We start from the raw sequence: 57671 nt of genomic DNA, 5'->3' as shown, positions 1-57671 counted from the left end.
AATAAACTTGACGACAGGTAAAATCGAAGCGATCGTTATCCCGGGTCAAGGAAAAATGATGGGTTTTTTTGCGCGTGAGAGTGATCTCGTGATTCCTTGGCGCAACATCGTAAAAATAGGTTCCGATGTTATATTAGTTAAATACTACGATTCATCAGATTCAGAATCTTTCCAAAAAGAGTCATGAGTAGCCAATATCTCACAATCTATATCCCTTCTTCTCAACATATTATGATAAAATAGAGTGTAAACTTGTATAGAAATGAAGGGATATAGCTGTGGGAAACGAACTGTTTTTAGATACTTCTGACATGACTACACTGGCACTTCGTTTCGGAAGAGATGGAGGTCAAGTCAAAGCTGGGTTTTCGACTCGGTTGAACGGTGTAAGTAAAGATCCGTTCGCTAGTCTAAACCTCGGTTATCATGTGCCTGACCATCCAGTAGATGTGTTGACTAATAGAAAAATACTTAGTAAGGCGATAGGCACACCGCTCGAGAATTGGGTAGTTGCAGAGCAAATCCATGGAAATGATATTGCTCACATTACTGCGAATGATTCAGGGCGCGGGACGCTTGACCATGAAACCGCAATACGTGGTATGGACGGTATGTATACGGATGAAAAAGGTTTGATGTTGGCAGCACTGTATGCTGATTGTGTACCCGTATATTTTTACTCCCCTTCCGCGAAAAGGGTTGGAATAGCCCACGCAGGCTGGAAAGGAACAACGAAAGATATTGCTGGAGAGATGATTCAAAGGTGGCAAGATGATGGTATCGACCCTAAAGATATCGTAACTGCAATAGGGCCATCGATCGGAAAATGCTGTTATGAAGTTGATGACAGGGTGATCGAAAACGTAATCGAGGTGGCATCCGATTCTGAACAATTCTTCACACATAACGAAGGTACGTATCAGCTGGATTTAAAAGCTGTGAATAAACACTTATTGTTAAAAGCAGGCGTATTAGAAGACAACATTCTTGTGAGTGACTATTGTACAAGCTGCAGTGACCTGTTTTTCTCTCATCGAAGCGAGCATGGCAAAACTGGAAGAATGATGGGTTACATTGGTCTTGAGGAGGTTTAACAGGAAAGTGGAAGTAAAGACGAAATTAGAAGAAATCATTTCTAACATCGAAGCCGCTTCACATCGATCGAATCGAAATTCAGAAGATGTGAACGTGATCGCAGTTACGAAATACGTTAGTGTAGAGCGTGCAAAAGAAGCAGTCGAAGCTGGTATCACTCATCTTGGGGAAAATCGTCAAGAAGGCTTGGTGGAAAAAGTCGCAGCATTCGAACACCAGCCTGTATGGCATTTCATCGGCACGTTGCAATCACGTAAAGTCAAGGATGTCATCGATCACGTAGATTACATTCATTCCCTCGATCGACGCTCTCTTGCAAAAGAGATCAATAAGAGAGCAACAAAGAAAGTGAAATGCTTTGTACAAGTCAATGTTTCTGGAGAAGAATCGAAACATGGTTTAGCGGTTGAACAAGTCATGCCGTTCGTAGAGTCTCTAGAAAACTATCCAAATATTGAAGTAGTAGGTTTGATGACGATGGCACCTCATATTAAGGATTCTGACGAAATCAGATCTGTCTTTAAAAAGCTTAGAGAACTTAGAACGAACATCCAGGAGCGTTCGTTTGATTACGCGCCATGTAAAGAGCTTTCGATGGGGATGTCAAATGATTATGAGATTGCTGTTGAAGAAGGTGCAACGTTTGTTCGTATCGGATCGTCACTTGTTGGTTAAAATCAAAACTAACTCTCCCGGAGGTGCAGGGAATGGGAATTAAAACAAAGTTTAAGCAGTTCTTTGAACTCGATGATGAACAAATCGAGTACGAGGATGATGTTCATACGACGTATGCTGAGGATGATGAGATGGAGAATTCTAGGGTGAGTCGGAACCATAATAAACAGAAACAGACGAATCAATCCAATCAAAATGTTGTGAGTCTTCAAAGTATCCACAAGAACTCTAGAGTTGTACTTGTTGAACCTAGAGTGTATGCTGAAGCTCAGGATATTGCTGATCATATAAAAAACCGAAAATCTGTCGTAATGAATCTGCAACAGATTCCACATGACCAAGCGAAGAGAATCGTTGATTTCTTGAGTGGTACGGTTTATGCTCTTGGCGGTGATATTCAGAAACTCGGTCCCGACACGTTCATGTGTACTCCGGATAATGTTGAAATCTCCGGCAATATTACCGATGAAATATTTGAAGACTAGCTTCTAAGGAAGGTGAAGAATTTGGAAATTGCTTATTTATTAGCACAAGCTTTACGGATTTACTCATGGATATTAATCATTTATATCTTCATGTCTTGGATTCCAAATGCTAGAGAATCCTCTATTGGACAAATGATTGCAAGAATTGCAGAACCTTATCTTGCGCCGTTTCGTAAAATCATCCCGCCTATCGGTGGAATGTTAGATATTTCTCCTATCGTAGCTATTTTTGCACTACAGTTTGCGCAGTATGGAATCGTTGCTCTCTTTGGAATGATCCTTTAATTCCATGTCGATATACGAACACTATCGTCCTGAAGAAAGAACGTTTGTTGATCGTGTGTTAGAGTGGCAAGGGGAAGTTGAAGACAGATACTCTCCGAAACTCACTGATTTCCTAGATCCAAGAGAGCAGGATATCGTTACACAAGTAATTGGAAATCATCCCGATGTGAGCGTATCTTTTTCAGGAGGCGTGGACGGAGCAGAACGGCAGCGTGCACTGCTTCTTCCACCTTATATAACAGCAACAGCTGAAGATTATGACATAGCTGCATTAGACATTACATATCCCTCAAAATTCGTTACATTATCGCACCCAGATCTTCTCGGTGCGCTGATGGGACTTGGATTAAAGCGGGAAAAGTTTGGTGATATTTTTGTGCAGGATGGACTTGCACAGCTTATCGTAGCTAAAGAAGTAGCGGATTATATTAAGATGAATTTAACTCAAGCTGGTAAAGCTTCGATCACGCCAGAGGTGATTTCACCATCACAGATCAACGTTCCTCCTATAAGGTGGGAGGAACAATCGGGTACCGTTAGTAGCCTTCGCCTCGATGCTGTATTAGCAGAGATATACAATCTATCTAGGTCAAAGGTATCTCCTATGATCGAACATGAGCGTGCTAAACTTAATTGGAAAGTCGTCGATCAACCCGCAACCGAAGTAAAAGCGGGAGATTATTTATCCCTAAGGGGTTCGGGGAGAAGTAAGGTGAATTCGATCGACGGTAAAACAAAGAAAGAAAAATGGCGAATCACGTATAGTAAAAGAAAATAATTTGACAGATTTAGAAGGATTGCCCGTAGAGATTGTCGAATTACGAGTTGGGACATAAAAGAGAGCAAACCGGAGGTGGCTGAATTGCCTTTAACACCATTAGATATTCATAACAAAGAATTTACTCGCGGATTCCGCGGTTATGATGAAGATGAGGTAAATGAGTTTTTAGATCAAGTCATTAAAGATTACGAAACTGTTATCAGAGAAAAGAAAGAGCTAAATGAGAGAGTAAAGATCCTAGAAGAAAGACTAGGACACTTCTCAAACCTTGAGGAAACATTGAATAAATCGATTCTTGTCGCTCAAGAAACGGCTGAAGAAGTAAAGCAGAGTGCAACGAAAGAATCCCGTTTGATCCTAAAAGAAGCGGAAAAGAACGCTGACCGCATCATCAATGATTCGTTAGCTAAAGCGAGAAAGATCTCACTCGAAAATGAAGAATTGAAAAAGCAAGCTTCCGTTTACCGCACACGTTTCCGTATGCTTGTCGAAGCGCAGCTTGAGATGCTGACGAATGAAGATTGGGACGGGCTGGCTGCTCGTTTTGATGAAGAAGAAGAGCATATTCAAGAAAACGCATAAGGTAAACTTTTAACATTTATTTCGCATTTTCTTGACTTATTAAAATTGAATACACTATACTTTTGATATACTTTAATGGAAGTTGGTCCTACAACTGGATTAACATCTTCAATCAAAAGCACATAGACATAAGAAATGGTGTAAGCTGTTTCTTACAAAATAATGATTAAGAACGACTGCGATGGGAAGAGTAACTGGTTACACTTAACAAAGCGAGCTGGGGTTGGTGTGAGCCTGGCGTTAAGCAACCGGTGAAGATCACCCCTGAGTCCCGAGCTGAACATAAAGTAAGCCCCGGCGTATCATTCACGTTACGAATGCAAAGTGAGCACATTGTGTGCTTAAGTTGGGTGGTACCACGGGAAAACCTTCTCGTCCCTATAGGGATGAGAAGGTTTTTTTATGTTATTAAGGAAATGCAGCGTACGATATTGAAGGAGGAAGGACATGAGCTTTAAAGAAACACTATTGATGCCAAAAACGAAGTTCCCAATGCGCGGTAATCTGCCAAACAAAGAACCTGATATGCAAAAAGAATGGGAAGAAAACAACCTTTATGAGAAAGTACAGGAAAGAACGAAGGATCGTCCTCTTTTTGTACTGCATGATGGCCCTCCATATGCAAATGGAGACATCCATATCGGTCACGCAGAAAACAAAGTATTGAAAGACATGATTGTTCGTTACAAATCCATGAACGGATTTCATGCACCGTATGTTCCAGGTTGGGATACTCACGGTCTTCCGATCGAGCAAGCACTTACGAAAAAAGGTGTGGATCGAAAGAAGTTAACAGTAGCTGAATTCCGTAAGAAGTGTGAAGAATATGCGCTAAAGCAAGTTGATCGTCAGCGTGAGCAGTTCAAACGCCTTGGCGTTCGCGGAGACTGGGATAACCCTTATATCACACTGAACAAAGGGTACGAAGCGCAACAGATCAAAGTGTTTGGCGAAATGGCGAAGCGTGGATATATCTACAAAGATAAGAAAACTGTTTACTGGTCTCCTACTTCAGAATCAGCGCTAGCTGAAGCTGAAATCGAATACCAGGACAAACGCTCTCCATCCATCTATGTTGCTTTCCAAGTTAAGGATGGAAAAGGCGTACTAAACGGAGATGAGAAGTTCATCATCTGGACAACGACCCCTTGGACAATTCCTTCAAACCTTGGGATCGCACTCAATGCTTCATTTGAGTATAGTGTTGTTGAAGCTGATGGAAGCAAGTACATCGTCGCTACAGAATTAGTTGACCAACTTAAAGAAGAGTTTGAATGGAATACAGTGAATGAACTAAATCGCGTAAAAGGAAGCGAGCTTGAATACGTTACAGCACAGCATCCTCTATATGATCGTGAGTCCCTTGTCATTCTTGGTGATCATGTCACGCTTGATGCTGGTACTGGTTGCGTTCATACAGCACCTGGACACGGTGAAGATGATTATGCAATCGGAAGAAAATACAAGCTCGATATCTTGTGCCCAGTAGATGAGAAGGGTGTTTTCACGAATGAAGCGCCAGGTTTTGAAGGCTTGTTCTATGATAAAGCAAACAAGCCGATCACTGAAAAGCTTGAAGAAGCTGGAGCTCTAGTAAAGCTTTCATTCTTCACACACTCCTATCCACACGACTGGCGTACGAAAAAGCCGATCATCTTCCGTGCAACTGAGCAGTGGTTTGCTTCAATCAAGCAGTTCCGACCTGAACTTCTGCAAGCTGTTGCGGATGTAGAATGGTTCCCGACTTGGGGAGAGCTTCGTCTTCACAACATGGTGAAAGACCGTGAAGATTGGTGTATTTCTCGCCAGCGCGCATGGGGTGTTCCGATCCCAGTCTTTTACGGTGAGAACGATGAGCCGATCTTAACAGACGAAACGATCGAGCATGTCTCAGAGCTATTCCGTCAGCACGGTTCAAACATCTGGTTTGAATGGGATGCGAAAGAGCTATTACCAGAAGGGTTTACGTCTGAACACAGCCCGAATGGTACGTTCCGTAAAGAAATGGACATTATGGACGTTTGGTTTGATTCTGGTTCTTCCCATCAAGCAGTGCTTGAAGAGCGCAGCGACCTTGCGCGACCTGCAGATTTATATCTAGAAGGATCTGACCAGTACAGAGGCTGGTTCAACTCTTCTCTTTCTACTTCTGTCGCAGTAACTGGTAAAGCACCTTACAAAGCAGTGCTGAGTCACGGGTTTGTTCTTGACGGAGAAGGTAAAAAGATGAGTAAATCACTTGGAAACGTAATGGTTCCAAACGACGTGATGAAGCAGCTCGGTGCAGACATCTTACGTTTATGGGTATCTTCTGCTGACTATCAGGCTGATGTTCGTGTCTCAAATGAGATTCTCAAGCAAGTAGCAGAAGTGTATAGAAAGATCCGTAACACGTTTAGGTTTATGCTCGGAAACCTAGAAGGCTTTGATCCAGCTCTGAACAGTGTTTCCTATGAAAACCTTAGTGAGCTCGATCAATACATGCTCGTGAAGTTGAATAACGTTGTGACGAAAGTAAAGAAAGCATATGATGAGTATCAGTTCTTAACGGTTTACAATACCATTCATAACTTCTTTACTACAGAGATGAGCTCATTCTATCTTGATATCGCGAAAGATACGCTATATATCGAGCACGAAGACCATCCGAAGCGCCGAGCGATTCAAACGGTTCTTTATCAAACGGCTGTTGCATTGACGAAGCTACTATCACCGATCATCCCACATACTGCTGAAGAAGTATGGCAGTTTGTACCGGGTGAAAAAGAAGAGTACGTTCAGCTTTCTGACATGCCTGAAGTGAAGAACTTCGAAGGAACTTCTGAACTTGAAAGCAAGTGGGATCATGTGATGGACCTACGTGATGAAGTTCTAAAGGCACTAGAAGAAGCACGTAACGAAAAGAAAATCGGGAAGTCCTTAACGGCTCAGCTTCATATCTATGCGGATGGTGAAGCGAAAGAACTTCTTGATGGCATCGATAACCTCGATAAGCTCTTGATCGTTTCTGCAGCATCCGTTGCAGGAAGTAAATCTGAAGCTCCATCAGAAGCAAAGAATTACGAAGAGCTAGCGATCATGGTTTCCCCTGCAGAAGGCGAAACGTGTGAACGTTGCTGGAGAGTAACAGAGACTGTAGGACAAGATGAAACGTATCCTACTCTTTGCGTAGATTGTGCTGAAACTGTAAAAAATCATTATTAATAGTAAAAAGCGCTTTGCTGTATGCAAAGCGCTTGATTTATTTATGAACAGTTATTTGAGCTACCACGTTACTTTTAAATGAATTTATTCATGAGCAAAGGGCTTATGGTTCCTGCTCAGATTCACAGAAATGGCGGTCAGCTCAAATTATACTCCAGCTACTGTTATTGCGTTCCCGATACCCTGAGCACTTTGCACCATGCAAAGCGTTTACGGTTAACGTTCACATTGTACAGGAATGAATCCTGTGCTAAACTTTCATAGGAAGTATCATTCGATCGGGGGAGCGCACGTGTGGAAATATTTAATAGCCATTGGCATAGTTATACTAGATCAATGGACCAAATGGCTTGTTGTTAAAAATATGGAATATGGAGAGTCGATCAAACTCATCAACGACTTTCTCTATCTGACTTCACATCGAAATAGAGGAGCTGCGTTTGGCATCCTTCAAGGTCAGATGATTTTCTTTTACATTATTACGGTTATTGTGATTGTCGCTGTTTTATACTATATGAATCAATATAAACACAGCAAGTTCGTCAGTGTTACCCTTGCTTTAATATTAGGCGGTGCAGTGGGGAACTTTATCGATCGTGTCTTTAGAGGAGAAGTCGTAGATTTTGTTAACACGTATATCTTCTCGTATGACTTTCCGATCTTCAATGTTGCGGATGCTTCACTCGTTGTAGGGGTCATCCTCATCTTTATCGGGACGATATTTGAAAGTAAGCAAGCTGAAGGAGATAAGTAATGGAAAAGTTCGTTTTTACAGTAAGTACTGAAAATAAAGGCCAGCGGATCGATAAAGTGATACCGACATTCGATCAAGACTGGTCTCGTAGCCAGGTTCAAACCTGGATCAAAGAAGAACAAGTTCAGGTGAACGGTGAAGTTGTGAAAGGAAACTACAAAGTTTCGGAGAACGATGAAATCGTTGTGAGCGTCCCTGAACCAGAAACGCTCGAAGTTGTACCTGAAGATCTTGACTTAGATATCGTATATGAAGATCAAGATGTATTAGTCGTCTACAAGCCTAGAGGAATGGTCGTACATCCTGCACCAGGACATCCAAGCGGAACGCTTGTAAACGGCTTGATGCACCAAGTTCGTGATTTAAGTGGAATCAACGGCGTGATTAGACCAGGGATCGTTCATCGAATCGATAAGGACACTTCTGGATTGCTCATGGTCGCTAAGAATGATCATGCACATGAATCACTCGTTAAGCAGCTTCAAGCGAAAACGGTGAATCGTCGTTATAAAGCCATTGTACACGGGAACATTCAGCACGATGTCGGTACCATCGATGCACCGATCGGTCGAGACAAGCAGGATCGCCAGAAGATGACCGTTACAGATGAGCATAGCCGAGATGCAGTTACGCATTTTAAAGTGTTAGAGCGTTATGATCACTATACTTACGTAGAGTGCCAGCTTGAAACAGGCCGTACTCATCAAATCCGTGTTCATATGAAATACATCGATCATCCTGTTGCAGGGGATCCTAAATATGGACCAAGAAAAAAAACGTTGCCGATCGATGGACAAGCGTTACATGCTGGTGTATTAGGTTTCAAGCACCCTGTGACTGAAGAGTGGCTCGAGTTTTCTCGGGAAGTTCCTGAAGATATGGAAAAGCTGTTAACGCGTTTAAGAAGATAAAAAGCGGTTGACAGGTTTTCACGGCTCTGCCATACTACATGTAGACAATATAGCAATCCTTTAACGATGGTCCCGTGAGGCTACAAAGGAAAAACGGCTATGTACGTAACGTGTGTTTCGTATGCCCAAAACCCTTTTGCCTCCATGGCAAAAGGGTTTTTTAGTGACGTTGGACCAAAGCAGTTAAGCTGAAAGGAAGAGACGAATGGAAGATAAGAGGGTTTTACTCGATGATCAAGCGATTCGAAGAGCGTTAACAAGAATTGCTCATGAAATCATTGAACGAAATAAAGGGATCCAACATGCGATGCTCGTTGGGATCAAAACAAGAGGAATCTACTTAGCAGAGCGTTTAGCTGAGCGCATCGCACAAATCGAAGGCTCGAGCATACCGGTAGGAGAAATCGATATTACGATGTACCGTGACGACCTTTCATTAAAACATGAAAATCAAGATCCGAAGATTAAAGGCACAAGTATTGAGAGTGCTGTTACTGATCAAAAAGTCATCCTAGTCGATGATGTTCTTTTCACAGGGCGAACTGTTCGAGCAGCGATGGACGCCTTGATGGATCTAGGCAGACCTTCTCAGATTCAGCTAGCTGTTCTAGTCGATCGAGGCCATAGAGAGCTTCCGATTCGACCGGATTATGTGGGAAAGAATGTACCAACTTCGAAGGAAGAAATTATTGAGGTTGCACTAACAGAAGTAGATGATTTCGATAGAGTAAGCATTAAACACGCTAAGTAAAAACCAATAACGTGCTCCCTTTAAGGTAGTCCAGAGAGACAGCCAAGGGAGGAGACGCTGTTCGATCAGGACACGCGTGTACCTCCTTGCGGCTAAGCAAGGAGTTTTTTTATACCTCCTTCTAGCCGGGACGCACATCCGAGGAGGAAATAACGATGAAACATGAATTAGGAATCCGAGAAGTACCAAAAACAACAACATGGGTAACTTTAAGCCTTCAGCATTTATTCGCAATGTTCGGTGCTACGATACTCGTCCCGTTCTTAGTAGGACTTGATCCAGCAGTAGCACTCGCATCTAGTGGTCTTGGAACCCTCTCTTATCTACTGATTACGAGGGGGAAGATCCCAGCATATCTAGGATCATCGTTCGCATTCATCGCGCCTATCATTTCAGCCGTATCACTAGGGGGACCTGAAGGGGCGATGATCGGGACGTTCTTCGCTGGTATTGTTTACGGAATCGTAGCCATTGCGATTCGGGCGGCAGGTTTAAACTGGCTTTTGAGACTGCTACCTCCGATCGTCGTTGGTCCTGTCATCATGGTGATTGGTCTTGGCCTTGCAGGTACTGCCATCAGCATGGCGATGAACAATCCTGAAACGGAAGCTTATAGCGGCATTCACTTCACAGTGGCTCTTGTCACGCTTGGTGTTACGATTTTAGCATCGATCTTCCTAAGAGGATTTTTAAGCCTTATTCCAATCTTGATCGGTATCGTTTCAGGATATACGTTCGCTTATTTTGTAGGTCTCGTTGATTTCAGTCCAGTAAGAGAAGCATCGTTTTTCGAGGTGCCAGACTTCATTATTCCTTTCGCAGATTATAACCCAGCACAAGTCTTTTCTTGGGAAATTCTTTTCGTCATGGTTCCGATCGCAACGGTAACGATCGCTGAGCACATCGGTGACCAGATGGTATTAAGTAAAGTAGCGGGACGTAATTTTTTGAAGACACCAGGTCTCCATCGATCGATTCTTGGTGATGGTGTGGCGACGATCATCGCTTCATTGCTAGGCGGGCCACCAAATACAACATATGGTGAAAATATAGGCGTTCTTGCGATCACTCGAGTATTCAGCGTGTTTGTTATCGGAGGAGCTGCAGTACTAGCACTAATCTTCGGCTTTATCGGCAAGGTCTCAGCTCTTATCTCTACCATTCCGACGGCGGTAATGGGTGGCGTTTCGATCTTACTCTTCGGGATCATCGCTTCATCTGGTCTCAGAATGCTGATCGATAACAACATCGATCTAGGTGAGAAACGAAACTTGATCATCTCATCCGTCATCTTGGTCATTGGGGTCGGAGGAGCGTTTATCCAGGTAACTGAAGACTTACAAATCGCAGGAATGGCGCTCGCGACGATCATCGGTATCGTTTTAAACCTTATTCTCCCTGGTGGTACTACACAGGAATCGATTGAGAATATGTTTGAAGAGCAAAATGATCATACAGCTGCATAGTTACATCCTTTAAAAAGGTACAGAGAGACCTAAAAGGGTGAGAAAAAGGCGCGAGATCTATCGCGTCAACTTTCCTACACCCTGAATCTGTTCAGGGTGTTTTTTTGTGAAGTTACTTATGTAGAAAAATAGAGGAGTGATAGGATGAAGCATTTACTCGATATGCAATCGATCGAGCCGGGTGACATCGAAGACCTTCTTCATATGGCAGAACGCTTCCGGTTAGGTAAAGAAACCATAGAGTACCCTACTGTTTTTGTTGCGAATTTGTTCTTTGAACCATCGACGAGAACACGTTTTAGTTTTGAAGTCGCACAGAAGCGACTAGGATGCCACACATTAAACTTTGAAGCTGCGGGCTCGAGCGTGCAAAAAGGTGAGAGCCTGTATGACACGATTAAAACGTTAGAAGCAATAGGCGCAAAAGCAGCTGTAATCCGTCACCCAAAAGAAAGATATTTCGAGTCTTTATTAGAAAGAACATCACTATCGATCATTAATGCTGGAGATGGATGTGGACATCATCCTACACAATCACTACTAGATCTATTGACGATCAAGCAAGAGTTCGGTTCGTTCAGGGGATTGCGAGTTGTTATCGCTGGTGATATCAAGCATAGTCGTGTGGCAAGGTCCAATGCATATGTCTTGACGAGACTTGGTGCCCTCGTCTCATTCTCAGGACCAGAGGCTTGGCGCGATGATTCGATCGGAGCATATCCATACATCACGATGGATGAAGCAGTAAGAGAAGCTGACGTTGTGATGCTCCTTCGAATCCAAAATGAGCGCCATCATCAACAGACGAACGAAAACGCCTCTTATCTCGCTGATCATGGTCTTACAGTAGAGCGTGAAAAGAACATGAAGCGAAACAGCATTATCATGCATCCTGCTCCAGTAAATCGAGGGGTTGAAATCGATACATCATTAGTAGAATGTGACCGCTCACGTATCTTTAAGCAAATGGAGAACGGCGTTTATGTCCGTATGGCTGTCCTTAACCGAGTTCTTCACTCCAATAAGAAAGGGATGTATGTGTAATGATCATAAAAAATGCCTTGCTAGTAAATGAAACTGGTAATCTTGAAAAACGTGACGTTCTTATTTCAGAAGAAGGAAAGATTGAGAGGATATCAGAGTCGATCGCAGCTGACCACAATGAGTTCGATGCAAAAGAAATGCTGCTTGTTCCTGGTCTTGTGGATCTGCACGTTCATCTAAGAGAACCTGGTGGTGAGCATAAAGAGACGATCGAAACCGGAACGAAAGCAGCTGCAAAAGGCGGATTCACAACGATTGCTGCGATGCCGAACACAAGGCCTGTGCCTGACCAAGCATCAACGATGACCGACCTTATGAAGCGAATCGAGAAGGGAAGCGTCCGTGTTCTGCCGTATGGTTCGATCACTGTGAGGCAGCTTGGTGAGGAGTTAACAAACTTTGAAGGCTTACGAGCATCAGGGGCTTTCGCTCTAACTGACGATGGTGTAGGCGTACAAAACGCAAACTTGATGTTAGAAGCAATGAAGCGCGCTGCATCAGCTGGCCTATCGATCGTAGCACACTGTGAAGAAAACACGTTAATAAACAAAGGTAGCGTTCATGAAGGCAAGTTTTCAGAGCAATATGACCTGAATGGCATCCCTTCTGTTTGTGAATCAGTACATATTGCTAGAGATGTGCTCCTCGCAGAAGCAGCAGGAGCGCACTATCACGTGTGTCATATCAGTACGAAAGAGTCTGTCCGCACAGTACGTGACGCGAAGCGAGCAGGCATCCATGTTACTGCAGAAGTAACACCACATCACCTACTACTTTGTGAAGATGATATTCCTGGTCTCGATACGAATTACAAAATGAATCCGCCCCTTCGTTCCAAGGAAGATCAGAAAGCCCTGATCGAAGGACTTTTAGATGGCACGATCGATTTCATTGCAACGGACCATGCGCCTCATGCTGAAGATGAAAAAGCAACATCGATGGAAAAGGCGCCTTTTGGGATCGTAGGACTCGAAACAGCATTTCCGCTTTTATACTCGAACTTTGTTGAAAAAGGAACGTTTACGTTAAAACAGCTTGTTGATTGGTTAACCGTTAAGCCTGCTGAAGCTTTTGGTCTGCCGCATGGAACTCTTAACGAAGGGGCGGCTGCAGATATTACGCTGATCGATCTGAATAAAGAAGAGCACATCGACCCTGATACGTTTGTTTCGAAAGGAAGAAATACTCCGTTCAAAGGCTGGAAATGCAAAGGATGGCCTGCGATGACACTTGTTAATGGAAAAAAGGTTTTTGAGAAAGGGAGCGATCACGAATGAAAAGACAGTTGATTCTTGAAGATGGTTCGATCTTTGTTGGCAAAGCGTTTGGAAGTGAAATCGAAAAGAGTGGAGAAGTTGTTTTTAACACTGGCATGACTGGTTATCAGGAAATATTATCTGACCCATCCTATTGTGCGCAAATCGTTACCCTTACGTACCCGCTAATTGGAAACTATGGGATTAACCGGGATGATTTTGAATCGATCAATCCATCCGTACACGGCTTGATCGTAAAAGAAGCAACGAAAGCGCCAAACTATTGGCGAAATGAGATGACGATCGATGAGCTTTTAAGAATCAAAGGCATCCCTGGCCTCGAAGGCATCGACACAAGAAAGCTAACAAAACTCATTCGTGCGAACGGAACGATGAAAGGGAAGCTTTGTTCGATGGGCGTGGATACGAATAAAATCGTTGAAGACTTAAGTAGCACACCACTTAAGCGGAATCAGGTTGAACAAGTCTCCATCAAAGCACCATATGCTAGTCCTGGGCGAGGGTACCGAATCGTTCTAGTTGATTTCGGAATGAAGCATGGCATCCTTCGTGAACTAACGAAGAGAAAATGTGATGTTGTCGTAGTTCCTTACCACACGTCAGCAGAAGAAATCCTAAGGTTGAACCCAGATGGAATCATGCTCAGTAACGGACCTGGAGATCCAAAGGATGTACCTGAAGCGATCGAGATGATCAACGGTGTGCTTGGTAAAATTCCACTGTTCGGAATATGTCTTGGTCACCAGTTATTTGCGCTAGCTTGTGGAGCAGATACTGAAAAAATGAAATTCGGCCATAGAGGTTCAAATCACCCTGTTATGGAGATCAACACAGGAAAAGTGGCGATCACGTCTCAAAATCACGGCTACACGGTTTCCGCTGCTACGCTTGCTCATACAGAACTCGTCGTTACTCATAAAGCCATCAATGACGACACGATCGAAGGCGTGAAGCATAAACAGCATGCTGCTTTTAGTGTGCAGTATCATCCAGAAGCATCACCTGGACCTGAAGATTCAAACGAATTGTTCGATGACTTCATTTCGATGATCACAGCAAATAAGGGGGAAAAAACATATGCCTAAACGTACGGATATTCAAAAGATTCTAGTGCTCGGTTCTGGACCGATCGTCATCGGTCAGGCAGCAGAGTTTGATTATGCTGGTACACAAGCTTGTCAGGCATTGAAAGAAGAAGGTTACGAAGTGATACTAGTAAATTCAAATCCAGCTACGATCATGACAGATGCGACGATAGCAGATGAAGTGTACATCGAGCCACTCACATTAGAATTCGTTAGTAAAATTATTAGAAAAGAGCGTCCTGACGCGCTTCTTGCAACGCTTGGGGGACAAACAGGGTTAAACCTAGCAATGGAGTTATCAGAAGCAGGCGTCTTATCCGAATATAATGTAGAACTTTTAGGAACGAGCCTGAATGCGATCCAACAGGCTGAAGATCGTGATCTCTTTAGGGAGTTGATGAGGAAGTTAAACGAGCCTGTTCCTGAAAGTGACATAGTTCATAACCTTGATGAAGCCTATACATTTGTGAAACGAATCGGGTATCCTGTCATCGTTCGACCGGCGTATACGCTTGGCGGCACTGGAGGAGGAATCGTTCATAACGATGAAGAACTCGAAGAAATCGTATCGAGCGGACTGAAGTATAGTCCTGTAACACAGTGTTTAGTTGAAAAAAGCATCGCTGGCTTTAAAGAAGTTGAGTATGAAGTGATGAGAGATGGTCAGGATCAAGCGATCGTCGTTTGTAATATGGAAAACATCGATCCGGTAGGCATTCATACGGGAGATTCAATCGTTGTCGCTCCGAGTCAAACGCTTTCTGATCGCGACTATCAGATGCTTAGAAACGTAGCCTTAAAAGTGATCCGTGCGCTTCAGATTGAAGGAGGATGTAATATCCAACTAGCTCTTGATCCATATAGCTTTCAATATTACATCATCGAAGTAAACCCTCGGGTTAGTAGATCGTCCGCATTAGCTTCAAAAGCGACAGGTTATCCAATCGCAAAGCTCGCTGCAAAAATCGCTGTCGGCTTGTCTCTTTCAGAGATGAAGAATCCTGTAACAGGAAAAACGTATTCAAGCTTTGAACCAGCGCTCGATTATGTCGTAACAAAAATTCCAAGGTGGCCATTCGATAAGTTTGAAAGTGCAAATCGCCGGCTTGGAACACAGATGAAAGCAACAGGCGAAGTGATGGCGATTGGAAGAACGATCGAAGAATCGCTGTTGAAAGCCGTGCGATCACTTGAATCGAACGTCGATCATCTTTTGATCCCTTCGATGAGTGAGATCAGTGACGAAGAAATGGAAGAACGAATTAGACATGCTGATGATGAAAGAATCTTTGTAATAGCTGAAGCCCTAAGAAGAGGGAAAACGATACAAGAAATTCACGAATGGAGTGCGATCGACTATTATTTTCTCACGAAGTTAGAAGGGATGATTACGCTCGAACAAACACTTACTGAAAATAAAGGGAGCATGGAGCTGTTACGAGAAGCAAAAGAAAAAGGATTTACAGATAGTTTCATCGCACAATTATGGAATGAAGAAGAAAGAGCGATCTATACGCTACGTATGAGAGAAGGAATCGTACCAGTATATAAGATGGTCGATACATGCGCAGGTGAATTTGAATCTGAAACGCCATACTACTATTCTTCTTACGAAGATGAAAATGAATCTGTTCAAACGTCGAAGGAAAGCGTACTCGTTTTAGGGTCTGGTCCAATCCGAATCGGTCAAGGAATTGAATTTGATTACGCGACCGTTCACAGTGTATGGGCGATCCGTGAAGCGGGGTACGAAGCGATTATCATCAACAACAACCCTGAAACCGTATCGACTGACTTCAGTATCTCTGACAAGCTGTACTTCGAACCGTTAACTGTCGAAGACGTTATGCACGTGATTGAGCTTGAAAAACCAACGGGAGTTATCGTTCAGTTTGGAGGTCAAACAGCGATAAACCTTGCAGATGAGCTTTCTGCGAGGGGCGTTAAGATCTTAGGAACAAGATTAGAAGATATGGATAAAGCAGAGGACAGGGATAAGTTCGAAGTCACCATGAAGACGCTTGACATCCCTCAACCTGAAGGGAAAACAGCTACTTCAGTCGATGAAGCAGTGGCCGTCGCTTCTACTATTGGATATCCAGTGCTGGTTCGTCCATCTTACGTACTCGGAGGAAGAGCAATGGAGATCGTCTATAAAGAAAGCGAACTTCTGCACTATATGGAGAACGCGGTAAAAGTGAATCCCCAGCATCCCGTGCTGATCGATCGCTACTTGATGGGGAAAGAAATTGAAGTTGACGCGATCTCTGATGGCGACACCGTTTATATCCCTGGAATTATGGAACACATTGAACGAGCTGGCATCCATTCTGGTGATTCCATCGCGGTATATCCACCGCAAAGTCTATCAGAAGAAATCAAACAGACACTCATCGATCAGACGATCAAATTGGCGAGAGGATTAAACATCGTAGGTTTGCTTAATATCCAGTTCGTTATCCAACAAAACAACGTGTATGTTCTTGAAGTGAATCCAAGATCGAGTCGTACGGTGCCATTTTTAAGTAAGATTACAGGTGTACCGATGGCGAACTTAGCAACAAAGGTGATCCTCGGTCAAACGCTAGCACAATTAGGGTATGAAACTGGCTACGGAGAGGAACGAGACGAAGTGTTTGTAAAAGTGCCTGTATTCTCGTTCGCGAAACTTCGACGTGTCGATATCACGCTGGGTCCAGAGATGAAATCGACCGGAGAAGTAATGGGGAGAGACGCGACCCTTGAGAAAGCCTTGTATAAAGGACTTGTTGCATCAGGGATGAACATACCGACGCATGGATCCGTCCTGTTCACGATCGCTGATAAAGACAAAGAAGAGGGAGTAGATCTTGTTAAACGATTCCATGCGATCGGCTACCATATTCTCGCAACTGAAGGTACAGCAGATGTTATTCGTGAGCTCGGAATTCCTGTTACGACAGTCAATAAGATCGGAGCAGAAAAACCAAACTTGTTACACGTGATCCGTGAAGGGCAAGCGCAGTTCGTCATCAATACATTAACGCGCGGGAAGCAACCTGCACGAGACGGCTTCCGGATTCGTCGTGAATCTGTTGAAAACGGAGTAGTATGCTTCACATCGTTAGACACTGCAAGAGCGCTCCTTCGTGTCCTTGAAACGATGACGTTCTCTAGCGTCAGCATGCCTAAATTTCATCAAAAAGAAGTGATTCATTCATGAAACAGTTGAAAACGGAGCTTGTGAACCAGCGGAAGATTGTTGCGTCCATCTATGAAGCAGTCCTCTATCATGAAAGCATCGATGATCAGTTCAAACCAGGTCAATTCGTTCATGTGAAAGCTGGAGCTGGTTCAGATCCGCTATTGAGACGACCGATCAGCATTTGTCACGTTGATCCAGAGGAGCATCTTCTTACGATGATCTACCGTGCTGAAGGAAAGGGAACCAACTTATTAAAGAACGAGGTGCCAGGAGCGGTCATCGATATTCTGGGCCCACTCGGAAATGGATTTCCAGTGGACGAAGTTAAAAGTGGTCAAAAAGCGGTACTTGTAGGTGGTGGTATAGGGGTTCCGCCACTTTACTACCTCTCAGAAAAATTAAGAGAAAGAGGCGTGGCAGTTCATCATGTAAATGGGTTTCAATCGAAAGAAAGTGTTTTTTATGAGAAAGAATTTAAGGAACTAGGGCCTCTCACGATTACGACTGCAGATGGGAGCTACGGAGAAAGTGGGTTTGTTACAAGTCAGCTTGATCTTTCATTCGATTATCTTTTTGCATGTGGACCATCACCGATGCTTCAAGCTCTTGAGGCGTATCGATCTAAAGGCAAGGTGTATTTATCCCTCGAACAAAGGATGGGCTGTGGAATTGGTGCTTGTTTAGCATGCGTGTGTCATGTTCATGGATCAGATCTAGCTTATCGAAAGGTTTGCAGCGATGGACCAGTGTTTGAAGCAGGGGAGGTAGTCTTATGAGTCGATTGACGATCGAGTTACCGGGGCTTTCGTTGAAGAACCCCGTGATGCCAGCTTCAGGATGCTTTGGATTTGGCCGTGAATACAGTAAGTTTTATAATCTTGAGAAACTCGGCGCAATCATGATGAAGGCAACGACACAAGAACCCAGATTCGGAAACCCAACCCCACGAGTCGCTGAGACATCTTCTGGGATGCTGAATGCGATCGGGCTTCAAAACCCAGGTTTAGATAATGTCTTACATTCTGAACTTCCATGGCTTTCCCAATACGATGTTCCCGTGATCGCGAACGTTGCCGGGTCAACGATTGAAGACTATATCGCCGTATCAGAAAAGATTTCTAAAGCAGAGAACGTCCACGCACTCGAACTCAATATTTCGTGTCCGAATGTGAAAGAAGGAGGATTAGCATTCGGGACAGTCGCTGAGACAGCATATGAGGTGACGAAAGAGGTTAAAAAAGTGTCTCGTGTTCCCGTGTATGTCAAGCTTTCTCCAAATGTTACGGACATTGTATCGATCGCAAAAGCAGTTGAAAAAGCAGGTGCTGACGGACTTACGATGATCAATACGCTGCTCGGAATGAGAATCGATTTAAAAACGGGTAAGCCGATTCTTGCGAATGGAGCTGGTGGACTATCAGGACCTGCAATCAAGCCCGTGGCCATTCGTATGATTCATCAGGTCAGTCAAGAAGTGTCGATTCCGATAATTGGAATGGGAGGTATCCAGTCGGCTGAAGACGTTGTCGAGTACTTCTTAGCTGGCGCAAGCGCAGTAGCAGTCGGGACAGCAAATTTCGTTGATCCTTTCTGTTGCCCTACAATCATTGAAGATCTCCCTCCTTTATTAGATGAACTTGGCGTAAATCACATCAATGAATTAATCGGAAGGAGCTGGAAAAACGAATGGACACTTCAATCATCCTCGCGCTAGACTACTCGAATAAAGAAGAGCTAGATACGTTTTTAGAAGAATTCAAGCAAGAGCAATTGTTCGTAAAGGTTGGGATGGAAGCCTATTTCAACTATGGACCGAAATTGATCGAGCGTTTGAAAAGTCAGGGTCACAAAATTTTCCTAGACTTAAAATTACATGATATTCCGAATACAGTTTGTAAGTCGATGAAGGTACTAGCTTCGCTCGACGTTGATCTTATCAACGTGCATGCAAGCGGTGGCCGGAAAATGATGCAAGCGGCTGTAGAAGGTTTAGAAATGGGTACCCCTTCTGGGAAAAAACGCCCGTTATGTATCGGTGTTACGCAGTTAACGAGTTCATCTGAAGAGATGATTAAAAAACAGCTAAACATCTCCATGAACATGAAAGATAGTGTCGTCTCGCTTGCAAAGCTATCGAAAGAAAGCGGACTCGATGGGGTAGTTAGTTCAGCAATGGAAGTACCTGTCATCAAAGAAGCTTGCGGTAAGAGATTTTTGACCGTTACGCCAGGCATCCGATTAGAAGGTGACCTCGCAGGCGACCAGAATCGTGTGTGCACGCCTTCGAAAGCTAAGATGCTAGGAAGTGATTATATTGTTGTGGGTCGGAGTATCACCGGTTCGAAACGGCCTTTAACAACGTATGAGCGTCTAAAAAAAGAATGGGGGAGTCTTCATGAAGTCAATCGCTAAAGCACTACTCGATATTGAAGCTGTAACTTTAAAGCCAAATGATCCGTTTACATGGTCTTCTGGAATGAGATCCCCGATCTATTGTGATAACAGGCTTACATTATCCTTTCCATCTGTTAGAAAGGAGATAGCTGAAGGTCTTGTAAACTTGATTAAAGAACGCTTTAGAGATGTGGACGTGATCGCAGGAACGGCAACTGCAGGAATTCCTCATGCTGCATGGGTGAGCGAGAAGTTAAATCTTCCTATGGTCTATGTGAGAAGCAGTGCGAAGGGGCATGGAAAAGGAAATGTGATCGAAGGAAAAATAACAAAAGGTGAAAAAGTAGTTGTCATCGAAGACCTCATTTCAACAGGAGGAAGTGCGATCGATGCGGCATCACAATTGAAGAATGCGGGAGCTGAGGTGCTAGGTGTTGCTGCAATTTTCACATATGGGATGAAAAAAGGTGAAGAACATTTCTCTCAACATCAAATCGAATGGCACACGTTAACGAATTTCGATGAGTTATTAACATGTGCAACAGAAACAGGTATGATTAAGGAAAGAGAGGTTCAATCACTGCTGAACTGGCGCGACGATCCTTCTTCAGAAGAGTGGATGGAGCAGTTGAAAAATCTCTCCGTTAATTAGTTGGAGGGTCCTTATGAGAAAAATGCAAGGAGAAGAATTCGATTCACTCGTTTCATTCTTCGATGATATGGCACGAACAAAGTGGCTTGGTGAAGTCCATGACGAGTTGAAAGCTGCATCAGGTACATGGAATGATAAATCGGTATTAGATGTAGGGTGCGGTACAGGAAGACTGCTGTTACGCGGTGTCGAAGAAGCATCGTTACTAACAGGAGTGGATCTATCTTCAGAGATGCTGAAAGCAAGTAAACAAAACTTTTTCTTCTTAAATCGGTTGGACAAAACACACTTTTCAGTTGAAGATGCTTGTGACCTTTCTTTCGAAAATGATCTGTTCGACATCTCATTATCAACGTGTGTAATGTTTCTGTTACCAGAGCCTGAAGAAGGAATGAAAGAAATGATTCGGGTTACAAAATCCGGAGGAAAAGTCGTAATGTTGAACCCTTCCCTTCGTATGGACCAGGTTTCTGCTTTTTCCTATGCAAAAAAACATGCAATGAGTGGATTCGAACAAACGTCGCTCCTTAAATGGTCGAACGTTTCTACAAAAAGGCATCGCTATACATCAGAGCAATTGAGCGAAAAGTTAAAGACACTCGGGGCAAAGAAAGTCGATCATATTGAGGTATTGGATGGATTAGCGATTATTACGGTGGCACAGTTATAAAAGCCGAGCAGCTCAGAAAGAGTACAGCACAGTATTCTTTCTGGGCTTTTAATATGAATCAATAGCAGGTCTTGGAGAATTTGCAGAGAAGGGTTTCTTGACGTGTCGTAGCCTATTTATCCATATTCTTAAGGGGGATTGTAGTATGGCGACTATTCAAAAGATCATTCCTAACTTGTGGTTCGATTGCGAAGCAGAGGAAGCAGTGAACTTTTATACGAGTATATTCGAACGGTCAGAGATTCATAAAGTTACGCGTTATCTGAAAGCGGGCGAGGAGATTCATAGGAAAGAAGAAGGAAGTGTGATGACGATCGAATTTTCTTTAGATGGACAAACGTTTGTTGCTCTTAATGGGGGTCCGCACTTTACATTTAATGAGGCAATTTCGTTCATCGTCACATGCACTACCCAAGAAGAAGTGGACTATTACTGGGATAAGTTGTCTCAAGGTGGAGATGAATCCGCACAGCAATGCGGCTGGTTGAAGGACAAATTTGGGGTTTCGTGGCAAGTCGTACCTGAGCGTTTAACGGAACTTTTGCAATCAGATCCTCCTATAGCCGAGAAAGTGATGAAGGAAATGCTGAAGATGAAGAAGATCGATGTGAAGGCATTAGAAACGGTTAACGAACAAAGTTTGTAACGTATAGAAAAGCGTCACGCCAATCGGCGTGACGCTTCTATTTTTTCATTTTGTATACGAGATCTTCGTCAGGTGTGACATAGAGTGTATTTTGTTGATCGTATGTGACGAAGCCAGGCTTCGCTCCATTTGGTTTCTTTACATGTCGGACTTCCGTATAGTCGACGGGTACAGAGCCAGACTCGCGAGCTTTACTAAAATAAGCTGCAAGGTTCGCTGCTTCTAATAGCGTTTGTTCAGAATAGTCGCGGCTTCGAATCACTACGTGAGATCCAGGGATGTCCTTCGTATGAAGCCATGTCTCGCTCCGTGCTGCAAGTTTATTCGTTAAATACTCATTTTGTTTATTGTTTTTTCCTACGAGTATTTCGGTGCCATCCGTCGATTCATAGGTATCTAACTCAGGCTTGGAGCTCTTTTTCTTTTTTTGTTTCCTAGAACGCTTCTTAATATAGCCTTCTTCTTCAAGCTCTTCACGAATTTCTTCAATATCTCTCGGAGAGGCTGAAGAAAGCTGCTGAAGAAGTTGCTCAAGATATGCGATTTCCTCATGAGCCTTCACGATTTGATCCTCAAGTACTTCGATAGAGTTTTTTGCTTTATTGTACTTTTTAAAGTACTGCTGGGCATTTTCAGAAGGTGATTTTTGAGGATTCAGTTCGATCGTCACCGTGCCGCCTTCTTCATCATAATAATTCTGAACTTCAACTTCGGCATCTCCACGCTTCACCATATGCATGTTTGCGGTCAAAAGCTCCCCAAGCAGCTGGTATTTATCTGCAGATTTTGCTTCTTGAATCGTCTTTGATAATTTCTTCACTTTCTTCTCGTTCTTTTTCCGCTCATTTGAAAGCAAGCGCTCAAGATCATTCGTTTGTTGCTTTACGCGATCGCGGTCTGCCTTCCCATAATAAAAGCGATCGAGAAGTTCGCTTACTGAGTGGAACGATTTGCTTTCACCATTAAGGTGTGTCAAAGAGACAACTGAAAAATGCTCTTTAGAAGAAAGTACCATCTGGGGCGTGTACTTGTGATCTTCTAGTTCTTCAAATAAAGTACAAAATGCCTTTGGCAGAGTAGATCTTGTTGCTAATCCCGCTCGATGAATCACTTCGTTCGCGATGAGAGGCGAGATTCCTGAGAAGGATTGAACAAGCTGGTTTCCTAACTTTCCAGCGTTAAAGTCGATTCTTTTTAGAAAATCGTCTTCAGTTAAGTTAAACGGTGAGGCTTTGTGCTGTTCTGGTGGAGCTACATAATCCTGCCCAGGCATTACCGTTCTATGTCTGTTAACCGAAGGAGACAGATGTTTAATACTATCCAAAATCATTCCATCTTCATTTAGTAGCATCACATTACTATGTCGTCCCATAATTTCTGCAACGATCGTTCTAGTAGTCATATCACCGAGATCATTTCTTGCCTTGAAGGTAATATGAAGGATCCTTTCGTTATCGACCTGGTGGATCTGCTCAATAATACTTCCCTCTAGATGTTTTCTTAAAAGCATGCAGAACATCGGTGGTTCTTTTGGGTTCGCATAAGATTCTTTTGTAATATGAACCCGTGAATAAGATGGGTTAGCTGATAATAACAGCTGATGATTCTTCCCTCCTGAACGCACGACGAGGATGAGATCGGTCGAATAGGGCTGATAGATTTTTGTTACTCTACCACCTTTTAATACTTCATTTGTTTCATGCGCTACGGCTCTTGTAACCATACCGTCAAAAGACATACTGTTCACCTACATTTCTATCGATAGACATCTTGTATAGTATAGCATTTTTTGTAGCTTGTCTGAATATAGATGGACTATTAGAGTGACATTGTGCAGGATCGGAGTGTTGAACATGAGCTGGTATAACATGACAGAACCAGAGGTGGCTGAAGAACTAGAAACGAATGTTGAAACGGGCATCACCACCGAGGATGCGGCTGAAAGACAAAAAGTGTTCGGACTTAATGAGCTAGAAGAGGCAGAGCGGCCATCGGTCGTGTTACTGTTTCTATCGCAGTTCAAAGACTTCATGGTCGTCGTCTTGCTTGCAGCAACATTAATTTCAGGCCTTCTCGGTGAATACCTCGATGCCATTGCGATTATCCTCATTATCTTGGTCAATGGGCTACTCGGTTTTGTGCAGGAAAGAAAAGCTGAAAAATCGTTACAGGCATTAAAACAGCTATCGTCTCCACACATGAAAGTGCTGCGTGATTCTTCGTGGGTGTCGATACCAGCACGGGATGCCGTAGTAGGTGATATCGTACGAATTGAGAGCGGTGACCGAATTGGAGCAGATCTTCGCATCATTCAATGCCAAGAGCTTCAGATCGAAGAGTCAGCATTAACGGGTGAATCGGTTCCTTCTAATAAACATCCTGAGCCAATACGTGAGGAAGGGGCAGGCCCTGGTGATCAACTGAATATGGGGTTCATGGGAACGCTAGTAACAAAGGGAAAAGGCATCGGAATTGTTACTGCTACAGGTATGAATACGGAGATGGGCAAGATCGCTCACTTAATTCAAACGGCAGATACGCTTGAAACTCCGTTACAGCACCGTTTGGAGCAACTTGGGAAAATATTAATTGCCGCAGCACTATTTTTAACCGCGATCGTTGTATTACTAGGTATTTTTCAAGGACGAGACGTTTATGACATGTTCCTTGCAGGAGTATCGTTAGCCGTCGCAGCAATCCCAGAAGGTCTTCCGGCAATTGTTACGATTGCATTAGCGATCGGCATGCAGAAGATGATTAAACGGAGAGCGATCGTTCGAAAACTCCCATCGGTTGAAACGCTTGGATGCGCAACAGTTATCTGTTCGGATAAGACAGGCACGTTGACTCAAAACAAAATGATGGTAACGAAGCTATGGGCTGGTGGACAAACATGGAACGTAACGGGCTCAGGCTATTCCCCGTACGGAGACTTCTTCAAAGGGGACACAAGAGTTTATTCTGATGACGAAAAATCATTAAAGCAGCTTCTGACGTTTGGTCTTATTTGTAGCAATGCGAGGGTGCTCGAACAAGACGGAGACTATTACCTTGATGGAGATCCAACTGAAGGAGCGCTTGTCGCGGCTGCAATGAAAGCAGGTTTAACGGAAGAAATACGCGAAGAAGAATTCACGATCATTCAGGAATTCCCGTTTGATTCGAACCGAAAAATGATGAGTGTGATCGTAGAAGATCAAGCTGGGAAGCGGTACGTCATTGCAAAAGGTGCTCCTGATATTGTATTAAAACAATGCGGATCAGTACTTTGGAACGAACGTCAGGCGCCGTTAAGAAAGAGTTATGAAAAGCAAATCAATGAAGAACTTGCTTCATTTGGAAACAATGCGCTCCGAACAATTGCCGTCGCTTATAAGCCGATCCAAAATGAAGAACGGCTTCTACATAGCGTACAGGCTGAGTCTAGGCTCACGTTTGTTGGGTTACAAGGGATGATCGATCCACCTAGAGAAGAAGTGAAGCAAGCAGTCGAGGACTGTAAGACAGCAGGGATCAAAACCGTAATGATAACAGGTGATCACGTGACGACGGCGACGGCCATTGCCCGAAACCTTGGGATTTTACCCGACGACGGTAAAGTAATGGAAGGTAGCAAGCTTTCGACTTACTCTGTTGAGGAGTTAGAAAGTATTGTAGAAGATATCTATGTGTTTGCGCGCGTTTCTCCCGAACATAAGTTGAAGATCGTGCAAGCACTCCAGAGGAAAGGTCATATCGTAGCGATGACAGGGGATGGTGTGAACGATGCACCTGCGATCAAAGCATCCAATATCGGGATTTCAATGGGTATAACCGGAACAGATGTCTCGAAAGAAGCGTCTTCTCTTATTTTAAGTGACGATAACTTTGCAACCATTCGAGCAGCTGTCGAAGAAGGTAGAAACATTTACGAAAACATTCGTAAATTTATCCGATACCTTCTGGCTTCTAACGTTGGAGAAATCCTCGTGATGTTATTTGCGATTCTTTTAGCCTTGCCTTTACCACTGGTACCTATCCAAATCCTCTGGGTGAACCTCGTTACGGATGGTTTACCAGCGATGGCACTTGGACTCGACCCTGCTGAAGGAAACGTGATGAAGAGAAACCCGCGCCACCCGAAGGAAGGTGTATTTGCAAGAGGTTTAGGATGGAAGATCATTTCAAGGGGAATCATGATCGGGGTGTGTACCCTTGCAGCGTTTATGATTTGTTTTGGTGAAAACCCTGATGATTTAGTGAAAGCTCAAACAGTTGCCTTTTCTACCCTTGTTCTCGCACAGTTAATTCACGTATTCGACTGTAGAAGCGAACGTTCGGTATTCCATCGAAATCCATTTGAAAACAAAGCACTCGTTCTCGCAGTTCTCTCTTCGGTTGGACTTTTACTCGCTGTGATTTACTACGAGCCGCTGCAACCGATCTTCCATACAACGTACTTGTCGGTGAGGGAGTGGATGTTGATTCTTGTATTCTCATGCATCCCTACGTTTCTCCTCGCGGGCTCAGTCTTTTTCAAAAGAAATATCCGTTTGAACAGAGGGTGATCACATCCTCTGTTTTTTTGATTGAATTTACTGTCTATTTAAAAAAGCTTTGAGACGAAGTTATGACTTTGTTTCAGCATTATGAAGTGGTACAATTGGATAGAATAGCTATTGGAAGTGATATAATGATTAAGAGTATGACAGGGTATGGAAGAGCATCGAACGAATGGAACGGTGTTCAAATCACTGTCGAAATAAAATCTGTAAATCATCGATACTTCGATGTATCCTTTCGTATGCCTAAAAATCTCCTGCAATTCGAATCAACGTTTAAAAAGATCGTGCAGCAAAACGTACATCGCGGAAAAGTTGATGTATTTATTCAATTAGAAGGTGCTGATATGACTTCGAATAAACTGCAGGCAGATTGGGAGTTGCTCGACCAATACATAACATTGCTAAAGCAAGCCGGTGAACGATACGAGTTGAAAGACGACCTTTCTATTTCTCAGTTGCTTCACTTAGAGGATGTTTTTCATGTTCAACAACAGGAAACTGAACTGGATAGTGTAGGGATCGCACATTCTCTTGAGGAAGCCGTGAAGTCATTGGTTACCATGAGAGAATCAGAAGGCGACGCACTATACCGAGACATTCGTTTGAAGCTAAATGAGATGGAGAAGAAAGTAGAGCTGATCTCTTCGATGAGTAGCGAAGTCACCACCACGTATGAAACAAGGATTCGGCACAAACTAGCTGAATTGAAAGAACTAGAGGATGTTGATGAAGGACGAGTCTTAACAGAAGTGGCACTTCTTGCTGACAAGGCAAGTGTCGATGAAGAAATTACAAGACTTCGTAGTCATCTCACTCAGTTCCATGATATTCTTACTACAGAAGGTGCAATCGGACGAAAGCTAGATTTTTTAGTGCAGGAAATTAACCGAGAACTCAATACGATCGGCTCTAAATCCACTCATCAAACGATTAGTCATCATGTTGTCGAGCTAAAGAGTGAAGTGGAAAAGATTCGAGAACAAGTTCAGAATATCGAGTAACCTGCACGGTATTCATCGTTTAAATTCACAAAAACTGTGTAAAAATAGAATCGTGATTCCTGGGAGGAAAGACAATGAGTATTAAATTGATTAACATTGGCTTTGGCAATATCGTCAACGCTAACCGAATTGTATCGATCGTAAGTCCAGAATCTGCACCGATTAAGCGAATTATTACGGTGGCTAGAGATCGCAATATGTTAGTAGATGCAACATATGGACGGAGAACCCGTGCAGTGATCATTTCTGATAGTGACCATGTTATTCTATCTGCGGTACAACCAGAGACTGTAGCGCAAAGACTGATCAACAAAGACGAACTATCAGATGAGTAGGATTTAGAAAGTGGAGGTTAGTATGAATAAAGATCGTGGATTACTAATTGTTCTTTCTGGCCCTTCAGGTGTTGGAAAAGGAACAGTAAGAAAAGCATTCATGCAGGACGCGGAGGAAGTGCAATATTCGATCTCTGTAACAACTCGTAAACCGCGTGAAGGGGAAGTTGACGGAGTAGACTATTTCTTTAAATCTCATTCAGAATTTGAAGAGATGATTGAAAATAATAAACTACTTGAATACGCACAGTTCGTAGACAATTACTATGGAACACCCGTCGATTATGTAGAAGAGACGCTTGATTCAGGTAGAGATGTTTTACTAGAAATCGAAGTACAAGGTGCTAAGCAGGTAAGAAACCATTTCCCAGAAGGTGCCTACATCTTTTTAATGCCACCGAGTCTAACAGAACTCAGAAATCGAATCGTCAACCGTGGGACTGAAACGGACGACGTGATTGATAATCGTATGGGCGTTGCAAAAGAAGAAATCGAATTGATTGACCAGTACGATTACATCGTTGAAAATGATCAGGTCGAGCTTGCATGTGAAAGAATGAGAGCAATCATTACTGCAGAGCATTTAAGACGTGATCGAATCGCACATAATTATAAAAACGTATCGGAGGTATAACTATGATCCTATATCCATCAATCGACTCATTAATGGAGAGAATTGACTCCAAATACACGCTCGTAACACTTTCAGCGAAAAGAGCGCGTGTTATTCAACAAACAGAGAATGTATATGTAGACCATCCAAAGTCCGAAAAGCCTGTAGGAAAAGCGCTAGAAGAAGTAATGGACGGAAAATTGCTAGCTGATGGAATGATACACGACTAGTAGAAGTAACAACCTATGAGAATAGGTTGTTATTTTTTTCATAAAAGATGGCAGCCCTTTTTAATATACCGTAACATTATTATGTTAACTAGAATGGTGGAAGGTGAAGCGTAATGAGTTTGAAAGGGAAGAAGATCATGCTTTGCGTAAGTGGCGGCATTGCCGTTTTTAAAGCCGCAGCGCTTACTAGCAAATTATTTCAAGAAGGTGCAGAGGTAAAGGTGTTGATGACGCATTCAGCATCTCAATTCGTTACACCTCTCACCTTTCAAACGTTGTCAAGAAATGATGTTTATCAAGATACATTCGAAGAAAAAGACCCAGCGTCAGTCGCTCACATCGATCTTGCCGACTGGGCGGACATCGTGCTGATTGCGCCTGCAACGGCAAATATGATTGGAAAATTAGCAAATGGAATAGCAGACGATATGATGTCTACAACACTCTTAGCAACACAGGCACCGATCTTCGTTGCACCAGCTATGAACGTACATATGTATGAGCATCCTGCTGTTCTTCGAAACATGAGCATATTAAAAGAATTCGGATGTCACTTCCTCGAACCTGGTGAAGGGTTATTAGCATGCGGGTATGTAGGGAAAGGGCGTATGGCCGAACCAGAAGATATTTTATCAACATTACAAACCTATTTTAATGAAGATACCCGTGATTTGATTGGTAAAAAAGTATTGGTTACAGCCGGTCCAACTCGAGAACCCGTGGATCCAGTAAGGTATTTCACAAATTATTCTTCTGGAAAGATGGGATTTGCACTTGCTGAACAGGCTGCAATGAGAGGGGCAGAGGTGACCTTGATCGCTGGGCCGGTGCACTTAGATACGCCTCCTCGTGTAAACCGAATCGATGTGTTGACGGCTGAAGAGATGTATGAAGCCGCGATGAGTGAAGCGGATCGAGCGGATATCATCATTAAAGCTGCAGCGGTTGCAGATTATCGACCGGTCGTTGTATCGAAAGAAAAAGTCAAAAAATCAAATGACTCCATCGTAATTGAAATGGAGCGCACAAAAGATATTTTAGCCTCGATTGGAAAAAAGAAAGAGCATCAAATCCTGATTGGTTTTGCGGCTGAGTCAGAAAAAGTTGAAGAATATGCCATGAAGAAACTTGAGAAGAAAAACCTTGACCTCGTCTGTGCAAACAACATTACGAGTGAAGGAGCAGGATTCGATAAAGATACGAACATTATGACGTTGATTCGAAAAGACGGAGAGCAAATTCACCTCCCATTGCAATCGAAGCATGATGTTGCAAATAAAATTCTTGACGAAGCGAAACGGCTGGATCTTCGATGATTGCAAAGGTAATTGTCGATGTACCCGCTAATCAAACGGATCGACTGTTTGATTATGCGATTCCAGAATCGTTTCAAGACGTATTAGAGCCTGGCATGAGAATTGTTGTGCCATTTGGACCTCGAAAGATACAGGGGTTTGTGATCAGCATCGAGAAAGATTCAGAACTTGATAAACTAAAAGAACTAGACGAAATAAAAGATGTAACCCCTGTACTTACACCCGAGCTTCTTGATTTAGGATTTTGGTTAACAGAAAAAACGCTATGCTATGCTGTTTCTGCTTTTCAAGCGATGCTCCCAGCAGCGATGAAGGCAAATGTGACGAAGACGGTCGTAAGGGGAAATCAGTTTGATGAAACAGCACCATGGGGAAAGATGATCGGCGAGACGAACGGAATGAGATGGGAAGATTTTTTGTCTCATTTTACTCACAAAGATTTAAACCGTGCGATCAAACATGATGAGTTAGAAGTAAGGTACGACGTTAAGGAAAAAACTGCTCCTAAAACACAGTTGGCCGTCTCAGCTCAGCTAAGTGCTCAAGAGCTCTCGGTCGAGAAAGAGAAAATGGGTAATCGAGCCTTAAAACAACAGGAAATCATTCAATATTTTATCGATCATCAAGGTGCTGTTTCGTACAAAGAGTTGATGGGCACGCTCGATACGACACGATCTACCATTAAGGCACTCGTTTCAAAGTCAATACTAAAAGAAGAAGAGATGGAGTTGTATCGAGATCCGTATGAAGGGAGAAGTTTCGCTCCTTCCACGCCTTTAGATTTAACAGATCTTCAGCAGCAAGCGATCACTCCGATCTTAGATAGCATCGAAAACAACCAGCATCGTACCTTTTTAATCCACGGTGTTACGGGTAGCGGTAAAACTGAAATCTACCTTCAATCCATCCACAGGGTATTGAACGATGGTAAAGAAGCAATCGTGTTAGTCCCTGAGATCTCACTTACGCCACAGATGGTAAATCGATTTAAGAGTAGATTTGGGTCGAACGTTGCAGTGTTGCACAGTGGACTTTCAAGAGGCGAAAAGTATGATGAGTGGAGAAAGATCCATCGTGGTGAAGTAAAAGTGGTGGTCGGAGCTCGATCTGCTGTTTTTGCTCCATTTAAAAACCTTGGGATCATCATTATTGATGAGGAACACGAAGGAAGCTACAAACAAGAAGAAAATCCACGCTACCATGCTAGGGATGTGGCGATTAAGCGTGGTGAAAATCACAACTGTCCGATCGTGTTAGGGAGTGCTACTCCTTCTTTAGAATCCTATGCAAGAGCTACAAAAGGAGTCTATACACTACTCGAGCTTCTTCATCGCGTCAACAATCAGCAGATGCCCGAGGTGTCGATCGTCGATATGAGGGAAGAGCTAAGATCCGGAAATCGCTCGATGTTTTCTAATGAGCTCTATGATAAACTGCAAGATCGCCTGATGAAAAAAGAGCAAAGCGTTCTGTTTTTAAATAGAAGAGGGTATTCGACTTTTGTAATGTGTAGGGATTGTGGTTTTGTAGTGGAATGCCCGCATTGTGATATCAGTCTCACTTACCATAAGATCAATGGGACGATGCGATGTCATTATTGTGGGTTTGAAGAACCGCTGCCTTCTTCTTGTCCTGAATGTGAAAGTGAGCATATTCGCTTTTTTGGAACAGGGACACAGCGTGTTGAAGAGGAACTTACGAAAATCTTACCTGAAGCTCGTGTGGTAAGGATGGATGTCGATACGACACGTCGAAAAGGTTCCCATGAAAAACTCCTCACGCATTTTGGGGAAGGGAAAGCAGATATTTTGTTAGGAACGCAAATGATCGCAAAAGGACTCGACTTTCCGAATGTCACGCTCGTTGGCGTTTTAGCGGGAGATGCGATGCTTCATATCCCTGATTTTCGCGCATCAGAGAAGACGTTCCAACTTCTTACGCAAGTAAGCGGTCGAGCGGGACGTCACGTTTTACCAGGAGAAGTTGTTGTCCAATCATATACCCCAGAACACTATAGTATTGAGCTTGCTTCACAACATGACTATCTTGCTTTTTACAAGCGCGAAATGATCATGAGAAAACAGTACGGATATCCACCATTTTATTTTCTTGCGATGGTGAACGTCTCTCATGAGGAGTTAACAAAAACGGTCGATGTAACGGAAAAGATTTCGGAATTTCTGAAATCGAGCCTTTCAGAAGAAAGTGTTGTGCTAGGACCTGTGGCATCAGCTATACCAAGGATCAAAGATAGATATCGCTATCAATGCATGATAAAATACAAAACTGAACCAAAACTGCATCACTGTTTAAAAGAAATACAAAAGCACTATGCGAAGGAAATGACACGCGGCAAGCTTCAGATCACGATAGACACACAGCCCTATATGATGATGTAGATGTCGTTTGAAAGGAAGAATGAATTTGTCTATAAGAAAAATTGTAATACACCCTGATGAGGTACTAGAAAAAGAATGTGAAACGGTAAAAACGTTCGATGACGATCTTCATCGACTATTAGATGATATGTTCGACACGATGTATGATGCGGAAGGTGTTGGACTAGCTGCGCCACAAATCGGCATCGAAAAGCAAATTGCAGTGATCGATACACGTGAAGAAGAGCCACTTGAAATCATTAACCCTGTTATCAAAAAAGCAACTGGAGCTGAAGTGGATCTAGAGGGGTGCTTAAGCTTCCCAGGTTTATTCGGTGAAGTAGAACGACCTACTCGAATCGTCCTTAAGGCGCAAGATCGCCATGGAAAGGAATTCACGTTAAAAGCAGAGGACTTCTTTGCAAGGGTCATCCAGCATGAGGTCGACCACCTTCATGGCGTTCTGTTCACTGAAAAAGTGATTCGATACGTTGATTTAGAAGAGGAAGGAAGTGACGAATAAGATGAACATCGTATTTATGGGAACACCTGATTTTTCAGTACCTGTATTAGATATGTTGGTTGAAGAAGGATACACCATTTCTGGCGTTGTCACACAACCTGATCGCCCTAAAGGGAGAAAACGTGTCATGACACCGCCACCCGTTAAAGTCGCAGCAGAAAAACACGGCTTGCCTGTATTGCAGCCTGAAAAAGTTAAAGAACCTGAACAGCTGAAAGAAATTTTAGCTCTTAACCCAGATCTCATCGTCACGGCAGCTTTCGGTCAGATCCTTCCAAAGGAGCTTCTCGATGCGCCTAAACACGGGTGTATCAACGTGCATGCCTCTTTACTTCCAAAACTTCGAGGTGGTGCGCCGATTCATTACTCCATTCTACAAGGACATAAAGAAACGGGCATCACAATCATGTATATGGTTGAGAAATTAGATGCTGGTGATATTCTTACACAATCGGTCGTACCGATTGAAGAACGCGACCATACTGGTATTCTTCATGACAAACTTAGTGTGTCCGGTGCAAAGCTTTTAAAAGAAACGATTCCTGAGTTAATAAAAGGCAACATAACTCCAGAGAAGCAAAAGGATGAAGAAGCAACTTTTGCCCCGAATATTAAACGCAACTTAGAAAAAATCGATTGGACAAAACCAGGGGAAGAGATTTACAACCAGATTCGAGGGCTTCATCCTTGGCCAGTAGCCTTTACAGAATATGAGGGCAACGTTATGAAAGTTTGGTGGGGGGAGAAAGTTGAAGCGAATGGACAAACTGCCCCTGGAACCGTTTTATATACAGATCAGGACGGTCCGGTCGTTGCGACTGGCAATTCAACTGCAATCAAGCTTACTGAGATTCAACCTGCTGGTAAGAAACGGATGAGTGCTGCTCAATATTTACAGGGACGTACATTCGAAAAAGGTTCCTTATTCGGTGAGCAACATGACTAATGTGAGGGCAGCGGCACTAGATGTACTTGAAAAAATCAATAAAAATCAAGCTTACAGCAATCTCCTTTTAAACGAGACGATTAATAAGCATAAGTTATCAAGAAAAGACATCGGTCTTCTAACCGAGATCGTCTATGGAACGATTCAGCGCCAAAAGACGCTCGATTTCTATCTTGATGACTTTTTAACGAATCGGAAAAAGGTTCAATCCTGGGTGATCTCACTTTTACATCTATCGCTTTATCAAATGGTGTATCTCGATCGAGTACCGGATCGAGCTGTCATCCATGAAGCGGTTGAGATAGCAAAGAAACGAGGTCATAAAGGCATCAGTGGAATGGTTAACGGCGTCTTAAGGAACGTGCAGAGAAAAGGCCTCAAAGATTTCAGTTCGATAACGGATGATGTTGAAAGGATTTCGATCGAAAAAAGCCATCCATATTGGCTGGTAAAACGTTGGGTTGAGCAATTTGGACTTGATGAAACTGAAGCGATGTGTGAAGAAAACCTTCAAGCACCATACGTGACTGCAAGGGTCAACACGATGAAAACCACTTTAGACCAGGTGCTATCAGATCTAGCTGAAGCGGGCTTAGAGGTGATGGGAGGGGAGCTTTCACTAGACGCTATCAAAGTAGTGAAAGGTCAATTGATCGAAACCGATGTCTATAAAAGAGGCGAAGTAACGATCCAAGATGAAAGCTCGATGCTCGTAGCAAGAGCACTCGACATCGACCCTGGTCATGCTGTTCTTGATGCCTGTGCGGCTCCTGGTGGAAAGACGACTCACATTGCTGAACGCTTACAAGGTGAAGGATACATTCAATCTCTTGATCTTCATGACCATAAAATCAAGTTGATTAAGAAACAAGCAGAACGTTTAGGCCTTTCAAACGTGGAAGCAAAAGCGCTCGACAGTCGACTAGTTGCCGACGAGTTCGAAGAAAACACGTTTGATCGAATTCTAGTTGACGCTCCTTGTACAGGTTTTGGGGTTCTCCGAAGAAAGCCAGATATCAAGTGGGCAAAAAAGCCTGAAGATGTCGAGAGGATCACATCGGTTCAAAGGGGAATTTTGGATTCACAGGCTTCTCTTGTAAAACCTGGTGGAAAATTGGTTTATAGTACGTGTACAATAGAAGAAGCGGAAAATCAGGATGTCGTCAGAGCATTCTTAAAAGACCATCCTGAATTTTCGATGGATACCACTATGAGTGAACGCCTTCCTCAAGTAGTTTCACCTTATATTGATGGTGGAGAGCTTCAATTATTACCGCACTACTTTGGCACGGATGGCTTTTATATCGCTACGTTGGTTAAAGAGAAGTAGTTAGATGCGATAAAGTGGATTATAGAGACGGGGTGACCACATGCAAGCTGTAACATTGACAGACCGCGGACAGGTCAGAGCATACAATGAAGACAGTACCAGTGCTATTCAAAATAATCTTGGTGAGTACCTTGTAATCGTGGCAGATGGCATGGGAGGCCATAAAGCAGGAGATATTGCTAGTTCCATGGCAGTCGAATGCCTGCAAACAAACTGGAAAAAAGAGAAGGCTGGCTTTCGTCCGGGAAGAGCGGAAGCCTGGCTATTACATACGATTAAAGAAGCGAACGCAACGATACTGTCTTATTCAAACGACAACACAGAGTACGCTGGAATGGGAACAACGTTAGTTGCGGCAATTTGTACAGAAGAATTTATTACGATCGCACACGTTGGTGATAGCCGAGCATATCTGATTCAAGACGGTGAATTCAATCAGAAAACGAGCGATCATTCTCTAGTTAACGAGCTTGTGAAGAGCGGCCAATTATCTGAAGAAGAAGCGGAGGATCATCCAAGAAAGCACGTACTTCTGCGTGCTTTAGGTACAGAAGAAAAGGTTAAAGTCGATATCCATACATTCGAATGGACTGAGGGTGAAGTTGCATTGTTTTGTACGGATGGCTTAACAAACAAGCTGACAGATGAAACGCTGAAGGAGATCTTGTCATCAGGTATTTCACTTCAAGAGAAAGCGACAAAATTAGTTTTGCTCGCAAATGAAGCTGGTGGGGAAGATAACATCACCGTTGCAGTCATAGAGCATTCTATGTCTTCAGGAAGTGAAAGCTAATGATAGGAAAGCATATTAACGGCCGGTACAAATTGCTTGAGGTCATCGGTGATGGTGGTATGGCAATCGTGTATAAGGCTACGGATTTAATTCTAGATCGAATCGTAGCAGTTAAGTTACTGAGACCTGAATTCTCTAAGGATGATGAGTTCATCAAGCGATTTAGAAGAGAAGCAGAATCCGCAACGAGTCTTGATCATCCTAATATCGTCTCGATCTTTGATGTTGGTGAAGATGAAGATTACCATTACATCGTAATGGAGTACGTTGAAGGGAAAACGTTAAAGCAAAGTATTCGAGATCGTGGAGCCCTTCCGATTGTAGAAGCCATCGATATCATCAAGCAAATTGCTTCGGCGATCGAACACGCTCATGAAAATCAAATCATCCATCGTGACATCAAGCCTCATAATATTCTGATCAATGAATATGGCGAAGCAAAAGTCACAGACTTTGGAATCGCGATGGCCATGACATCCGCAACGATTACTCATACAAACTCTGTTCTCGGATCCGTTCATTATTTTTCACCAGAACAGGCGCGTGGAGGAGCGGCGACAGAACGTTCAGACATCTATTCTCTCGGCGTTGTCCTTTATGAAGTTGTGACTGGAGTTCTACCGTTTTCAGGTGACTCTCCTGTTTCGGTTGCGTTGAAGCATCTGCAGGATCGCTTTCCTAAACCAAGTTTGATCAACACCTCTTTACCGAAAAATGTTGAGCAAATCATTCTGAAAGCGATGGCGAAAGAACCTCACCAGCGTTATGAGAATGCTCAGGAACTATACGATGCGTTAGATAACGCACTGGATCCTACTAAGGTGTATGATGCACCTGTAGTTTCAGACGATGATGAGGCTACAAAGGTGCTTAGTCCTGTTGTTCCAACTGATGCTTCCGAGAGTAAACCTGAGAAAGCAGAAGTTGAAACAGAATCTGACAAAGAGAAACAGGATAAACCTCCTAAAAACAAAAAGAAGAAGAAAGCAGGTAAAATCGTAACGATTGTTTTCCTGATTCTACTCTTGTTAGGTGGTGCTGGTGCACTTGCATTCATTTTTATGCCGGATCTATTTTACGTACCTGACGTCGAAGTACCTGATGTGTCTGGAATGACGTATGAAGATGCTCGAACCGCTTTGATCGAAAGCAACCTTGCTGTTGTGAAGGAAGAACAGTTTAACGAGTCTATTGAGGAAGATGATGTCATCAGTCAAGACCCAAGTTCTGGCTCGATGGTTAAAGAGAATAGTAAGGTGACCCTATATGTAAGCAAAGGTGCAGAGAAGACGGAGCTTCCGAATTTCATAGGTAAGACGCAGAGTGAAGTGGAAGCAGACCTTGATTCTAAAGGATTCGAAAACGTGAAGTTCGAAGGAGAGTATCGTGACGAACCTAAGGGGGAAATCTATGACCAGAGTCCAGAAGCTGGTAAGATGGTTCTCCCGACAGAAGATCGAATCGTGATCTGGTACAGTCAAGGACCAGAGCCTGTTTTATTACCAGACTTAACGAACAAAACGAAAGAAGAAGTAGAAGCGTTCGCTAACGATGAAGGCCTAAAGGTTGCTTATAATGAAGCAGCTTTCAGCGATTCAGTCAAGGAAGGTCTCGTGATGGATCAGTCGCCTAATACGGCAACGAGAATCGATAAGGGACAAACGGTTACTGTAACGCTTTCTAAAGGTCCAGAACCAGAACCTGAACCGGAGCCAGAAGAAGAACGAATTGTTTTTACTGAAGAAGTAAAAGTAGACGTTAAGGATAAGGAAAAGCATCCAATTGAGATCATCTATCGTGACTCTAAGACAGAGAACGGTGAAATCGTTGAAGATATTGACAAATCGAGCAAATTTGAGTTTGAACTGACGATCGATCCAGGAGACTATGCGTCGTATAAAGTCTTTGATAATGGTGAAGAAATTGAGTCGAAGACGATTACCTATGATCAAGCAAAACAAAAATACGGAAAAAACGAGTAAGGAGTCCTACATGGCAGATGGAAGAATTATTAAAGCTTTAAGTGGCTTTTATTACGTGCAGGATGAAGTGAATAAAGAAATCTATCAATGCAGGGGCAGAGGGAATTTTAGAAAGCGAAAGATCACCCCTTTAGTTGGAGATAACGTTGTCTATGAAGCGGAGAATAAAACAGATGGTTATATTCTAGAAGTAAAGAAAAGAGAAAATGAATTAGTACGTCCACCGATTGCTAATATCGATCAGGCTTTTCTCGTTTTTTCAGCTACTCAACCTACGTTCAATACACAGCTGCTTGATAAGTTTCTTGTTCATATCGAAGCGAGTGATATAAAGCCAGTCATCTGCATCACAAAAATGGATCTTGTTTCAGAATCAGAAGAAGAAATCATACACAATTATAGCAAGGACTATAGTGAGGTGGGGTATGAAGTACTGATGAATTCTGCACAGAGTTTGTCTGGAATATCTGAGATCGAGGAGCATTTTTATGATAATGTCACTGTATTCGCAGGACAATCAGGAGTTGGGAAGTCCTCACTACTCAATGCGATCAATCCAGATTTAGACTTAGATACTAGCGATATTTCAACACATTTGGGACGAGGAAAACATACGACTCGTCATGTTGAATTAATTCCGTTTGGATCTGGATTAGTCGCTGACACACCTGGCTTTAGTTCTCTTGATTTCAGGGGCATAGAGGCAGATGATTTATGGCTTTACTTTCCTGAAATTAGAGAAAAAACGAACGAATGTAAATTTAGAGGCTGCACCCATATGAAAGAACCTGGATGTGCGGTTAAAGCAGCTGTAGATGAAGGTGAGATAAAGGCGTACAGATACGACCATTATTCATCGTTCTTCACAGAGATTAAGGACCAAAAACGGAGGTATTAATATGATAAAGATCGCACCATCAATCCTCTCAAGCGACTTCGCAAGACTTGGAGAAGAAGTGAAGGATGTTGAAGCGTGTGGAGCTGATTATATTCACGTAGACGTGATGGATGGACATTTCGTACCAAACATTACGATTGGAGCACCGATCGTTCGAGCTCTTCGTCCTGTTACGAACTTACCGCTCGACGTGCACCTAATGATTGAAAACCCAGATCACTACATCGAAGAGTTCGCAGATGCAGGGGCAGATATCCTGACTGTTCACGCAGAGGCATGTCCTCATTTACATCGTACGATTCAGTTGATCAAGAGCAAAGGTGTTAAAGCAGGCGTCGTCATCAATCCTGCAACACCAGTCGATGCGATCAAACATGTGATCGAAGATGTTGACCTTGTTCTTCTCATGACCGTGAATCCAGGGTTTGGTGGACAGGCTTTCATCGAAAGAGTGGTTCCAAAAATTGCTGAAGTAAAAAAACTAGCGGATGATTTGGGTGTATCGCCTGAAATTGAAGTGGACGGCGGAGTCAACAAAGAGACAGCTAGAAAATGTATCGAAGCAGGTGCTACGGTACTTGTGGCAGGATCAGCGGTTTACAATATGGAAGATCGTAAATCAGCAATCGAAAGCCTTCGTCAATCTTAAAACAGCCGGGCGACACGCCCGCTGTTTTTTTGTAAAGTGAAATTATTGTTTAGGAGTAGATGATTATGAATAACAATCGCCTTGTTTTACTTCTTGAAATCGCCCTCATGGCAGGTATTGGGGTGATATTGGATTTATTCTCTATCCGATTATGGCCCAATGGTGGTTCGGTTTCTCTAGCGATGGTACCGATCTTCTTAATTGCCTTTCGGAGAGGGATCGGCCCTGGAATTGTCACTGGCTTGTTAGTGGGCATCCTACAGCCGCTTCTTGTCGCACCGTTTTATGTTCATCCGGTACAATTTTTACTAGATTATCCGGTTGGATTCATGGTAGTAGGTCTAGCGGGACTGTTTAGTGTTTCACAAGATGCTTCAAAAAAGAAACGGATCACGATGATTGCGATCGGCTGCTTTCTCGGAGCATTGTTCCGATTAGTTTCTCATTTTACTTCGGGTGTTATCTGGTTCGGTGATATGGCGCCAGAAGGTACTCCTGTCGCGCTGTACTCGTTTTTATATAATGCTTCTTATCTCTTTCCGGCAGCAGCCGTTTCGATTATTGTGTTAGCTTTACTATCATCAACTTCTCCGAAGATGGTTCATCGCCCATGACGAATGAAGCTATCTATCTTGTAGCAAGTGGACCAGTTTCTGATTTGCCTCAAAATCTACTAAAAGATAAGCGGGGTGTGCAATGGGTAGGTGTTGACCGGGGAGTGTATACGCTATTGAAGCATGGCATCACTCCTTCTCAGGGGTTTGGGGATTTTGACTCTGTCACGCCTGAAGAAAGAGAGTGGATCGAAACGCATAATCTGTCATTTCATGTGTATCCATCAGAAAAAGATCATACCGATCTTGAGTTAGCACTCGACTGGGCGATCGACCAACGACCGAGTGAAATCATCATGTATGGGGTCACAGGGGGAAGACTTGATCATAGCTGGATGAACGTGCAGATGTTGATAAAAGGGTTGAAGAGTGGCGTAAGTGTAAAGCTAGAAGATCGACAGAATCGGCTTCAGTTAAAAGGACCAGGCCATTATTCTATAGAGAATGATGCGCGATATCCATATGCTTCGTTCTTATCGTATACACCCGAAGTAAAGGGGTTAACGTTAGAAGGCTTTAAATTCCCTCTTACGGATAAAAAGTTGGAATGGGGATCCAGTTTATGCATAAGTAATGAATTGGTCGAGGAAAATGGGTCTTATTCATTTACTGAAGGCATACTTATGGTGGTAAGAAGTTCGGACGCCGAACATCAGGATTAGGGTATATTTTATTTTCGGCGAATATAATAGTAAAGAATATTATGATCTCATATTGTTTTATCCTGGTCTCCATTTTTGACTTTTGAGGAGGGGGAAGTATGAAGTTCTATACGATTAAACTACCTAAGTTTCTCGGTGGGTTTGTAAGGGCGATTCTTGGATCTCTTCGTAAAAATGAATAGCACGAAAAAAAGCACCTGATCCCGGGTGCTTTTTTGTGTAAGCATGTTAAGGATCTAGTTGATCTGGTCCCTATGCCGTAGGAGTTTAAATACCTCTTGCTTTCCTGTGGACGAACGTCCGAGCCTCAAAGCGGACAAAGAGCCGTCCACTCTGAGTCTCGAACGCCCGTTGGACCACGGGAGTCAAGAGGTATTCACTCCTACTAGAATACAATCAATCAAAGTTAAACTTTCCGACCTATTATGCTACATAACTTTTCAGCTCGTCAAGGTGATTATTATTGGTTTAATCCTTCATATTAGCGCAGATTGGAGCGTAAATGATCACTATTTTGTTGGATGATCATTCAGTAGCCTTTTAACATAAAAAAGCACCCGCTAGCGGGTGCTTTTTCGTGTGTCAATTATACGCGTTCTACTTTCCCAGATTTAAGGGCACGAGCAGAAACATATACTTTTTTCGGTTTACCATCAACCATGATACGTACCTTTTGAAGGTTTGCACCAAATTTACGTTTTGTTGTATTCAACGCGTGAGAACGCTTGTTACCAAACGCAGTCTTTTTGCCAGTGATTGCACATTTAGCCATTATTTCAACCTCCTTACTGTCCTACATTGCACAAGAAGTGCAGGATAAATCCTCCACTATAGTATCACGTAGGTATAGTGAATGCAAGACAAACAACAGGGTTATCAAGAAAAAAACTTAACAGCTAAAAGTGATGATACGAGTGTTTTACAAGGATGAACTTTTAAATTCACTAATATTGTAGTAAAATAACTATTAGCTCTAAATGAGATGTATTTAATTTATTTTAGCATCAAGAGTTAGTAATGAAGATAGAATGGAACATTGGTCAGCACCCAAATCGCTAAGGGAGGAACAAATATGTCAATTGAAATGAAAACCCAATACGGACAAATCGATATTTCTACTGAGGTAGTAGCTGCAATTGCAGGTGGCGCAGCGATAGATTGTTATGGTATCGTAGGTATGGCTTCTCAGAAGCAACTTAAAGACGGTATTACAGAATTGTTGGGAAAAGATAACTTTAGCAGAGGGATAGTAGTTCGCAGAGAAGAAGAAGAACTCAATATCGATATGTATATTATTGTGAGCTATGGTACAAAAATTTCGGAAGTTGCTCATAACGTTCAAACAAAAGTAAAGTACCAGCTTGACCAAATGCTCGGACTATCTGTAGATTCTGTAAACATCTACGTACAAGGGGTCAGAGTAACGAACCCTTAAGTGGAGTTAGGAGGAACAGTCTGTGACAATTAAGAGGATTGACGGTAAGCGGTTTGCGCATATGGTTATTGAAGGTGCAAACAACCTATCTAAAAATGCAAAAATGGTTGATGCATTAAACGTATTCCCTGTACCAGACGGAGATACAGGAACCAATATGAACCTAACCATTACTTCAGGTGCAAACGAGGTTAAGAAAAGCAGCTCAGAGAAAGTAGGAGATGTAGCATCTCTATTTGCACGAGGACTATTAATGGGTGCGCGAGGAAACTCTGGAGTAATTCTTTCACAGTTATTCAGAGGGTTTTCTAAAGCGATCGATACAAAGAGTGAAATTGGAACAGTAGACTTTGCTGCTGCTTTAGACAACGGCGTTGAGTCAGCTTATAAAGCGGTTATGAAGCCTGTTGAAGGTACGATTCTAACTGTAGCAAAAGACGCTGCGAAGAAAGCTGTAAAGTCAGCAAAGCAAACGGAAGATATGATCGAGTTTATGCAAATCGTTGTAAAGGAAGCGAAAGCCTCCCTTCAACGTACGCCTGATTTACTTCCAGTTCTAAAAGAAGTTGGGGTTGTAGACTCCGGTGGACAAGGTTTACTCGTGATCTATGAAGGGTTTCTTGCCGTGCTTGAAGGCAAAGAAGCACCTGATGTGTCACTCGAAGAAGAAAAGATGGATGAATTGGTTCGCGCTGAGCATCATAAAGGTGCACAAGGACATATGAAGACAGAAGATATCGAATTTGGATATTGTACTGAATTCATGGTTCAACTTGAGGATGCGAAGCTTAAACAATCTCCGTATGATGAAGAATCGTTTCGAAATGAACTAGACAAGCACGGGGACTCACTTCTCGTGATATCTGATGACGACCTTGTCAAAGTACATATGCATACTGAATACCCTGGTAATATCATGACATATGCACAGAATTTCGGAAGTTTGATCAAAATTAAGATTGAGAATATGCGTGAGCAGCATTCGACGATCCTTAACGAAGAAAAAGCTTCTAAGCCAGCTGCTGCTGAAAAGAAGAAGTATGGGATCATCACCGTTTCGATGGGTGATGGGATCGCTGACCTATTCAAGAGTTTGGGCGCGAGCTACGTGATCTCTGGTGGTCAAACGATGAACCCGAGCACAGAGGACATCGTGAAAGCGATCGAGGAAGTGAATGCCGAGAATATCATCATCCTTCCGAATAACAGCAACATCGTCATGACAGCAGAGCAAGCAGCATCCGTAGTTGAAGAAAATGTTGTTGTCATTCCTTCTAAAACTGTTCCGCAAGGGATCGCTAGCTTACTCGGATTTAATCCTTCGGTAGAAATCGAGGAAAATGGTACGGCGATGAAAGCAAGCATGTCTGAAGTGAAATCAGGTCAAGTTACGTTCGCTGTTCGTGACACTCAAATCGATGGCGTTTCAATCGCAAAAGATGATTTCATGGGGATTTCTGATGGGAAAATCGTAGTCTCTGAATCATCTCGATTCGATGTAGCGAAAGCTCTATTAGAATCCATGATCGGCGAAGATGATGAGATCATCACGATCATCTATGGTGAAGATGCAGACAAAGAAGAAGCAGAAAAGCTCGTTTCCTTTATAGAAGAGCAGTTCGAAGAAGTTGAAGTTGAACTCCATGAAGGAAAGCAACCGATCTATCCGTATATTGTTTCGGTCGAGTAGCATTTAAATAAAGCAGAAAAAGAAACGTGGCACATGCCAGGTTTTCTTTTTCTGCCATTAACAAATAGTGTTCATTAGGTGTAGATAACGAAAGGTGGAGTCGATGTGAAGTTTCGCAGTGTCTTTGATATTATCGGTCCAGTAATGATCGGCCCTTCAAGTTCACATACAGCAGGTGCAGCAAGAATCGGACGAGTAGCTAGACATCTATTTGGTCGGGAGCCACAAAGCATCACGATTTCTTTGTATGGTTCATTTGCAAAAACATACAAAGGACATGGAACTGATGTGGCGCTAGTGGGTGGTGTCCTAGATTTTGACACGTTCGATGAACGAATTGTGAATGCGCTTACATTAGCGAAAGAGAAAAAGATAAAGGTAAGGTTCATTGAGGAAGATGCTGTTACTGATCATCCGAACACAGCTAGGGTGCACTTGAAAGACGATAATGGTGAGCTGGAACTAGTAGGGATCTCAATCGGTGGCGGTAAGATGGAAGTGATCGAATTAAATGGCTTTGCACTTGGTTTGTCTGGAAACAGTCCAGCTATCCTTGTTGTTCATAATGATCGGTTCGGTGCGATCGCAGGAGTATCGAACTTACTAGCGAAGCATGAAATCAATATTGGACACATGAACGTTTCGAGGAAAGAAAAAGGGAAAGAAGCCCTCATGACGATAGAGGTTGATCAAAACATTCCTCAGGTAGTGCTCGATGAAGTCGAATCACTTCCAAACATTCTTCAAGTTGCAAAAATCAGTGAATAACGAATAGAGGAGGAATCGCTATGTTTCGTAATGTAGCAGAACTAGTTGAGCTAGCACAATCAAGAAATGTGCCAATCTCAGAAATTATGATCGAACAAGAAATGGAAGTTAGGGGTTCGACTCGTGAACAAGTCGTAGGTCAAATGGAAAGGAACCTTGAGGTGATGGAGCAAGCTGTAGAGCGTGGTATTACAGAAGACGTTCGGTCTCACTCTGGTTTAACGGGTGGAGATGCTGTCCTGCTTCAAACTTACTTAAAATCCGGAAAATCCCTTTCTGGTGAAACGATGCTCGATGCAGTTAGTAAAGCGATGGCAACAAACGAAGTAAATGCAGCGATGGGTACGATTTGCGCAACGCCAACGGCTGGTTCAGCAGGGGTTGTTCCTGGAACATTGTTTGCGATCAGAGAAAAGGTGAATCCAACAAGAGAACAAATGGTGAACTACCTCTTCACATCAGGAGCTTTCGGATTCGTTGTTGCGAACAATGCTTCCATTTCAGGGGCTGCAGGTGGATGTCAAGCGGAGGTTGGTTCAGCTACAGGTATGGCTGCAGCTGCAATCGTTGAACTTATGGGTGGAACACCTGAACAGTCTTCACACGCTTTTGCAATCGCGCTTAAAAATATGCTTGGGTTAGTATGCGACCCAGTTGCTGGTCTTGTAGAAGTTCCTTGTGTAAAGAGAAATGCAATGGGTGCATCGAATGCTCTCGTAGCAGCAGATATGTCACTAGCAGGAATAACAAGCCGGATTCCTTGTGATGAAGTGATCGATGCAATGTATAAGATCGGTCAAACGATGCCATCTGCTTTACGTGAAACAGCGCAAGGAGGTCTTGCAGCAACACCGACTGGACGAGAATTAGAAGCCAGGATCTTTGGAGTATCCCTGGATAAGAAATGAGTGAATGAAGGTGACTGAACTCACGAAAATCAAAGGAATAGGTGATGAAAAAGCTGCTTCTCTATCATCGATCGGAATCAATAACATATCGGATTTAATAGAATATTTTCCTTTTCGATATGAAGACTATGAACTGAAAGATTTAGCAGATGTTAAGCATGAGGAGCGAGCTACACTCGAAGGAAAGGTTCACAGTGAGCCTGTCGTTCGCTACTATGGAAAGAAAAAGTCTAGACTGTCTGTAAGGCTGTTAGTGGGAAGATTCCTCATTACAGCCGTTTTTTTTAATCGTGCTTTTCTTAAAAAGCAGTTCTCACTTGGGCAGACGGTCACCGTAACTGGGAAGTGGGACCAACATAAGATGACCTTATCGGCTTCTGAGATTACTTTCTCGACTCACGACCCGGATGGTACGATCGAGCCTGTGTATCCAGTAGGTGGAGACATAACAGTGAAAGCGATCAAGCGCTACATTCAGCTTGCTTTAAAACAATTTGCAGGTGAAATCGACGAGACGCTCCCCCCTCAAATGCTAGAGCGGTACAAGCTGATGAATAGAAGAGAAGCGATCGAGACGATGCATGCACCACAATCGCACGATCATTTAAAGCAGGCGAGAAGAAGGTTCGTCTACGAGGAGCTGCTGCAATTTCAACTGAAGATGCAGCTGTTTCGAAAGAGGGAGAGAGAAAACACGAAGGGATCTTCTCACCATTATAGTCGAAAGGATCTGGAGGGATTTATTAAGAGTCTTCCGTTTCCTCTAACAGGAGCACAAGATAGAGTGGTAGAAGAAATCTTGAACGACATGGAAAGCCCGTATCGCATGAATCGGTTGCTTCAAGGGGACGTAGGTTCAGGTAAAACGGTCGTAGCGGCGATCGGACTTTTTGCTACGTACCTCTCAGGGAATCAAGGTGCTTTGATGGTACCAACAGAAATTCTTGCGGAGCAGCATTTTGAATCATTTGAAGACCTTTTAGGAGACAGGCTGAACGTAGAGCTGTTAACTGGTTCGATAAAAGGCAAGAAACGGAGAGAGCTTCTTGAACGGTTGGCAAGTGGAGAAATCGATTTGTTGATCGGTACTCATGCGCTCATTCAGGATGAAGTTGTTTTTAAGCATCTTGGTTTAGTCATTACCGATGAGCAGCACCGCTTTGGTGTTATGCAGAGGAGGGTGCTAAAAGAAAAAGGTTTGACCCCAGATGTGCTTTACATGACAGCGACACCGATCCCTCGAACGCTCGCCATCTCTGTATTTGGTGATATGGATGTGTCGACGATCGATGAGATGCCTGCTGGCAGAAAGCCGATCGAAACGTATTGGGCTAAGCCAGATATGCTCTCAAGAGTGCTTGACTTTGTAACGAAAGAGCTTGATCAAGGCCGTCAAGGGTACGTCATTTGTCCTCTTATTGAAGAGTCAGAGAAACTGGATGTCCAAAATGCAATCGATGTTCATGCTCAAATGCAAACCGCACTGCCTAACTATCAAGTTGGATTGATGCATGGAAGACTAAGTTCTGATGAAAAGGAAGCCGTAATGGAAGCCTACAGCCGAAATGACGTTCAGCTATTGGTATCGACAACGGTTGTCGAAGTCGGCGTAAACGTACCGAACGCGACGATCATGGTCATTTATGATGCCGAGCGTTTTGGGTTAGCGCAGCTTCATCAGCTACGAGGTCGAGTAGGACGAGGGAGCAATCAGTCCTACTGTATTTTACTTGCTGATCCTAAATCCGAAGTCGGGAAGGAACGCATGCAGATCATGACAGAATCGAACGATGGCTTTGTGCTATCACAGCGGGACCTCGAGCTTCGTGGCCCAGGAGATTTCTTTGGAAGAAAACAAAGTGGTTTGCCGGAGTTCAAAGTTGCCGATCTTGTCCACGACTATCGCGTCCTTGAAGTTGCACGTCAAGACGCTTCAGCACTCGTTGAATCTACGGCGTTTTGGGAAGATAACGCTTATCGTCGCCTTAGAACCTATTTATCAAACGAAGGGGTTTTAAGTGGCGAAAAGCTTGATTAGCTTGCAAAATTGCGCCTTACATTATATACTACGTTTTAGGACCTAGTCATAAGACTGAGATAAAGAGGATCATAGGATCCTCTTTATCCGTTTATTAATGCTAGATAGGCGGCGGTAGAGAGTGAAGAGGAGTAAGAGAGAACGTCAAACGTTATTAAAAGAGACAATCGAAAAAACACCTTTTATAACCGATGAGGAACTTGCAGATAAATTTAACGTGAGCATTCAAACAATCAGATTAGATCGCCTTGAACTATCTATTCCAGAATTACGGGAGCGGATCAAATATGTTGCCCAGCAGCAGTTTGATGAGGTGAAAGCTCTCCCGATGGAAGAAGTGATCGGTCAAGTCATCGACCTACAGCTAGATGAAAATGCGATTTCAATCCTAGATATCCGACCAGAACATGTTTTTTCTAGAAATAATATCGCTCGAGGGCATCATCTTTTCGCACAAGCGAATTCTTTAGCGGTTGCGATTATCAATGATGAGCTTGCCTTAACTGCAAAAGCGAATATTCGTTTTTCAAGACAGGTTAAGGAAGGCGAACGAGTGATAGCTAAAGCAAATGTTACCGACAATAGTAAAGGAAGAACAACGGTCGAGGTCAATAGCTTTGTTCAGAATGAAAACGTATTTTCGGGTGAGTTTGTGATGTATCGCTCTACTAAACCTTGAAAGGAAGCTGAACTAACATGAGACTTGCAATAGATGCGATGGGTGGGGACAATGCTCCTAAAGCGATCATTGATGGAGTTTATGAAGCCTTAGAAACATATAAAGATCTTTCAGTAACCATCGTAGGAGACGAAAATCAAATCAACCCCTTACTATCTGGGAGTAAAGAGCGAATAACAGTACTACATACGGATGAATACATATCGTCAGAAGATCAGCCAGTACGTGCAGCAAGAAGAAAGAAGAAAGCGTCGATGGTACTCGCTGTTAACGAAGTTAAAGAAGGTCGAGCGGATGCTTGTATTTCTGCAGGAAATACAGGAGCACTCATGGCAGCCGGTTTGCTCTATGTAGGACGGATCGAGGGGATCGAAAGGCCAGGCCTTGCTCCAACCCTTCCGACGATCGATGAAAAAGGTTTTCTTTTACTTGATGTTGGTGCGAATATGGACGCAAAGCCTGAGCACTTGCTTCAATATGCACAGATGGGTGCTGTTTATGCAGAGAAAGTTCGTGGAATCGACTCTCCTCGCATCGGCTTATTAAACATCGGTACAGAAGAAGGTAAAGGGAATGAAGTTAGTAAACAAGCATTCACATTGTTACAAGAAAGTGGTTTAAATTTTGTTGGGAACGTTGAATCACGAGATATATTGAGCAATGCAGCGGATGTCGTCGTATGCGACGGATTTTCCGGAAATTTAGTACTAAAAACGATCGAAGGAACCGCACTTACGATGTTTACAATGCTTAAAGAAGAGCTCACAAGTTCTTTCACTAGTAAAGTAGCTGCTGGAGTGCTAAAGCCTAAGTTGAAGAATTTAAAAAACAAGCTTGACTACTCTGAGTACGGTGGGGCTGGATTGTTTGGCTTACGAGCTCCAGTTATTAAAGCTCATGGCTCCTCAAACGGGCGTGCTGTTTTCAGTGCAATAAGACAAGCTAGAATGATGGTAACAGGAAATGTCGTAACTGAAATCAAAACTTCTCTTGAAGAGAAGCAGGAAGGAGATCAGTAATGGGAAAAACAGCGTTTTTATTTCCGGGTCAAGGTTCACAAGCGGTAGGAATGGGGAAAGATTTTATCGAAGTTTATTCTGCTTCAGAAAAGATTTTCAGCGAAGCGGATAACCGTCTCGACTACGACCTTACGAAACTAATCATGAACGGTCCGATCGAAACCCTTACAAAAACAGAAAACACACAGCCAGCTCTCGTAACAACGAGTGTAGCAGTTTTAGAAGCGCTTAGAGAAAAAGGGATTACGCCAGATTACACCGCTGGACATAGTCTCGGTGAATACTCTGCACTAGTTGCTTCTGGTTCTATGTCGTTTTCTGATGCTGTCTATGCGGTTAGAAATCGAGGTCTTTACATGGAGGAAGCTGTTCCTGCAGGTGAAGGAGCGATGGCAGCGATCATGGGCATGGACCGTGACGAACTTCAAAAGATCGTAGATGATGTGTCTGAATCGACTGACACTGTTCAGCTAGCCAACTTGAATAGCCCTGGTCAAATCGTTATTTCAGGTGCAAAAGCCGGAGTTGAAAAAGCGTCTGAAGTCGCGAAGGAAAATGGCGCGAGAAGGGTTATCCCTCTACAAGTCAGCGGACCATTTCATTCAAGCTTAATGAAGCCGGCAGCTGAAAAGATGTCTGCAATCTTAGATTCCATCACGATTTCTGATGCTACAGTGCCAGTGATCGCAAACGTATCAGCAGAACCTTCTACATCAGCTGAAGAGATCAAGAGCAACTTGCTTCAACAGATTTATTCACCTGTTCTATTTGAAGATACGATTCGTAAACTGATGGATCTCGGTGTTGATCGATTTATCGAAGTAGGACCAGGAAATGTTCTTTCAGGATTAGTTAAGAAAGTAAACCGACGTGCATTTGTTCATGCGGTGAGTACACCTGAACAACTTGATCAACTAATGGAAAAGCTAGGGGAGGAATAATCATGGCAGAGAAAAAATCGGCACTCGTTACTGGCGGATCTCGCGGGATCGGACGAGCTATCGCACTTGAACTTGCTTCAGAGGGAATGAACGTAGCTGTTAACTATGCCGGTAGTGAAGCGAAAGCGAACGAGGTTGTTGAAGAAATCAAAGCTGCTGGCGGACAAGCCATTGCGATCCAGGCTAACGTTGGGAATATGGAAGAAGTACAAGGAATGGTTAAGGAAGTTATCTCGGAGTTCGGTAGTCTCGATGTTTTGGTTAACAACGCTGGGATAACGAGAGATAACCTATTGATGCGTATGAAAGAGCAAGAGTGGGACGATGTGATCAATACGAACCTCAAAGGTGTATTTAACTGTACGAAATCGGTGACACGCCAAATGATGAAACAGCGCTACGGCCGTATCATCAATGTAGCGTCTGTCGTTGGTGTTGCAGGAAATGCAGGGCAAGCTAACTATGTAGCTGCCAAAGCAGGCGTGATCGGCTTAACTAAAACGACCGCAAAAGAACTTGCTAGCCGTAATATTACGGTCAATGCTCTTGCTCCTGGGTTCATCGAAACCGATATGACAGATGAACTATCTGAAGAAGTGAAGAGCGGAATGAAAGGTCAGATTCCTCTTGGAAGACTTGGGGCTGCAGAAGATATTGCAAAAGCAGTAAAGTTTCTTGCTTCTGATGACGCAAACTATATCACCGGTCAAACCCTCCACATCGATGGCGGAATGGTGATGTAACAGAAGAGAAAAATTGTACATCTAGTTTTTTTCTTTTAGATATCCTATAATAGCTTGAGGGGAGGTGAGTATAATGGCAGATACACTAGAGCGTGTAACAAAAATCATCGTTGATCGTCTTGGAGTTGAAGCGTCTGAAGTTAAACCTGAAGCTTCTTTTAAAGATGACCTTGGTGCCGATTCCCTGGATGTTGTGGAATTAGTTATGGAGCTTGAAGATGAGTTTGACATGGAAATCTCAGACGAGGACGCTGAGAAGATCGTAACAGTTGGCGATGTAATTGATTACATAAATAGCCAAAATTAATATTCGGGAATTTCCTGAATTGGTGGATTAAGCCCCGTATATGCGGGGCTTTATTCCCTTTCTATGTAGAAGATTTTGATTAGTCGTGGAGGTATTTATGTCCAAATCACACAAACACACACATAAAACAAAAAGACGTTTTAAACCTAAGCATTCACGACAACTCGTGGTTGGGGACACTGCGAAAGAAAAGTTCGCTCAGTTTCTAAAAGAAATTGATGTTTCTTTTAATAATGAGCAACTTCTTTACCAGGCATTTACTCATTCATCGTATGTGAATGAGCATCGACTGCATCCGCAGATGGATAATGAACGTCTAGAATTTCTTGGTGATGCTGTACTTGAACTTACAATATCACGGTACCTGTTTGAAAAATACCCGAATATGAGTGAAGGAGAGCTAACGAAGCTAAGAGCGGCAATCGTATGTGAGCCATCGCTCGTGCAGTTTGCTAACGATCTCAATTTTGGGCACCTTGTCCTTCTTGGTAAGGGTGAGGAAATGACGGGTGGAAGAGCAAGACCAGCACTTCTTGCCGATGTGTTCGAATCATTTATATGTGCACTGTATCTTGATCAAGGCATAGAAGTGGTCTTTGAGTTTCTAGAGAAGTTTGTCTATCCGAAGATTAACGCCGGTGCTTTTTCGCATGTGATGGATTATAAAAGCCAGCTTCAAGAAGTGATTCAGCGTGAAAGCCTTGGGGTCATAGACTATGTCATCACGGATGAAAAAGGGCCAGCGCACAACCGAGAGTTTGCGTCCAAAGTAACGCTTAACGGAGCTGACCTCGGGATCGGGGTAGGTCGTTCGAAGAAAGAAGCTGAACAAAAGGCTGCACAACAGGCGCTTCTCAATTTAAAAGAAAGTAATCAAAAAGAATCCTGATCAACAGGATTCTTTTTACGTATGTGGTCATCAGATTATGTTGTGCGTAGCTTACCAAGTTCTGCAAGCAACGCCTGCATTTCACCCGGTGTAAGCGAATCTTTCTTATTGACCATCGTATAGATTTCATGAATATCTTCGTAACGAGAAAGGTCGAAAGATTCTGGTTTGATCATGGCGGCGTTAATTACTTGAAGTTTTTCTTTAATGCCTTCAACCATAAATGCAAGGTTTTCTTCTGTCTTGTTAGATAGATCCATTATGTACCACCTGCCTTTTTACACAATCTGGCTCTAAGCCCTTCGTCAGTTGAAGGATTAAGGAGCTTTTCCTATTGTAACATGGATCACGCATTGTATCGTAGGCTATAGGAATTTATGATAAAATAAGACAGTTAGTTCAAGAGATAGCATACATAGATATGAAACAGATGAGGGGGAAAAATTGTTGTTCCTCAAACGATTAGATGTAGTCGGCTTTAAATCATTCGCCGATCGAATTTCAGTAGAGTTTGTTCCAGGAGTTACATCAGTTGTCGGTCCAAACGGAAGCGGCAAGAGTAATATAAATGACGCGATACGATGGGTGCTAGGCGAGCAGTCTGCAAGGTCACTCAGAGGATCAAAGATGGAAGATATCATCTTCTCAGGTAGTGAGTCACGAAAGGCTGTCAATCTTGCAGAAGTAACATTGACTCTCGATAATCATGACCAATACCTTCCGATCGAATACAACGAAGTTAGCGTAACGAGAAGAGTCTATCGCTCAGGTGATAGCGAGTACTTATTAAACAATCAAACTTGTCGTCTTAAAGATATCATCGAACTTTTTATGGATTCAGGTCTTGGTAAGGAATCGTTCTCAATCATCGGACAAGGACGTATTGAGGAGATATTAAGCAGCAAGTCTGAAGAAAGAAGAAAGATTTTTGAAGAAGCGGCAGGCGTTCTTAAATATAAAACGCGTAAACATAAAGCAGAAGCAAGGTTAAAAGAAACAGCGGACAACCTACACCGCGTGGAAGATATTCTATATGAACTCGAAGATCAAGTAGAGCCATTACGTATCCAAGCTTCGATAGCGAAAGACTATCTTGAGAAAAGGGAAGAGTTAGAAAAGATCGAAGCAGCTCTAACCGTTCATGAGATCGAAGAGTTTCACGCTGCTTGGAAAAAGAAATCTGCTGAGTTCGATGAGTTGAAACAGAAAGAATTGGAGATCTCAGAGTCGGTTCGAGTTAAGAAGGAAGAACTCGAAAACGCAAAGCAAGAATTGCTCATAGCTGAAAACAATATTGAGCGTTTCCAGCAAACCCTACTCGAGACAAGTGAAGAACTTGAAAAGCTCGAAGGGAAAAGAGAAGTCCTTAAAGAACGAAAAAAGAACGCTCATCAGAATAAAGAGAATCTCAAAGAACGAATCAACTTTTTAAACGAAAAGAAAAGCTACTATGAAAATGAAATCACTCAGCATCGAAGCAGGTTTGAGCGCCAGAAAAAAGAATTAGCTCAATTGAAAGATCAGCTGAAGAAAGAAACTGAGTTACTTGCTGATGTCGAGCAAGATATCGAACAAGAATTAGACCGAATGAAGTCTGATTACTTTGAGCTGTTGAATGAACAAGCATCGATCCGTAATGAAAATCGCTACATTCAAGATCAGCTCACTGTTCTTTCACAGCGCAAAAAGCGATTGGATGATGACAATCATAAATTCATTAAACAGCGGACGGATGTAGAAGATAAAAAGAAAGAGCTCACTAAATCTCTAAAAGTTTCAAAAAAGAACCTCGAAACTCATGTTTCATCGTTTTATAAAAGAAAGCACGACGTAGAAGAAAAGAAAAAAGCTCTCGGAGAAAAAGAATCAAAACTCTATCAAGCTTATCAATATATTCAGCAATATCGTTCTAAGAAACAAATGCTTGAGGAAATGCAGGAAGATTACGCTGGTTTCTATCAAGGTGTTAAAGAAGTGCTGAAGGCTAGGAATGACCTTGAAGGAATAGAGGGTGCGATCGCGGAGCTTGTGACGGTACCAAAACAAGTGGAGACAGCACTGGAAACAGCTTTAGGTGGTGCGATGCAAAGCGTTGTCGTACGTGATGAACGAGCAGGGCGCGGAGCGATATCATTTTTAAAGAAAAATCGTTCAGGACGGGCAACGTTTCTTCCGCTAACCGTCATTCGGTCGAGGAAGGTTTCAGGATATGATTATGAACGCGTGAAGAATCACGAGGCGTTTGTTGGCGTCGCATCAGACTTAATCGAGTTTGATGAGAAGTATCGCAACGTCCTAGAAAACTTATTAGGTTCGGTCCTTGTAGCAAACGACTTAAAAGGTGCGAACGAACTAGCTAAAATCGTTCAGTACAAGAACCGTATCGTGACGCTCGAAGGTGACGTTGTAAACCCGGGTGGTTCGATGAGTGGAGGAAGTGTGAAGCAAAAGTCTACTTCTCTACTTAGTAGACAGCGTGAACTGGAAGTTCTAGAAACAAAGCTTGCAGAGATGGAAAAGAAGACGTTAGGTGTAGAAAACGAAATTCAGCGTGAGAAATCAGAGCTTGAGAGACTCGAATCAGAGCTTGAAACGATGAGAGAGCACGGTGAAAATCTCCGGCTAGAAGAGCAGTCACTTCTAGGAGACTTAAGAGGAATCGAAGGTGAAGAGCGAAATACGAACGAACGACTTCAGCTATATGATCGTGAGAAGAACGCGATCGAAGAAGAAATAGAAACGCATGAAAGCAGGAGCGACTACTTATCGAACCGTTTAGAAACGATCTCAAAGCAAGCCGAGGAACTAGAAGAGAAGATCGAAGCACTAACGCTGAAAAAGCAATCTCAGCAGACGTCGAAGGAAACCATCCAAACAGAAATCACTGAGTTAAAAGTGAAGGTAGCTGAACATCAGCAGTCCTTTCAGAACCAAAAAGAAACGCTCGATCGCCTTTCTTCAGAACAAAAGGAAACGACGAATCAGTTGAATGAAACGATGGAAGAGCATTCCTTACTAAATGAAGCGATGACATCTAATTCAACTGGTGAAGAGAAGCTTGATGAAAATATCAAGAAATTAAGAGAAGAAAAAGACGGTTTGTTAGCTTCACTACAAGAAGAAAGAGAAGTGAAAACAAATCATCAGCGAACGATCGATGTGATAGGTAGTGAACATGAAGCAGTATCGAATGAGGAAAAGCAGATAGCAGGGTTACTGCAAGCTGCTGAAGTACAAGTGAACCGTTTAGACGTAGAACTTGAAAACCGTCTCACGATGCTAAGTGAAGAATATGGATTAACGTATGAAGCAGCGAAAGAGAAGCATGTGCTTACCATCGATGCTAGTGAAGCAAAGAAGAAGTTAAAGCTGATCAAGCTTGAAATCGATGAACTAGGGACGGTTAACATTGGTGCGATCGATGAGTTTGAGCGTGTGAATGAGCGCTATACGTTCTTAACAGAGCAGCAAAAAGATTTGTTACAGGCAAAAGATACGCTTTATACGGTAATCGATGAGATGGACCAAGAAATGAAGAAGCGTTTTCAAGATACGTTTACGAAGATTCGAACTCAGTTCCAACAAGTGTTTGAAGAATTATTTGGGGGAGGAAAGGCGGATCTCGTTCTCACGGATCCTGAGAATCTCTTATCTACCGGGGTCGATATTCTTGCACAGCCTCCGGGCAAAAAGCTTCAGCACCTTGCTCTCCTTTCTGGCGGGGAACGAGCATTTACAGCGATTGCGCTACTGTTTGCCATCCTGAAAGTGCGCCCAGTTCCTTTCTGTGTCCTAGATGAAGTTGAAGCCGCACTCGATGATGCAAATGTGAATAGGTTTGCGAGATATTTGAAACAATTCAGTGAGAAGACACAGTTCATCGTCATTACGCACCGTAAGGGTACGATGGAGGAGTCAGATGTTCTCTATGGTGTGACCATGCAGGAATCAGGCGTTTCAAGGCTTGTGTCAGTTAGACTTGAAGATTCGAAACAATTAATATCGCAATAAGACTTTGGGGGGATTTCAATGAGCTTTTTCAAAAAGCTAAAAGACAAGTTTACAACGCAATCGGATAATGTGACTGAGAAATTTAGAGATGGACTCGAGAAAACACGAACATCGTTTTCTACAAAAATGAACGACCTTGTAAAGAACTATCGTAAAGTTGATGAGGAATTTTTCGAAGAGCTAGAAGAATTATTGATCAGCGCTGACGTGGGTGTTGCGACAGTAATGGACCTTATCGATGTATTGAAAGATGAAGCGAGAACGAGAAACATTAAGGACACAGAAGCACTTCAAAGCGTCATTTCTGAAAAGCTTGCTGAATTGCTTCATAAAGAAGAAGATAATTCGTTGAACATTCAAGAAGACGAATTAACGGTCTTCTTGTTCGTTGGCGTTAACGGTGTAGGTAAAACCACTACGATCGGGAAGCTTGCTCACAAGTTTAAGCAAGAGAACAAGAAGGTTCTCCTAGCGGCTGGTGACACGTTTAGAGCTGGAGCCATCGAACAGTTAGATGTGTGGGGCGAGCGGGTAGGAGTCGATGTCGTGAAGCATCAGGCAGGTTCTGATCCTGCAGCAGTCGTGTTCGATGCGGTACAATCAGCTAAGTCCAGAAAAGCAGACATCCTGCTTTGTGATACGGCTGGACGTCTTCAGAACAAAGTGAACTTGATGAACGAACTTGAAAAAGTGAAGCGCGTGATTCAAAGGGAAATCCCGAATGCGCCACATGAAGTCATTCTCGTTCTCGATGCGACGACTGGTCAGAATGCGATGAGCCAGGCGAAGCAGTTCAGTCAATCGACTGATGTTTCAGGAATCGCTCTGACGAAACTCGATGGAACTGCAAAAGGCGGTATCGTTTTAGCCATTCGACATGAGCTAGATATCCCTGTTAAGCTAGTTGGACTCGGTGAGCAAATGGATGATTTACAGGAGTTTGACGCTGATACGTTCGTTTATGGACTCTTCTCATCGATCATCGAAGAAGACGGTGAAAAAGAAGAGTAAAACACGAAAAGATTGTGTTAAGAAAAAATCTTGACAAATGATTTTACGCATAGTAGTATATTTAACGTAAAGGTGATTGCCTTAACACGAGGGGGTGCTACCATTGCTCGAAAAAACAATGCGTATGAATGCGTTATTCGACTTTTACCAGTCGCTCTTAACTCCGAAACAAAGGAATTACATGGCATTGTATTATTTGGATGACTACTCCCTTGGTGAGATCGCAGAAGAATTTCAAGTTAGCCGTCAGGCTGTCTATGATAACATTAAGCGAACGGAACAAATGATAGAAGAATACGAAGCAAAACTATTGCTATTCGAGAGATACAACAAGCGTCAAGAGTTGTTTGAAGAGCTTACTGAAGTGCTCAAGCAAGAGGATCCAAACTCGAAAGCTCTAACATTGATTAAATCTCTCGAAAAACTCGATTAGGAGGCGGCAAACATGGCATTTGAAGGTTTAGCCGACCGACTGCA

The 57671-nt window shown here is 43.0% G+C and carries 57 protein-coding genes and 1 other annotated feature (2 of these 58 only partly in view); of the genes, 54 read left to right on the top strand and 3 right to left on the bottom strand.

The features are described 5' to 3' along the window. The 22 genes from ACXADT_RS15250 to ACXADT_RS15145 form a co-directional block, all read left to right on the top strand. Positions 1-187, top strand: the 3' portion of a protein-coding gene (locus ACXADT_RS15250) for a YlmC/YmxH family sporulation protein (protein WP_224881928.1). It extends 83 nt beyond the left edge of the window; only the last 187 of its 270 coding nucleotides appear in the window; its start codon lies beyond the left edge, outside the window; the stop codon is at positions 185-187. Between the two features lie 91 nt (positions 188-278). Next, positions 279-1094, top strand: a complete 816-nt coding sequence (pgeF, locus tag ACXADT_RS15245; RefSeq protein ID WP_474831804.1) for a peptidoglycan editing factor PgeF — start codon at positions 279-281, stop codon at positions 1092-1094. Between the two features lie 7 nt (positions 1095-1101). Next, the gene (locus ACXADT_RS15240; RefSeq protein WP_474831802.1) at positions 1102-1770 is read left to right on the top strand and encodes a YggS family pyridoxal phosphate-dependent enzyme; all 669 of its coding nucleotides are present in this window, start codon (positions 1102-1104) and stop codon (positions 1768-1770) included. A 32-nt stretch (positions 1771-1802) separates the two neighbouring features. After that, a complete protein-coding gene (locus tag ACXADT_RS15235) occupies positions 1803-2255 on the top strand; it encodes a cell division protein SepF (protein ID WP_474831801.1) in 453 nt (150 codons plus the stop codon). 12 nt (positions 2256-2267) lie between these two features. After that, complete coding sequence (locus ACXADT_RS15230) at positions 2268-2540, top strand: YggT family protein (protein WP_442865166.1); 273 nt, start codon at positions 2268-2270, stop codon at positions 2538-2540. A gap of 4 nt (positions 2541-2544) precedes the next feature. Next, on the top strand, positions 2545-3318 hold the full coding sequence (locus ACXADT_RS15225) for a YlmH family RNA-binding protein (protein ID WP_270181801.1): 774 nt from the start codon (positions 2545-2547) through the stop codon (positions 3316-3318). Positions 3319-3402: 84 nt separating this feature from the next. Further along, complete coding sequence (locus tag ACXADT_RS15220) at positions 3403-3903, top strand: DivIVA domain-containing protein (protein WP_270181802.1); 501 nt, start codon at positions 3403-3405, stop codon at positions 3901-3903. A 169-nt stretch (positions 3904-4072) separates the two neighbouring features. Continuing rightward, positions 4073-4286, top strand: a binding site (T-box leader). 64 nt (positions 4287-4350) lie between these two features. Beyond that, positions 4351-7107 carry an isoleucine--tRNA ligase gene (gene ileS / locus ACXADT_RS15215; RefSeq protein WP_270181803.1) on the top strand — a complete coding sequence of 919 codons (2757 nt, stop codon included), beginning with the start codon at positions 4351-4353 and terminating at the stop codon, positions 7105-7107. Between the two features lie 292 nt (positions 7108-7399). Next, on the top strand, positions 7400-7861 hold the full coding sequence (gene lspA, locus ACXADT_RS15210; protein ID WP_270182060.1) for a signal peptidase II: 462 nt from the start codon (positions 7400-7402) through the stop codon (positions 7859-7861). Beyond that, the gene (locus tag ACXADT_RS15205) at positions 7861-8772 is read left to right on the top strand and encodes an RluA family pseudouridine synthase (RefSeq protein WP_270181804.1); all 912 of its coding nucleotides are present in this window, start codon (positions 7861-7863) and stop codon (positions 8770-8772) included. Before lspA ends, ACXADT_RS15205 begins: the two co-directional genes overlap by 1 nt. A 205-nt stretch (positions 8773-8977) precedes the next feature. Next, a complete protein-coding gene (pyrR, locus tag ACXADT_RS15200; protein WP_474831798.1) occupies positions 8978-9523 on the top strand; it encodes a bifunctional pyr operon transcriptional regulator/uracil phosphoribosyltransferase PyrR in 546 nt (181 codons plus the stop codon). 155 nt (positions 9524-9678) lie between these two features. Beyond that, positions 9679-10989 (top strand): solute carrier family 23 protein, encoded by a 1311-nt coding sequence (locus ACXADT_RS15195; protein WP_270181806.1) that lies wholly within the window; start codon positions 9679-9681, stop codon positions 10987-10989. A gap of 144 nt (positions 10990-11133) precedes the next feature. Continuing rightward, a complete protein-coding gene (locus ACXADT_RS15190) occupies positions 11134-12033 on the top strand; it encodes an aspartate carbamoyltransferase catalytic subunit (protein WP_270181807.1) in 900 nt (299 codons plus the stop codon). Beyond that, positions 12033-13310 carry a dihydroorotase gene (locus tag ACXADT_RS15185; RefSeq protein WP_474831796.1) on the top strand — a complete coding sequence of 426 codons (1278 nt, stop codon included), beginning with the start codon at positions 12033-12035 and terminating at the stop codon, positions 13308-13310. Before ACXADT_RS15190 ends, ACXADT_RS15185 begins: the two co-directional genes overlap by 1 nt. Continuing rightward, the gene (locus ACXADT_RS15180; RefSeq protein WP_474831795.1) at positions 13307-14395 is read left to right on the top strand and encodes a carbamoyl phosphate synthase small subunit; all 1089 of its coding nucleotides are present in this window, start codon (positions 13307-13309) and stop codon (positions 14393-14395) included. Before ACXADT_RS15185 ends, ACXADT_RS15180 begins: the two co-directional genes overlap by 4 nt. Continuing rightward, positions 14388-17597: a carbamoyl-phosphate synthase large subunit gene (carB, locus tag ACXADT_RS15175; protein WP_474831794.1), complete on the top strand. Its 3210-nt coding sequence runs from the start codon at positions 14388-14390 to the stop codon at positions 17595-17597. Before ACXADT_RS15180 ends, carB begins: the two co-directional genes overlap by 8 nt. After that, the gene (locus ACXADT_RS15170) at positions 17594-18355 is read left to right on the top strand and encodes a dihydroorotate dehydrogenase electron transfer subunit (protein WP_474831792.1); all 762 of its coding nucleotides are present in this window, start codon (positions 17594-17596) and stop codon (positions 18353-18355) included. The genes carB and ACXADT_RS15170 overlap by 4 nt, the downstream gene beginning before the upstream one ends. Beyond that, positions 18352-19293, top strand: coding sequence for a dihydroorotate dehydrogenase (locus ACXADT_RS15165; RefSeq protein WP_474831791.1), 942 nt, complete (start codon positions 18352-18354; stop codon positions 19291-19293). Before ACXADT_RS15170 ends, ACXADT_RS15165 begins: the two co-directional genes overlap by 4 nt. After that, positions 19266-19991: an orotidine-5'-phosphate decarboxylase gene (pyrF, locus tag ACXADT_RS15160; protein ID WP_474831790.1), complete on the top strand. Its 726-nt coding sequence runs from the start codon at positions 19266-19268 to the stop codon at positions 19989-19991. The genes ACXADT_RS15165 and pyrF overlap by 28 nt, the downstream gene beginning before the upstream one ends. Continuing rightward, the gene (pyrE, locus tag ACXADT_RS15155; RefSeq protein ID WP_474812136.1) at positions 19975-20625 is read left to right on the top strand and encodes an orotate phosphoribosyltransferase; all 651 of its coding nucleotides are present in this window, start codon (positions 19975-19977) and stop codon (positions 20623-20625) included. The genes pyrF and pyrE overlap by 17 nt, the downstream gene beginning before the upstream one ends. Positions 20626-20638: 13 nt before the next feature. Then, complete coding sequence (locus ACXADT_RS15150; protein ID WP_474831788.1) at positions 20639-21295, top strand: class I SAM-dependent methyltransferase; 657 nt, start codon at positions 20639-20641, stop codon at positions 21293-21295. Positions 21296-21440: 145 nt separating this feature from the next. Further along, entirely contained in the window at positions 21441-21941 is a 501-nt protein-coding gene (locus tag ACXADT_RS15145) for a VOC family protein (RefSeq protein ID WP_474831786.1), read from the top strand. 37 nt (positions 21942-21978) lie between these two features. Here the strand turns inward: ACXADT_RS15145 and ACXADT_RS15140 are convergent, their stop codons facing one another. Further along, a complete protein-coding gene (locus ACXADT_RS15140; RefSeq protein ID WP_474831785.1) occupies positions 21979-23679 on the bottom strand; it encodes an Rqc2 family fibronectin-binding protein in 1701 nt (566 codons plus the stop codon). Between the two features lie 115 nt (positions 23680-23794). On the opposite strand from ACXADT_RS15140, the gene ACXADT_RS15135 reads away from it, so the two are divergent. From ACXADT_RS15135 to spoVM, 17 genes are all read left to right on the top strand, one after another. After that, on the top strand, positions 23795-26488 hold the full coding sequence (locus tag ACXADT_RS15135) for a calcium-translocating P-type ATPase, SERCA-type (protein WP_474831784.1): 2694 nt from the start codon (positions 23795-23797) through the stop codon (positions 26486-26488). 125 nt (positions 26489-26613) lie between these two features. Further along, positions 26614-27486: a YicC/YloC family endoribonuclease gene (locus tag ACXADT_RS15130; protein WP_474831782.1), complete on the top strand. Its 873-nt coding sequence runs from the start codon at positions 26614-26616 to the stop codon at positions 27484-27486. Between the two features lie 74 nt (positions 27487-27560). Next, positions 27561-27821 carry an extracellular matrix/biofilm regulator RemA gene (gene remA / locus ACXADT_RS15125; RefSeq protein ID WP_224881992.1) on the top strand — a complete coding sequence of 87 codons (261 nt, stop codon included), beginning with the start codon at positions 27561-27563 and terminating at the stop codon, positions 27819-27821. Between the two features lie 22 nt (positions 27822-27843). After that, positions 27844-28455, top strand: coding sequence for a guanylate kinase (gene gmk / locus ACXADT_RS15120; RefSeq protein ID WP_474812125.1), 612 nt, complete (start codon positions 27844-27846; stop codon positions 28453-28455). Positions 28456-28460: 5 nt separating this feature from the next. Beyond that, positions 28461-28664 carry a DNA-directed RNA polymerase subunit omega gene (gene rpoZ / locus ACXADT_RS15115; protein ID WP_270182061.1) on the top strand — a complete coding sequence of 68 codons (204 nt, stop codon included), beginning with the start codon at positions 28461-28463 and terminating at the stop codon, positions 28662-28664. 113 nt (positions 28665-28777) lie between these two features. Beyond that, positions 28778-29980, top strand: coding sequence for a bifunctional phosphopantothenoylcysteine decarboxylase/phosphopantothenate--cysteine ligase CoaBC (gene coaBC / locus ACXADT_RS15110; RefSeq protein ID WP_474831780.1), 1203 nt, complete (start codon positions 28778-28780; stop codon positions 29978-29980). After that, entirely contained in the window at positions 29977-32379 is a 2403-nt protein-coding gene (gene priA, locus ACXADT_RS15105) for a primosomal protein N' (RefSeq protein WP_474831779.1), read from the top strand. The genes coaBC and priA overlap by 4 nt, the downstream gene beginning before the upstream one ends. Before the next feature lie 25 nt (positions 32380-32404). Continuing rightward, positions 32405-32881, top strand: a complete 477-nt coding sequence (gene def / locus ACXADT_RS15100) for a peptide deformylase (protein WP_270181823.1) — start codon at positions 32405-32407, stop codon at positions 32879-32881. A 1-nt stretch (position 32882) separates the two neighbouring features. Next, complete coding sequence (gene fmt / locus ACXADT_RS15095; protein WP_474834555.1) at positions 32883-33827, top strand: methionyl-tRNA formyltransferase; 945 nt, start codon at positions 32883-32885, stop codon at positions 33825-33827. Further along, complete coding sequence (rsmB, locus tag ACXADT_RS15090; RefSeq protein ID WP_474831777.1) at positions 33820-35157, top strand: 16S rRNA (cytosine(967)-C(5))-methyltransferase RsmB; 1338 nt, start codon at positions 33820-33822, stop codon at positions 35155-35157. The genes fmt and rsmB overlap by 8 nt, the downstream gene beginning before the upstream one ends. A gap of 40 nt (positions 35158-35197) precedes the next feature. Then, positions 35198-35950: a Stp1/IreP family PP2C-type Ser/Thr phosphatase gene (locus ACXADT_RS15085; protein ID WP_474812117.1), complete on the top strand. Its 753-nt coding sequence runs from the start codon at positions 35198-35200 to the stop codon at positions 35948-35950. After that, positions 35950-37932, top strand: coding sequence for a Stk1 family PASTA domain-containing Ser/Thr kinase (gene pknB / locus ACXADT_RS15080; RefSeq protein WP_474831776.1), 1983 nt, complete (start codon positions 35950-35952; stop codon positions 37930-37932). The genes ACXADT_RS15085 and pknB overlap by 1 nt, the downstream gene beginning before the upstream one ends. Positions 37933-37942: 10 nt before the next feature. Then, positions 37943-38830 carry a ribosome small subunit-dependent GTPase A gene (gene rsgA / locus ACXADT_RS15075; protein WP_270181827.1) on the top strand — a complete coding sequence of 296 codons (888 nt, stop codon included), beginning with the start codon at positions 37943-37945 and terminating at the stop codon, positions 38828-38830. 1 nt (position 38831) lies between these two features. Next, complete coding sequence (gene rpe, locus ACXADT_RS15070; protein WP_474831774.1) at positions 38832-39479, top strand: ribulose-phosphate 3-epimerase; 648 nt, start codon at positions 38832-38834, stop codon at positions 39477-39479. Positions 39480-39544: 65 nt separating this feature from the next. Continuing rightward, positions 39545-40093, top strand: a complete 549-nt coding sequence (gene thiT / locus ACXADT_RS15065; RefSeq protein ID WP_270181829.1) for an energy-coupled thiamine transporter ThiT — start codon at positions 39545-39547, stop codon at positions 40091-40093. After that, positions 40090-40755: a thiamine diphosphokinase gene (locus tag ACXADT_RS15060; protein ID WP_270181830.1), complete on the top strand. Its 666-nt coding sequence runs from the start codon at positions 40090-40092 to the stop codon at positions 40753-40755. The genes thiT and ACXADT_RS15060 overlap by 4 nt, the downstream gene beginning before the upstream one ends. Before the next feature lie 98 nt (positions 40756-40853). After that, positions 40854-40937, top strand: coding sequence for a stage V sporulation protein SpoVM (spoVM, locus tag ACXADT_RS15055; RefSeq protein WP_224882999.1), 84 nt, complete (start codon positions 40854-40856; stop codon positions 40935-40937). A gap of 404 nt (positions 40938-41341) precedes the next feature. Here spoVM and rpmB read toward each other — a convergent pair whose 3' ends face one another. After that, positions 41342-41530 (bottom strand): 50S ribosomal protein L28, encoded by a 189-nt coding sequence (gene rpmB / locus ACXADT_RS15050; RefSeq protein WP_224883001.1) that lies wholly within the window; start codon positions 41528-41530, stop codon positions 41342-41344. Positions 41531-41827: 297 nt separating this feature from the next. Between rpmB and ACXADT_RS15045 the strand changes: the two genes are divergently transcribed. From ACXADT_RS15045 to rnc, 11 genes are all read left to right on the top strand, one after another. Then, positions 41828-42190, top strand: a complete 363-nt coding sequence (locus ACXADT_RS15045; RefSeq protein WP_224882043.1) for an Asp23/Gls24 family envelope stress response protein — start codon at positions 41828-41830, stop codon at positions 42188-42190. A 22-nt stretch (positions 42191-42212) separates the two neighbouring features. Beyond that, a complete protein-coding gene (locus tag ACXADT_RS15040; protein ID WP_474831773.1) occupies positions 42213-43880 on the top strand; it encodes a DAK2 domain-containing protein in 1668 nt (555 codons plus the stop codon). A gap of 105 nt (positions 43881-43985) precedes the next feature. Continuing rightward, the gene (gene sdaAB, locus ACXADT_RS15035) at positions 43986-44648 is read left to right on the top strand and encodes an L-serine ammonia-lyase, iron-sulfur-dependent subunit beta (RefSeq protein ID WP_474831771.1); all 663 of its coding nucleotides are present in this window, start codon (positions 43986-43988) and stop codon (positions 44646-44648) included. 20 nt (positions 44649-44668) lie between these two features. After that, complete coding sequence (gene sdaAA / locus ACXADT_RS15030; RefSeq protein WP_270181833.1) at positions 44669-45556, top strand: L-serine ammonia-lyase, iron-sulfur-dependent, subunit alpha; 888 nt, start codon at positions 44669-44671, stop codon at positions 45554-45556. 4 nt (positions 45557-45560) lie between these two features. Beyond that, complete coding sequence (gene recG, locus ACXADT_RS15025; protein WP_474831770.1) at positions 45561-47594, top strand: ATP-dependent DNA helicase RecG; 2034 nt, start codon at positions 45561-45563, stop codon at positions 47592-47594. A 121-nt stretch (positions 47595-47715) separates the two neighbouring features. Further along, positions 47716-48273, top strand: a complete 558-nt coding sequence (gene fapR / locus ACXADT_RS15020) for a transcription factor FapR (RefSeq protein ID WP_270181835.1) — start codon at positions 47716-47718, stop codon at positions 48271-48273. A gap of 17 nt (positions 48274-48290) precedes the next feature. Then, the gene (gene plsX, locus ACXADT_RS15015) at positions 48291-49292 is read left to right on the top strand and encodes a phosphate acyltransferase PlsX (RefSeq protein WP_474831768.1); all 1002 of its coding nucleotides are present in this window, start codon (positions 48291-48293) and stop codon (positions 49290-49292) included. Next, entirely contained in the window at positions 49292-50233 is a 942-nt protein-coding gene (gene fabD / locus ACXADT_RS15010; protein WP_270181837.1) for an ACP S-malonyltransferase, read from the top strand. The genes plsX and fabD overlap by 1 nt, the downstream gene beginning before the upstream one ends. A 2-nt stretch (positions 50234-50235) precedes the next feature. Beyond that, the gene (fabG, locus tag ACXADT_RS15005) at positions 50236-50976 is read left to right on the top strand and encodes a 3-oxoacyl-[acyl-carrier-protein] reductase (RefSeq protein WP_270181838.1); all 741 of its coding nucleotides are present in this window, start codon (positions 50236-50238) and stop codon (positions 50974-50976) included. A 73-nt stretch (positions 50977-51049) separates the two neighbouring features. Then, positions 51050-51283, top strand: coding sequence for an acyl carrier protein (gene acpP / locus ACXADT_RS15000; protein ID WP_270181839.1), 234 nt, complete (start codon positions 51050-51052; stop codon positions 51281-51283). A 97-nt stretch (positions 51284-51380) separates the two neighbouring features. Continuing rightward, positions 51381-52172: a ribonuclease III gene (gene rnc, locus ACXADT_RS14995; RefSeq protein ID WP_474812106.1), complete on the top strand. Its 792-nt coding sequence runs from the start codon at positions 51381-51383 to the stop codon at positions 52170-52172. Positions 52173-52207: 35 nt separating this feature from the next. Here the strand turns inward: rnc and ACXADT_RS14990 are convergent, their stop codons facing one another. Further along, positions 52208-52432: a DUF1128 domain-containing protein gene (locus ACXADT_RS14990; protein WP_270181841.1), complete on the bottom strand. Its 225-nt coding sequence runs from the start codon at positions 52430-52432 to the stop codon at positions 52208-52210. 187 nt (positions 52433-52619) lie between these two features. Between ACXADT_RS14990 and smc the strand changes: the two genes are divergently transcribed. From smc to ffh, 4 genes are all read left to right on the top strand, one after another. Further along, positions 52620-56183 (top strand): chromosome segregation protein SMC, encoded by a 3564-nt coding sequence (smc, locus tag ACXADT_RS14985; protein ID WP_474831767.1) that lies wholly within the window; start codon positions 52620-52622, stop codon positions 56181-56183. 18 nt (positions 56184-56201) lie between these two features. Further along, positions 56202-57194 carry a signal recognition particle-docking protein FtsY gene (gene ftsY / locus ACXADT_RS14980; RefSeq protein WP_474831765.1) on the top strand — a complete coding sequence of 331 codons (993 nt, stop codon included), beginning with the start codon at positions 56202-56204 and terminating at the stop codon, positions 57192-57194. 103 nt (positions 57195-57297) lie between these two features. Then, on the top strand, positions 57298-57627 hold the full coding sequence (locus tag ACXADT_RS14975) for a putative DNA-binding protein (protein ID WP_474812101.1): 330 nt from the start codon (positions 57298-57300) through the stop codon (positions 57625-57627). A 12-nt stretch (positions 57628-57639) separates the two neighbouring features. After that, positions 57640-57671, top strand: the 5' portion of a protein-coding gene (gene ffh, locus ACXADT_RS14970; RefSeq protein WP_270181844.1) for a signal recognition particle protein. 1318 nt of this gene lie beyond the right edge of the window; 32 of the gene's 1350 nt are visible here — the first part of the coding sequence; the start codon lies at positions 57640-57642; its stop codon lies beyond the right edge, outside the window.

This window comes from Anaerobacillus sp. ABR4_321 (assembly GCF_056158505.1).
This window is presented reverse-complemented; position numbering and strand designations above follow the sequence as displayed.

Bases quoted from the DNA above. Each gene is read 5' to 3' on its own strand.
- ACXADT_RS15235 (WP_474831801.1), top strand. From the start codon at position 1,803: ATGGGAATTAAAACAAAGTTTAAGCAGTTCTTTGAACTCGATGATGAA.
- ACXADT_RS15225 (WP_270181801.1), top strand. From the start codon at position 2,545: ATGTCGATATACGAACACTATCGTCCTGAAGAAAGAACGTTTGTTGAT.
- ileS (WP_270181803.1), top strand. From the start codon at position 4,351: ATGAGCTTTAAAGAAACACTATTGATGCCAAAAACGAAGTTCCCAATG.
- ACXADT_RS15205 (WP_270181804.1), top strand. From the start codon at position 7,861: ATGGAAAAGTTCGTTTTTACAGTAAGTACTGAAAATAAAGGCCAGCGG.
- pyrR (WP_474831798.1), top strand. From the start codon at position 8,978: ATGGAAGATAAGAGGGTTTTACTCGATGATCAAGCGATTCGAAGAGCG.
- ACXADT_RS15195 (WP_270181806.1), top strand. From the start codon at position 9,679: ATGAAACATGAATTAGGAATCCGAGAAGTACCAAAAACAACAACATGG.
- ACXADT_RS15190 (WP_270181807.1), top strand. From the start codon at position 11,134: ATGAAGCATTTACTCGATATGCAATCGATCGAGCCGGGTGACATCGAA.
- ACXADT_RS15185 (WP_474831796.1), top strand. From the start codon at position 12,033: ATGATCATAAAAAATGCCTTGCTAGTAAATGAAACTGGTAATCTTGAA.
- ACXADT_RS15180 (WP_474831795.1), top strand. From the start codon at position 13,307: ATGAAAAGACAGTTGATTCTTGAAGATGGTTCGATCTTTGTTGGCAAA.
- carB (WP_474831794.1), top strand. From the start codon at position 14,388: ATGCCTAAACGTACGGATATTCAAAAGATTCTAGTGCTCGGTTCTGGA.
- ACXADT_RS15170 (WP_474831792.1), top strand. From the start codon at position 17,594: ATGAAACAGTTGAAAACGGAGCTTGTGAACCAGCGGAAGATTGTTGCG.
- ACXADT_RS15165 (WP_474831791.1), top strand. From the start codon at position 18,352: ATGAGTCGATTGACGATCGAGTTACCGGGGCTTTCGTTGAAGAACCCC.
- pyrF (WP_474831790.1), top strand. From the start codon at position 19,266: ATGGACACTTCAATCATCCTCGCGCTAGACTACTCGAATAAAGAAGAG.
- pyrE (WP_474812136.1), top strand. From the start codon at position 19,975: ATGAAGTCAATCGCTAAAGCACTACTCGATATTGAAGCTGTAACTTTA.
- ACXADT_RS15150 (WP_474831788.1), top strand. From the start codon at position 20,639: ATGAGAAAAATGCAAGGAGAAGAATTCGATTCACTCGTTTCATTCTTC.
- ACXADT_RS15145 (WP_474831786.1), top strand. From the start codon at position 21,441: ATGGCGACTATTCAAAAGATCATTCCTAACTTGTGGTTCGATTGCGAA.
- ACXADT_RS15140 (WP_474831785.1), bottom strand. From the start codon at position 23,679: ATGTCTTTTGACGGTATGGTTACAAGAGCCGTAGCGCATGAAACAAAT.
- ACXADT_RS15135 (WP_474831784.1), top strand. From the start codon at position 23,795: ATGAGCTGGTATAACATGACAGAACCAGAGGTGGCTGAAGAACTAGAA.
- ACXADT_RS15130 (WP_474831782.1), top strand. From the start codon at position 26,614: ATGATTAAGAGTATGACAGGGTATGGAAGAGCATCGAACGAATGGAAC.
- remA (WP_224881992.1), top strand. From the start codon at position 27,561: ATGAGTATTAAATTGATTAACATTGGCTTTGGCAATATCGTCAACGCT.
- gmk (WP_474812125.1), top strand. From the start codon at position 27,844: ATGAATAAAGATCGTGGATTACTAATTGTTCTTTCTGGCCCTTCAGGT.
- coaBC (WP_474831780.1), top strand. From the start codon at position 28,778: ATGAGTTTGAAAGGGAAGAAGATCATGCTTTGCGTAAGTGGCGGCATT.
- priA (WP_474831779.1), top strand. From the start codon at position 29,977: ATGATTGCAAAGGTAATTGTCGATGTACCCGCTAATCAAACGGATCGA.
- fmt (WP_474834555.1), top strand. From the start codon at position 32,883: ATGAACATCGTATTTATGGGAACACCTGATTTTTCAGTACCTGTATTA.
- rsmB (WP_474831777.1), top strand. From the start codon at position 33,820: ATGACTAATGTGAGGGCAGCGGCACTAGATGTACTTGAAAAAATCAAT.
- ACXADT_RS15085 (WP_474812117.1), top strand. From the start codon at position 35,198: ATGCAAGCTGTAACATTGACAGACCGCGGACAGGTCAGAGCATACAAT.
- pknB (WP_474831776.1), top strand. From the start codon at position 35,950: ATGATAGGAAAGCATATTAACGGCCGGTACAAATTGCTTGAGGTCATC.
- rsgA (WP_270181827.1), top strand. From the start codon at position 37,943: ATGGCAGATGGAAGAATTATTAAAGCTTTAAGTGGCTTTTATTACGTG.
- rpe (WP_474831774.1), top strand. From the start codon at position 38,832: ATGATAAAGATCGCACCATCAATCCTCTCAAGCGACTTCGCAAGACTT.
- thiT (WP_270181829.1), top strand. From the start codon at position 39,545: ATGAATAACAATCGCCTTGTTTTACTTCTTGAAATCGCCCTCATGGCA.
- ACXADT_RS15060 (WP_270181830.1), top strand. From the start codon at position 40,090: ATGACGAATGAAGCTATCTATCTTGTAGCAAGTGGACCAGTTTCTGAT.
- spoVM (WP_224882999.1), top strand. From the start codon at position 40,854: ATGAAGTTCTATACGATTAAACTACCTAAGTTTCTCGGTGGGTTTGTA.
- ACXADT_RS15045 (WP_224882043.1), top strand. From the start codon at position 41,828: ATGTCAATTGAAATGAAAACCCAATACGGACAAATCGATATTTCTACT.
- sdaAA (WP_270181833.1), top strand. From the start codon at position 44,669: ATGTTTCGTAATGTAGCAGAACTAGTTGAGCTAGCACAATCAAGAAAT.
- recG (WP_474831770.1), top strand. From the start codon at position 45,561: ATGAAGGTGACTGAACTCACGAAAATCAAAGGAATAGGTGATGAAAAA.
- plsX (WP_474831768.1), top strand. From the start codon at position 48,291: ATGAGACTTGCAATAGATGCGATGGGTGGGGACAATGCTCCTAAAGCG.
- fabD (WP_270181837.1), top strand. From the start codon at position 49,292: ATGGGAAAAACAGCGTTTTTATTTCCGGGTCAAGGTTCACAAGCGGTA.
- fabG (WP_270181838.1), top strand. From the start codon at position 50,236: ATGGCAGAGAAAAAATCGGCACTCGTTACTGGCGGATCTCGCGGGATC.
- acpP (WP_270181839.1), top strand. From the start codon at position 51,050: ATGGCAGATACACTAGAGCGTGTAACAAAAATCATCGTTGATCGTCTT.
- rnc (WP_474812106.1), top strand. From the start codon at position 51,381: ATGTCCAAATCACACAAACACACACATAAAACAAAAAGACGTTTTAAA.
- ACXADT_RS14990 (WP_270181841.1), bottom strand. From the start codon at position 52,432: ATGGATCTATCTAACAAGACAGAAGAAAACCTTGCATTTATGGTTGAA.
- ftsY (WP_474831765.1), top strand. From the start codon at position 56,202: ATGAGCTTTTTCAAAAAGCTAAAAGACAAGTTTACAACGCAATCGGAT.